This is a genomic window from Acinetobacter sp. AOR34_HL (genome assembly GCF_027854795.1).
In the GTDB taxonomy this organism is placed as follows: Bacteria; Pseudomonadota; Gammaproteobacteria; order Pseudomonadales; family Moraxellaceae; genus Acinetobacter; species Acinetobacter junii.
This window is the reverse complement of sequence record NZ_JAKTID010000011.1, coordinates 1-54,053: the sequence shown is the minus strand read 5'-3', so window position 1 is coordinate 54,053 and position 54,053 is coordinate 1. Positions and strand designations below refer to the sequence as shown.

Below are 54,053 nucleotides of genomic sequence, written 5' to 3'. Positions count from 1 at the left end.
CTTTTAAGGTCACTCTTTGTGCCTGATAAAAAATGGCGAAAACAAGAAGAACCTCAATTGAGGTTCTTCTTGTGATATTTGTGGGACAGCAGTGCGGTAACGTCTCTTTTTTATTTATTCGATTGTTATTTTTTCAACGCTTTAAAAGGAATAGCTTATAATCCTTTGAGCCAGTTTTAGTGTCTAGTCAATGATGAATGCTTTAGAACGTCGTTCAACCTTTGCCTTAAGTAGCATTTTTGCCTTACGCATGTTGGGCTTGTTCATGATTATTCCTGTTTTTTCAGTTGCAGGGCAATCATATCAATACGCAACACCTGCTTTGATCGGTTTAGCTGTCGGGGTGTATGGCTTAACGCAGGCGATCTTACAGATTCCTTTTAGCTTGTTGGCAGATCGTTTTAGTCGTAAGCCACTGGTTGTTCTGGGACTGCTGTTGTTTGCGATTGGCGGTGCGATAGCAGGGTTTTCCGAGACGATATATGGTGTAATCATCGGTCGTGCGATTGCGGGTGCTGGTGCTGTTTCGGCAGTTGTGATGGCCTTGTTGGCAGATGTAACCCGTGAAGAGCAACGAACGAAAGCAATGGCAGCCATGGGTATGAGTATTGGCTTGTCTTTTGTGGTGGCATTTAGTTTAGGGCCGTGGCTGACGAGTTTAGTCGGAATCTCAGGTTTATTTTTTGTCACGACCATCATGGGATTAGCCGCGATCTTAATGTTGTTATTGGTGCCGAAAGTCACTCGCCATCATCGAAATTTTCAACAAGGTTATTGGGCACAACTAAAACAAGTGATTCAAATGGGCGATCTAAATCGCTTGCATGTGTCAGTGTTCTCATTGCATTTATTGCTCACTGCAATGTTTATTTACATCCCTTCGCAATTAATCGACTACGCACAAATTCCTTTAGCAAAACATGGTTTGATTTACTTGCCGTTGTTATTGGTAAGTTTGTTTTTTGCATTTCCGAGCATCATCATTGCGGAAAAGTACCGTAAGATGCGTGGGATTTTTCTATCTGCAATCGCAGGCATTATTGGGGGCTTGTTAATTCTCATTTTTGGTTATGAATCGAAATATGTGTTGCTAACAGGCTTAGGAATTTTCTTTATTGCCTTCAATGTCATGGAAGCTTTATTGCCTTCTTGGTTATCGAAGGTCGCTCCGATTCAGTCCAAAGCCACTGCGATGGGTGTCAATGCAAGTAGTCAGTTTTTAGGTGCTTTTTTTGGTGGAACATTGGGCGGTCAGCTTTTGATGTTACAGAATACGGCGCTTGGCTGGAGTGTGTTAACGGGGATTGCTATACTATGGCTGCTGGTTAGTTTTGGGTTGTCTCAACCAAGATATTTGTCTTCAATCGTGCTTCGACTACCTGAAGCGCAACAAACAGATGAATGGTCTTCAAAATTACTGGCAATTCGTGGTATTGAAGAAGTCGTGGTGATGTCTGAGCAACAAGTTGCTTATATTAAGGTCGATAAACAACATCTAGATGATGCTGCGCGACAAGATTTAACGCACTTGTTGGGTAAAGAGGTAGCCATTTAAGCATAACTTTTATAAAGTAAAACATAGAAATAGATAGGACGTAGACAAGCTAATGCGTGGTGTGAATAAAGTTATTTTAGTCGGTACTTTGGGTAAAGATCCTGAGACAAAAACCTTTCCAAATGGTGGATCACTGACCCAATTTTCGATTGCAACAAGTGAATCGTGGACAGATAAAAATACAGGCGAACGAAAAGAACAAACAGAATGGCATCGTATCGTATTGCATAACCGTCTAGGTGAAATTGCACAGCAATACTTACGTAAAGGTTCGAAAGTTTATATCGAAGGTTCATTGCGTACGCGCCAATGGACAGACCAAAATGGTCAAGAGCGTTACAGCACCGAAATTCGTGGTGACCAAATGCAAATGCTCGATTCTCGCCAGCAAGGTGGTGAGCATCAAGCGGGTAATGATTTTAACCAACCGCGTTTTAACAACAATCAAAGCGGTGGCTACCAAAATACAGGCTATAACAACAACCAAAATGGTTATGGTCAAGGTGGCGGTTTTGGTGGTGGAAATCAGGGCAATTATGCAGGCAGTCCGCAAGCAGGTAATGGTTTTAATACACCAAAAGCCGCACCTCAACCTGCTGCTGCTCCAGCTGACTTAGATGATGATTTACCGTTCTAATCAGTTAAAAGACATGAAAAACCTCTTTTCCTGATCCGAAAAGAGGTTTTTTTATGGAGATTTATTGAAACTAGAAGCCAAGTTTAAATGGAGCTGAATCGAAGTTTAGGGTCTAGACAAATTTCTATTTCGATTCAGATTTTATTTTTAGAAAGGATTTTAAAGAAGGGGTTGATATATTAAATCACTGATTTATTTTAATTAATTTGATGTTGTATTTTTTAATTTGATGATGTTTCCTTTCAATATTGTTTAAAAAACTCGCCGAGATTGAGCATTATTTTTACAATTGGCTCTCTCTGTTATTCTAAAAATGGCTCTCGTTTCTTCAGAGCCGAAACGACAAATTAAAGCCATAGAAAGTATGCATGCGGAAGCGTCGTTTTTAATCCTTATTCCATTCTGGACGGAATAGGTTGAACGACACAGTTTTTAGGAGGTATTTGCGGCATGGTGTATGTGACGCCAAAAGCTACTAATACCTTCAATATATTAAGGAAAATGATATGGCAGCACATCAAAATGGTTCTGAAGCCAATCTCTCCCAAGGTCTAAAACACGGGCTACAGTCACGCCACCTCACGATGATTTCAATTGCAGGTGTGATCGGTGGTTCTTTATTTGTCGGTTCAGGCAGTATTATTTACAACACAGGACCAGTGGTCTTTCTAACCTATGCCTTAGGTGGTTTACTGGTTTGGTTCATCATGCGTATGCTGGGTGAAATGGCGGTGTTAAACCCAGACAGCGGTTCATTTTCAACTTATGCTGACCGTGCAATTGGTCGATGGGCAGGCTTTTCAATCGGATGGTTGTATTGGTGTACCTTGGCGATGTTGATGGGATGGGAAGCCTATGTCGCAGGTAAAATTCTGAATAGTTGGTTCCCCTTTATCCCGATTTGGGCTTATATGGTCTTGGTCATCGGCGGATTAGTTGCAGTCAACTTACAAAACGTCAAAAACTATGGTGAGTTTGAGTTTTGGTTTGCTTTGATCAAAGTCATTGCGATCGTGGTGTTTTTGGTGATCGGTAGCTTAGCGATCATGCATTTATGGCCGTGGGGTGATGCGTCTGCTTCTGGGGTCAGTAATCTAACCGCTCAAGGTTTTATGCCAAATGGCGCATCGTCAGTGATTACGGCATTACTTGGAGTTATGTTTGCCTATATTGGAGCTGAAATTGTCACGGTTGCAGCCGCTGAATCAGAAAATCCATCGAAAGAAATTCGTAAAGCCTCAAATTCAGTGGTTTGGCGAATTGTATTATTTTACGTCGGTTCAATGTTTGTCGCGGTTTGTTTGATTCCACATAATAACGAGTTATTAAAAGACTCAACTTGGGGAACTTATAGTGTGACTTTAACGGCACTCGGTATTCCAGAAGCACGTCATATCGTGAATTTCGTGGTGCTAACTTCAGTATGTAGTTGTTTTAACTCAGCATTGTATACCTGTTCACGTATGCTATTTTCATTATCAAAACGTGGTGATGCACCGAAAAGTTTTGGTTCTGTAAATAGCAAGAGCAGCCCTTGGGTTGGGGTGATTGTGTCATGCTTTTTCTCGGTAATTGCTGTAATTTTAACGGCCACCGAAAGTATGAATGTATATGACTTTTTCATGTTAACTACAGGTGCAGCAACACTGTATGTGTATTTAACCATTGCCTATTCTCAGCTTCGTATGCGTAAAAAACTTGAAGCAGAGGGCGCAAAAATTGAATTTAAAATGTGGTTATTCCCTTATATCACTTATCTCGTGATATTTGCGATTATCGGTGCAATTCTCACGATGTTGATAGAGGGAACTTATTTTAAAGAAGTCATTTACACCACAGCGCTCTTTGGCATTATCGTGTTCTTTGGTTTTGTCTCGCAAAAATTGCGTTGGGGAGAAGAGCGTCGAGCATCTCACCTGAGCCAAGTGCATGAAGAAAAATTTGTCTAAGTTCATTTAAAAGTCAAAAAGAGCCTCAAATCATGAGGCTCTTTTTTTAGATGCGACAATCGTAAAACAGCATCAATTGAGCGTGGGTACACCTGCTTCTCGTAAGCATTGCAATAACACACCAAAAGCCATCACCATGTCTTTTTCATTAACACAGGCGAAGCCCATCAACAGTCCACGTTCAGCGAGAGCATGTGATTGCATGTAATATTGCGACAATGGGCGAACTTTCACGCCTCGTTCTAAGGCTTTACTGGTAATCGCGACATCATCACAATCATTTGGTAATTTGAGAACCAAATGTAAGCCTGCGGCTTCATCATATTCATGTAGAAATTCAGTACCTAGATAGCGTTTGATCAAACTGACCAGATAATCCCGGCGTTTGCCATACAGTAGGCGCATACGTCGAATGTGCGCTTCATAATGACCTTCACGAATAAATTCAGCGAGTGCTTTTTGTTCAAGCAAATGCCCACCACGATATAGTTCTGCTGCCACGATTCTTAAAGATGAGAACAAGGGTTTAGGCACAACGAGATATCCAATTCTGAGTGATGGATAAATGGTTTTACTGAAGGTACCCATGTAGAGCACAGGGGCATTATTTTCTAAACCCTGCAAAGAGGGATAAGGTTGTCCTGAGAATCTAAACTCACTGTCATAATCATCTTCTACGATCCAACTGTTGTGTTGACGAGCAATTTGAATCAATTCTTTACGTCGATTTACACTGAGATGAGAGCCTAAAGGATATTGATGAGAAGGGGTAACAAAGATCAGTTTAGGCGGTTGAGTAGGATTATTTTCAGGAATAATACCTTCTGCATCAACGGGCATAGGTTGAATATCCAAGCCATTGATCCTGAGGGTGTTACGCATTCCCCAATATGCAGGATCTTCAATCCAAACACGATCACCAATGTCACTCAGCGCACGAGAAACTAAGTCAATCGCTTGATGAATGCCTTCGGTGATAATGATTTGATCTGCATCACATTGCACAGAGCGGGCGACTTTTAAGTAATCTGCCAAAGCACTCCGAAGTTCAATACATCCCCCAGCATTGCTATAAATCAGTCGATTCACATCAGGTTCACGACTTAAACGTGCTTGAATCCGACTAAAAATATGATGTGGAAACTCAGTGACATCAGGTGCCCCAGGTACAAAAGCTCCCCATTGATGCGGTGATGCAGCAGCATAGCCCAATAAGTTTGAGCCACGTTGTGATAGTACATATGAACTTTGGATATTAGGGAGTTCAGGTTTTTTCTTTTTATTTTTGGTGTTTAAGAAACTTTCAGGGAGTTTTTCTGCGACCCAAGTTCCATGTCCTGTACGTGCTTCTAAATATCCTTCTGCTTGTAACTGCTCATAAGCACTCAGCACAGTGTTTCGAGAGACATGAATTTCACTGGCTAAATCACGTGACGCAGGTAAGCGCGTCATCGGTTGAATGACGCCTTCTATGATTGCACCACGTAGACATCGAAAAAGGCGTTGATGTAGTTTTCCCTCCGTGTCTTGTTGGAGCCTTTGCAGCAAATGATCTCCAAGTAAACTACGCAATTGGCTCTCTCCTACAGTTTAAAAATGGCTCTCGTCTCTTGCCTTGAGACGAGCGAAATTACAGCTATAGGCAGTCATTGTATCGCATCCTAAAAATCGACCCCTAGGATGTACGACCAAAGCTGTAACTGATGATGAGATATGAGGGAATAAAATGGATACTCAACATTCTGCACTGAATACACGCAAACAGCAAGCAACGCCACGTGGCGTCGGTGTGATGTGTCAGTGGTATGCAGAAAAAGCTGAAAATGCAACCATTTGGGACAAGGAAGGCAAGCAATATATCGATTTTGCAGGTGGCATTGCAGTACTCAATACAGGCCATCGTCATCCGAAAGTGATCGCGGCTGTCACAGAGCAATTGACTAAATTTACCCATACGGCTTATCAAGTGACACCTTATGAAAGTTATGTTGCTTTGGCTGAACGAATTAATCAGCGCGCGCCGATCGCAGGTGCAGCGAAAACAGCATTTTTCACTACAGGTGCAGAAGCAGTTGAAAATGCAGTGAAGATTGCACGTTCATATACAGGTCGTCACGGCATCATTACTTTTGGTAATGGTTTCCATGGTCGCTCATTTATGACTATGGCAATGACAGGTAAAACAGCACCTTATAAACGTGACTTTGGTGTGATGCCAGCAGGTGTATTCCATGCGCGTTATCCTGTGCCAGAAAAAGGTATTTCAGTTGCAGCAGCGATTGAAAGTGTTGAAGATATTTTTAGCGAAGATATTGCCCCGCATGACGTCGCGGCAATTGTGCTTGAACCTGTACAAGGTGAAGGCGGTTTCAACGTTGTACCTGCCGAATTCTTAAAACGCTTACGTGCTTTGTGTGATAAGCACGGTATTTTATTGGTCGCTGATGAAGTGCAATCTGGTTTTGCGCGCACAGGCAAATTATTTGCCATGAATCATTATGAAACCAAAGCAGATTTGATCACGATGGCGAAAAGCTTGGGTGGTGGTTTCCCAATCTCAGGTGTAGTGGGACGTGCCGAAGTGATGGATGCACCAAACCCAGGCGGTTTGGGTGGCACCTATGCGGGTAGCCCAATTGCAGTTGCTGCTGCTCATGCGGTGATTGATGCAATCGAAGAAGAAAACTTATGTGATCGTGCCAATGAGCTAGGTACAGAGTTGGTTACTGTTTTAAAAGAAATTCAAGAAACTTCAGGCGATGTTGTTACACAAATTCGTGCTTTGGGTTCAATGGTCGCTGCCGAGCTAGAAACAGCTGAACAAGCAAAAGCAGTACAAAGTTATGCAATGGAACATGGTTTATTGATTCTCACTTGTGGTAAATACGGTAATGTTATTCGTTTCCTATATCCGTTAACCATTCCTGCTGAGCAATTCCGTCAAGGTCTCGATATTTTAAAACAAGGTTTTGCAGCATTAACAGCAGACAGTGCACAAGCAGTGGAGCAATCTGCATGATTCAAAACAATTTGCAGTATTTATTACAGCACCCCGATATTTCATTAGCTGCACCTGCGGCTCATAACGATATCGACGTGAAAGATGCTGCGACAGGTGAAACACTGGCATGGGTGAAAAGTTATGACCGTGCTGGTGTTGAAGCTGCGATTCAGCGTTCAGCCCAAGCTCAAGCTGCATGGAAAAAGCAAACTGCTTTAGTTCGTGCCGATGTGCTTTTGGCATGGTATCAGTTGATGCTTGAGCATAAAGAAAATCTTGCACAGATTTTAACTGCCGAACAGGGTAAACCGTTGGCTGAAGCTCGTGGTGAAATTGGTTATGCCGCTTCATTCATCCGTTGGTTTGCTGAGCAAGCTCGTCGTATTGATGGTGAAGTGTTAACGCCAACATTGCCAAATCAACGTTTACTTGTGATTAAACAAGCAATCGGGGTGACTGCTGCGATTACGCCGTGGAATTTCCCTGCGGCGATGATCACACGTAAAGCTGCACCAGCAATTGCGGCGGGTTGTTCGATGTTGGTCAAACCGGCTGAACAAACACCTTTGACTGCATATGCACTGGAAGTGTTGGCTCTCAAAGCAGGTTTGCCTGCCGATATCTTGTTAAATATCAGCGGTGATGCGATTGAAGTTGGCAAAACACTGTGCGAGAGCGATATTGTACGTAAGTTAAGCTTTACAGGTTCAACCCAAGTGGGGCGCATTTTAATGCAGCAATGTGCGCCGACCATTAAGAAGTTATCGCTCGAATTGGGTGGTAATGCGCCTGTGTTGGTGTTTGATGATGCCAATCTCGATCAAGCCGTTCAGGGCATTATGGCGAGCAAATATCGCAATAGTGGTCAGACTTGCGTATGTGCGAATCGAATTTATGTTCAAGATGGTATCTACGATGCTTTGGCAGATCGGTTAGTTGAAGCTGTGGCTAAGCTACAAGTCGGTGATGGTCGTCAGGAAACATCAACGCAAGGTCCTTTGATTGATGAAGATGCGATTGCCAAAGTTCAGGCACATATTGCTGATGCGACTGCAAAAGGCGCGACAATACGTATTGGTGGTCAGCGTTCAGCACTTGGTGGCACTTTCTTTGAACCAACGGTACTGACCAACGTCACTCAAGATATGAAAGTATCTAAAGAAGAGACCTTTGGTCCACTGGCGCCGTTATTCCGTTTCAAAACTGAAGACGAAGCCGTAGCCATGGCAAATGATACGGAATTTGGTTTGGCCGCATATGTGTTTACTCAAAGCGCAGCTCGTCAATGGCGTGTTGGTGAGGCACTTGAATATGGCATGGTTGGAATTAACACCGGAGCAATTTCAAATGAAGTTGCGCCATTTGGTGGAGTTAAACAATCAGGCTTAGGTCGTGAAGGTTCAAAATTCGGCATTGAGGAATATCTCGAAATGAAATACCTCTGTGTGGATTTATCTGAGTAAATCTTGGATAACTGAACACTCAAATGTGTTCGATAAAAACGGTCATGCCCATTCATGACCGTTTTTTTTATTAAGCCGAAAGATAACCTTTGTGGCTCTCAGACAAACGTCTTAAATGTTCAATCAACGTTTCGATCAGGCGTTCGACGACAAGGCGTTGTCCTTTTCGAGATACGTAGACCAATTGTAAGGTCCCAATATTAGATTTCCATTCAGGCATCAAATGAATCAGTTTACCTTTGCGAATGTCGGATTCCACAGTTAAGAATGGTAGGTCAGCGATACCTAAACCATCTGCTACTGCATAATACACACCGGCCAAATCATTACTTTTGATACGCGGTTGATAGGGAACATCCATCGTTTCCCCTGTGCGAGTATTGCAAAAATGCCAAATATAATTTGCTTTTTGGGTGCCTAAGCTAATGCTTGGATAATCTTTAAGATCAGAAAAATGCTTGATGCTGCGACCTTGGAGTAATTCTGGGGAGGCAACTAGACAATGATCTGTTTTAATGACATCTCGAACAATTAAATTAGAATCTTCATTTGGTTCAAAATTGGTTCGAATCGCTAGATCAATATCATCATGTAAAATATCCACTCGTCGACTGGTGAGCTCAAGTGATATTTCTACTTTAGGATAGGTTTTTAAAAATTGATTGAGGATTTTGCGAATTTGAAAATGCATCATTAACGGTGGACAGCTAATTTTAACTAAGCCTTGTGGTTCGCTTTTTTGTTTGAGTAAGACATTTTCCGCACACTCAACTTGAGTGATGACTTTACAGCACTCTTCATAAAATTCTTGACCTAATTCGGTCACTTTAAAATGTCGAGTTGTACGCTGAATGAGGCTGACATTAAATTTATTTTCTAGGTCAATAATACGACGGCTGAGCTTTGATTTACTGATATTTTCTGCTTCACTTGCAGCACTAAACCCACCATGTTTTACCACTAGATAGAAATAATAATAATCATCAAATGAGTTCATCAAGGCAGATCAAATCCTATAACTATTCAGTTGAGAATAGCATGAACTATTCTCAACTGATGGAGTAGGTCAATTATTTTTGATTAGTGTTTTGATTATAGCTGTTGATCAAATTACGATAATCTGGAATGTGGTTTGAGAATAATGTTCCCAATCCTTCAATATCATTACGCCAGTCACGATGTAACTCACACGCCATACCAAACCATGTCATTAATTGAGCACCCGCTTTAGACATACGATCCCATGCTGCATCACGAGTCAACTCATTAAACGCACCTGAAGCATCGGTAATTACAAAAACTTCAAATTCTTCAGCAAGTGCTGATAGTGTTGGGAAAGCCACACAAACTTCAGTCACAACACCTGCAATAATCAATTGTTTTTTGCCAGTTGCTTTAACCGCTTTAACGAAATCTTCATTGTCCCATGCATTAATCTGACCTGGACGCGCAATATAAGGCGCATCGGGGAACATTTCTTTAAGTTCAGGAACGAGGGGACCATTTGGACCATTTTCAAAACTTGTTGTTAGGATTGTCGGTAAATTAAAATATTTCGCAGCATCTGCAAGTGCCAACACATTATTTTTAAATTTGTCAGGATCGATATCGCGGACTAATGACAATAAGCCTGTTTGATGATCGACCAATAACACAGCCGCATTATTCTTATCTAAACGAATATAGTCTTGGCTCATGATTTTATTCTCAAGTTGTTTTAGGTTGATTTTGAAAGAAAGGCTTCGATTGAAGCTTGAAATTAAAATTATGCTATTGGAAATTTTCTAGGTTCAGAAGTCTGAAAAATGAGACAAACAATACTATAAATAGGATTATTTAAGTCTCATCCTGATTTATACCCTGTGACCAAGTTATTTGTCCTATTTATGAAATAATGTGTTGCTGTCCTGTGCCTATAAGTCTGTCTCCGTGAGGCGTAGAATAATCATCAAGATCGCAACTTCTACACTTTAGGAGTAAAAAGATGAAAACGATTACAGGTATTTATCAAAATAAACATATGCATTGGGTGGGTGATGGTTTCCCAGTGTACAACTTATTTTCTTATGATCGCTTAGGGCAAACAATCAGTCCTTTTTTACTGTTGGACTACGCAGCACCTTATCGCTTTGAACCAACTACAGTTCAGCATGGCGTGGGTACACATCCACACCGTGGATTCGAAACTGTAACAATAGCTTATCAGGGTGAAGTGACACACAAAGACTCAGCAGGTGGCGGCGGTACGATCAAAACTGGTGATGTACAGTGGATGACTGCTGGCGGTGGAATTCTGCATCAAGAGTTTCATTCTCCTGAGTTTGCTCAGCAAGGTGGTTTGTTTGAAATGGTGCAACTATGGGTCAATTTACCTGCACACTCAAAAATGACACCTGCAAAGTATCAAGCGATTGAATCTAGCAAGATTCAGAAAATCGCATTAGATGATGTGGGCAGCGAGTTACGTGTGATTGCGGGCGAATACCAAGACCTTGCAGGTGCAGCAACAACATTTAGTCCAGTCAATGTTTGGGATGGTCAATTGATCGAAGGTCAAAGCCATACGTTCTATGTGCCTGAAGGACACACCACATTGTTTGTGCTGTTGTCAGGTCAGGTTGTATTGAGTAATCAAACCATTGATTCTCCAAGTTTAGTCGTGTTAAGCCGTGAAGAGATTGATTTTGCTGTTCAAGCAACTCAGAACAGTAAATTCTTGATCTTAACTGGCCAACCATTGAATGAACCAATCGAAGGTTATGGTCCATTTGTAATGAACAATAAAGCGGAAATCGTTGATGCAATTAATGATTTTAATCGTGGTAAGTTTGGAATAATGAATTAAGTTTAACCAAACATTGATTCATATAAGAAAGCCCATAACTCCTTTGACGTTATGGGCTTTCGGCTATAAGGTTCCTCTATTGATTATTTTAATGTTATGTCACTTATAATTATGCAGTTTATTATGTGACTCAGTTTTCATTGTTGTGTAATCAGAATAGCCCCATTTTTGTGACTTGCAAAGGGGGATCAGCGTGAAAAATGGAAAAATAAAGAACGATCTGTATATTTTTATTATTCATTTAATAATAAAATTAATTTATTCATAAGCTTACGATTAAAAAATCAGCTGTGCTAAATGTAACAATACATGAAGACATTATTACTACAAAAGTATGGCTTAAATGCTGAATCTGGTATTTTTTAATACGGCATTTGGGTTAACTATCAGTCATAATCAAGAAAAATCATCAACTGATGGGACAAAAATTTTGGATATTGCAATTATTGGCAGTGGAATGGCAGGACTCGCTGCCGCCAGAATCCTACATGATGCAGGGCACAAAGTAACCATATTCGAAGCACTCGCTGGACGAGGTATGGATAGCCACAGTATCGAATTCGATGGTGGTATTATTGATGCACCCTTACGTGTGATGAATCCTAAACTTTGGAAGAATACCTTAAGTTTAGCCAGTCACTTAGGAATAGAAACGTTTCCAGTGCGCACGTTTATGGCGTGTAGTTGGTTGTTTGAAGACAAAACAGACACATGGTTGACCACTTCGCGCAGTCGAATTGGTAACTTTCCGATTATTAATAACCGCAAAGGCATTCAGCAATATGGCTGGCGTCTCGTAAAAGGGATGTTGCAACTCAAAACTGCTGTTAATCAATTTTTCAAATCAGATAATCAAGACATCACCTTAGCTGAATTCATGAATCAATATCATATTGAAGAAGTATTTTGGCATGGTACGGTGATGCCAGTGCTGTACACCATTTGTACATGCCATCCTAAAACCATTGGTGAATGGCCAGCTAAACCATTACTTGAATTTGTACGTCAATTGACGGAAGGCGAAGCACTACTACGAATGAAAGGTGGAACACCTGCTTTGGTGAATCGTTTAATCGAAGGGATTGAAATTCATAGTGGTGCGCCCGTTCAGAAGGTTGAAGAGCACGGCGATAAAGTATTGGTCGACAATGGACAAGGTGAAAGCAAAGCTTTTGACCGTGTTGTGATTGCAACGCCGACACCTGTGATTGAGAATTTCTTAAAGCAGCCTCAATTTGCTGATGACATCGACATATTGAAAAAGTTCAGATTTGAAGATGGTGATTTGGTGATTCATACCGATCCTGTCGTCATGCCAGCACGTCGTAAAGATTGGGCTGTATTGAGCTATATGATGGATCGTAAATTTACCCGCCAACAATTTACAGTTTGGATTAATGCAGTTGAACCATCTTTGGTTGGAAAAAATGCAGTGTTCCAAACTTGGTGTCCAGTCATTGACATCGATCCAAAGAAAATTATTTCTAAGGTTAAATTGACACGAGCAGTGGTTGATTTAGAAACTGTTGCTTTGAATAAAAAGATTCAACAACGTCATCTACAACAGAATCGTAAGGTCTTTTATTGTGGTTCTTGGTCATGTGATGGCTTGCCAATTTTAGAATCAGCAGTGACTTCTGCGATGCATATTGCAGAAATTTTAGGTGCCCCAGTTCCATTTGTTGGACTTAAACCACAAGTTAAAGTTGCACCTGAACTCGGTTACTAAATATGAAGCGCTTCAAGCAAGCATGGATTGAAAGCCTGATCGGGCATAAATATGCCATAGATGCAAAACGACTTGGTGATGAATCTAGGCTTGCTTGGAGTAATTTAGGATATTGGCAACAGCTACAGGATTATCCCTTAGCATGTCAAACGTTAGCAGATCAAATCGCTGAGGCAGTTCAGCTTAAAGGTTCCGATCGTGTTTTAGATCTCGGATGTGGGCAAGGTGCAAGTTTATTGCATTGGATTGAGCAGTATCATGTTCGTCAACTCAGTGCAGTGGAGCTGCAAGCTGAATGTGTCAAACGAATTCAACATGAGTTACCGCAGGTTGAAATTTATTGCCAATCCTTTTTAGATTTACAGCAACCCGTTACTTTGAATTTATTTGATGTGGTGCTGTGTTTGGATGCAGCTTATCACAGTGATTTGAATTCATTTCTTCTCTCAGCATCATCAGTTTTAAATTCAAAAGGACGAATTGCTTTTCATTATTTAATGTGGTCTGACCGTTGGCAAAACTGTTCTCAACTCCAAAAGCAACAATACCGTTATTTATTAAAGGCTGCGGATGTTAATGATTTAAACCTTCAAACAGAGTCACAATTGCTTCTAAACTTGCTAGAAAATGGTCTAGATGACATCATTATTCAAGATTTTTCAGAACCCGTTTTAAACGGTTTTTCAAATTTTATAAAAAATAAAACCAGCATAAAAAAACCGTTTGATTTTGCTCAACTTAAGATTGAGATGACTGCCAAGTTGTGTGCAAAGCTCTACCATGATGGATTGGTGCGGTATATTCAGGTGAGTGCAGTCAAAAAGTGAAAATAATATGCCAGTCTTATATTCAGGATCATGCTTATGTGGTGCGGTCAGTTATCAAGCTAGTGTAGAGCCACATTATCAATTTAATTGTCATTGTCGAGATTGTCAGAAAGCAACAGGTGCTGCATATGCGCCGATTGCATTTTTTCATCAATCAGAACTCAATATTCAGGGTGAACTTCATTATTTTGAATCATTTGGTGCATCTGGGAAGCCAATTCGACGTGCATTTTGCCCGACATGTGGCTCGCAAATGTTTGGGTTACCAGAAATAGTACCAGATATGATTTCGATTCGTGCAGGAACTTTGGATGATCCAAATTTGTATCAACCGCAAGCAGAAATTTTTGTGAGTCATGCAAATCAGTGGGATATGTTAAATCCAGAGCTTTTGCATTTTGAGAAAATGATGAGGAAGAAAAAGTAGAAAATGGTGCCGGCACACGGATTCGAACTGTGGACCTACTGATTACAAGTCAGTTGCTCTACCAACTGAGCTATGCCGGCAACGTGGCGAGAATTATAGATAATCCGTAGAAAAAAACAAGCGAAAAAATGAGCAAATAATTCGATTTATCCCCACTAAAAATTTTTATATCAAATTTTGATCAATTTTTGCTTGTTTGAAAGTGAGATGTATGGGAAGAGCTGCTAAAACTGCAAAAGTACTTGCCCCGATTCAGAACTATATGAGTGGGATGCCCTAGAAAATATTTATAAATATTAGGAGTGACACTTTATGCCATAACACGAGAAATGTGGTTTTTTTGTGTCAAAAATTAAAACTAAATATATAACAAATATATAAAAAAATAATTTTTTCATTGAATTTTTTTTGCTTTCTATGTATTGATATGAATTAAGCATTTCTGCATTTAAATTAGGGATAGTTCATGATTGATGTGCAATATTCCGAAAATGTCTCAATTCTTCAATTATCTGATACTGCTTTTGTATTGAAGATCAATGATGCGAAGGTATATCACTTTTTATTGACACACTGTGAGCGAGAATTGGGCTGGGGAAAAATGATTCAAACTTCTCAATCATTTTTAAATGGTGAGATTGAATATCAAATTAATCTTGCGGAAATGGATGTTGAACACTTTGGGCGAGAGTTTTTTATGTTAGAGCCTGAGTTATTGGACAACATTTCGAAAAATTAAAGCTACAGATATGACTGATTTGTTGAAGTATCAATATTTATCCTGAATAAAAATACATACTTTTTGGTTTTGCCATCTCATCCCCAAGAGGTGGCTTTTTTTATGTTTGTTTTGTGACTTGATTTAATCTGAATCGTCTAGGGATTTGTATAAAAAATTAAGGAATAAAATTTATATGAATTACTCTATCTCAATTCGTATCGCAACTAACTCAGGATTCAATAGGATATATTGGAAAACATAAGGCAATAAAAAAGCTTAAACCCTTTAGATTTAAGCTTTTAGGACTCTATTAGACATCATAGAAACTAAATTTGGCGGGAGAGAGGGATTCATATTTTTCGATCAAACTGTTGATATTTAATTTTTTTGTTTTAGGTTTGTTGAAAAAATCCCCCAATCGTCCCCCGCAAAATGTTTGTTAGTTTTCATCATTGGTTATGAGAAGTAAGAATTTAAAATGTGGAATGCACTTGAGGCAAGCATAAAAAAATAGGTGACGTAAATTGTCACAAATAGACAGAACTGTATGGACAGAGTGGCTTTATACTTTGTAGAATGCACTAAATTTAAGCGTAAGCCTATAACAAGATGTTGAACAATATATTTCAAGCCTTAGACAGTTTTGGGCTTACAGCACAGAAACGTGCTTTGCATATTTTATTTTCAAATCCAGATTTAAACACACAAGTGTTTTTGCAACGTATCGATGGTCTACACCAAATCAACCAAGGTGTAAGAGCTGAATTAATTTGCCTATCGACCCATGCAGCGATTCCATTGAAACAATTTATAGGCTGTCAGGTTGCCGTAGATCAGGTGACAGATACGGGAGCGCTTTTTAGAACAACAGGTATTATTACCGAAGCCCAACAAGGGCAATCTGATGGCAGTTTGACCTTATACAAACTGGTCTTACAAGACCCTACAGCACTCTGGCATAAAAGAAGAAATAGCCGTGTGTTTATGAATAAAACTGTAATAGAGGTGTTTGAAGTCATTTTCAAAGAGTGGCAACAACGCAGTCCATTATTTGCGTCTAGTCTTACACTTGATTTAAGTGGTTTAACCCAAGACTATGATGTCCGACCATTTATCATGAGTCAAAATGAAACGGACTATGACTTTATTACACGCTTACTCAGAAGCGAAGGCATTAACTGGTTGATTGATGAAGACCAACTGATTGTGCCAAATAATCAGACTCCAATCCAAGCACAAAAGCTCCGTTTGATTGATGATAACAGCCAATATCAAGCTTTAGCTCGAAGAAGTATTCGTTACCACCGTAGCAGTGCCACTGAACAATACGACAGTATGACCAGTCTGATTGGACAGAGAAGCCTACAGCCCACCGCGGTACACATCCAACGTTGGCAAGCCGATGCTTTAGAGCAAGTGGATGGAGCGGGCAGCGTCCAAAGTACGCACCAACACAGTGAAAGTTATGATAACAATAGCCTTAGCCTAGAAGACGCATGGCACTTTACCCCTGCATGGATGCAAGACCTCACTGGAGCAGATGGAGCCACTGCATCAGGTAATCCACAAATAGAAAAACTCAATCAAAACTTAAGTCATTACCATGACAGCCAAGCCAAACAGTTTATTGCCAACACCACTGTAAGAGATAGCCAAGTCGGTTATTGGTTTAAATTGATTGAACATCCAGAAATAGATCAACATACGGGCGCAGACCAAGAGTTTCTGATTACGGCTAAAAGCTATTACAACCAGAACAACTTACCTAAAGATTTACAACAACAAGTACATACGCTGATCAGCCAGAGTCAATGGAAGCAGCCGAATCTTCAAACTGAAGAACGCCAAGCCAATCAACTGATTTTACAACGCCGCAATATCCCGATTGTTTCTGAATATAACCCTCAGCAACATCGCCCAATAACCTCACCACAACGAGCAAAAGTCGTTGGGCCAAGTGATGAGGAAATTCATGTCGATGAATGGGGCAGGATAAAAGTTAGATTCCTATTCACAAGAAAGGAAGACCATGAGCATGATGGTGGTGCGGGTAGCAATGACAACGATACCGATTCAGCATGGATTGATGTGCTCACTCCATGGGCGGGCGAAGGCTATGGCGCACGCTTCTTACCAAGAATTGGTGAAATCGTGGTCATTAACTTCTTTGATGGCAACATAGACCGTCCATTTGTCACAGGGCGAATTCATGAGGCGCATCGTAGTCCAACCAAATTTGATAATGCGGGCAAATTACCTGATACCAAAAAGTTGGCAGGGATTAAATCCAAAGAAGTTCAAGGGGAAGGTTTTAACCAGCTGCGCTTTGATGACACCACTGGACAGATCAGCGCACAATTGCAAAGTAGCCATGCTGCAAGTCAACTCAATCTCGGCAAACTCAGCCATCCCAAAGACCAAGCTGAAAGTAAAGATCGAGGCGAAGGTTTTGAACTGCGAACAGATCAATGGGGCGCTGTACGTGCTGGGCAAGGTCTATTGCTCAGCACTCATTCCCAAGAACAAGCACAGTGTGATCACCTTGATGCCCAACCTGCCAAGCAACAGCTTGAAAGCAATCAAGCTAATGCTAAAGCTTTAAGTGAAGTTGCCAAGAATCAGCAAACTGATGAAATTGAATCTTTAGATCAATTGAAAGAATTTGCAGATCAGATACAAGAGAAGATCGCAAAATTTGAAAAAGCCTTATTGCTATTGAATTCACCTGCGGGGATTGGTCTAAGCACCAGCGAAGATATTCATCTTTCTGCGGATGGGCAGATCGATCAAATTGCTGGGGATAGCATTAACCTGAGTACACAAAAGAATCTGGTTGCCCATGTCCAGAATAGAATCAGCTTTTTTGCCGCACAAAGTGGCATCAAACAGGTGGCTGCTAAAGGTAGATTTGAAGTGCATGCCCAGTCTGATGGAATGGACTTACTTGCTAAACAAGGAGTTCAAATCATTTCGACAGAAGATCGGATAGAGATTAGTAGTCCTAAAGAAATTGTGATTACTGCAGGCGGTTCACAAATCAAGCTGAATGGTTCAGGTATTTTCCCGACCACGGGTGGTAAGTTTGAGGTGAAGGCGGGGCAGCATTTGTTTATGGGCGGAGCGAAAGTTCCTATGGATATCCCTCTAATGCCAAATGAAATCAGAAAACAACTATTACTACAATATCATGATCAAGAGCCTGTCCAAGGTGCTAACTTCACCATAAGGTATAACAATGGACAGCAATATTCTGGGATTGTGAACAATAAAGGAATCGCAGATATTACAGATGCTCCCGAAGGTGAAGGAAGAATTATTTTTGGTGAAGATCAAAGACCATATCAAGTTGTTGCAACTGCAGATGAAAACCCAGAATATAAATCGGCCTGGGTAATTGATGATTTTGAAGCATCATATCAGCAAGCACTACAGGAAAAGAATAAATGAATAGTGCAGAAAAAAAAATTGCCGTTATTGAAATTGGTAATGATATCTGGAATAGAGCGAAAAAAGCGGGAAATCAAATAGCCGATGGTGCTAAACAAGTTAAAGATGGTGTGGTTAGTGGTGGAAAATGGATTGGTGGAGCTTTACAAGGTGAGTTTAACGATAAAGCAACGGTAGGTCAGATTTTTACTGACGCTGCAATAAGTATGTTTCCAGTTGCTGGTGAGGTAACCGCGGCACGAGATTTAGTTGCAGTCTTATTGAAGATGGCTGATGACAAGAAACAAGCTTCGGAAGTTATTAATTGGGTCAAAATCATCTTATGTTTATTACCTATTATTCCGATTTTTGGCGGTATTTTAAAAGGCGTTGGTCGTCTCTTAATTACCGTGATGAAAGATGCAACTAAAGTTGCTGAGGTTGCTGCTGCGATACTCGCTTTTTTAAGAAAAATGGGCTATGGAAACTCAGTTGCGTTTATTCAAAAACTTAATTTTGCACAGTATCAAGCTAAAATTTTAGCTGAATTTAAGAATGGCCTCTCACGTATGAAGGGTGGCTTTACTTTCATTAATCAAAAAATGGGTAAGGCATTACCTGAAAGTGTCAGAATTTATGTAAATTCAATGGGACCAAAATTGGATGAGCTAGGACGTCTTGCGGACAAGATGATTCCTTCTGCTGTCAAAGAGTTAGATCAAGCCTTAAATAAAGTTCGTTCTGAAGTGATCCGTCAAATGAATGAAGCGGGGGCAAAGATTGGTGGTACTCAAACTAAAGTTATGACAACTGAAGCTCGTTTAAGTTCAACTGCTTCTAAAGTGATTGCAAGTAAGGGACATACACCTGCACCTTTGAGTCATTATGATCATAAAGAAGGTTGGCCTGATTTAAAAAGTTATAAAAAACAAGTTATTATTAATGATGAGAAAGTTACTATTTATCCTGATATTCACTCTTTTAGTAGTAAAGCTCCGATTCAACCCAAATTATTGAAAGCAGGATCAAAAGTTCCTTTATTTCGTGTAGTGGAGCAAGTAAATCCTGGGAAAACTGGGGGGTATTGGGCAGAAAAAATGTCTGAAAATGGTAAGGCATGGCGGTTGGATTGTGCTGTAAAAGGTGCATGGAGTACTAATGGTGCATATGTGGTATTAGACCATGTGCCTACTGTTGCTGAAATGAGAAAGCTAGGCATAACTGTACCTGATAATTGGGATGGTTTACGTGTCTGGCGTGGAAAGATTGCAGAACAACTTGATAATGAGAATAGTTTAGAAAGAGGACATCAGGCCACTAATTTATTACTGCCAGGTGGTGATATTCAAATTTTTATTAATTTTAGAGATCCTCATCATGCACCTGTAAAAGAATATATTGATAAAATGATTAAAGAAAAAGCGACAGGTTGGACAGATGCTAAAATTACTGATGATGTGGAAACAATGGTTGAATATTTAGAAAAGCGTGAACGATCTGCAAAAATTGTACAGCAAAGTGAAAAACTGGGACAGGTGTTACGCTCAACTACTTCAACAGCACGTTCGGGTATTGAATATCAACAGCAGAAACAATCACAAACTGAGAAACATTAGTCTATGTTAAATCCTAATACGATGTCATCAATGCAAGAACAAGAAGCACGAAATAAAGCATTTTATTTAATTAAGAAGTACACAAGTTATTCTTTTTTAGATCAAGCACGTAACTTATATCAGCAATTTTTAGATGCTTTTGAAAGACAGTTAAGAAATCCACCGAAAGAAGTACTGCAACATCAATATGCAGAGCATTTACAAAAAAGGCATGAGGGGGAGTATGTTCATTACCTAAATAAAATAGTTGAGTTAGAGAATGGTTTGACACTACTTAGAACGACTAAACATAAAAGAGAAGCATATAATAGTTTTTGTAATGTCGATTTTACAGATTGGTTATTTGATCGATATGCTGATGAAAATATAATATATGAAGATCCATTCTATATCTTATTGGGTCTAGGTATTTCCAGATCAACTGATATTTTTGAACCAGTAAATTATAAGACTGATCCACTTGGGCGAAAAGTAGAACATACAGGTTCTATACGCTTACTATTAATTGCTTTAGCCTATCGTAATATTTGTATGCAGAGTTATTTAGCAGGTAAGGTAAGTGAGCCATTTGCATATATTGATAAAAATACAATACGAAAATCTCAAAAATGGTCTTATGAGACTATTTTTTTCTCTAAAGAATGGCCACCGTTAAGAATTTACCCTGAATCGATTCCAATGTGTCCACCTTTTAACCTAAATCCAATTGGGCAAATAGCTACAGGTGAAGAAGTAAAAGTTACGGGTATTTATGAACCTTGGTTGCCTAATGGAAAAGTGGGTTGTCCTAACTATTTCTTAGATGGCTCGAGAGCAACAGATTATCAACTAGAAGGCACTGATGAGTGGGTAGATGTCAAATGGCGTTTAATCTGGGAAGATAAACGTTATTTAGATGGAACAATTCCAGAAGAAGAGAAAGCTTATATATTTGATAGTGAAAATATTGACATTAAGGATACTTACACCTATGCGAGTTCTCCTGAGAAACTGAGTATACGTGCAGGTCAAGTTTGTCCCAAATCAGGTTATTGGTTTACGGTAGCACAGGAAAATTCACGTCAATACTTTAAGCAAGGTGAAGTCTTACCTGAGATTAAAAATCAAGATTGGGGTGAAGTGTATTGGCAGTTTGATGGTGAAGAGTGAATAACTAGAAATAACAATGAGCTATCCTACTCCTCTGATTGCACATGATATCTATGTGATGGAACAGTTTCTGAAACCTGAACGAATAAAAATGATTCGGGACATTTGGAAAGAGATGTTGGACTATCTGGAAAGCTTATTGGATCGTTTTATGAATGATCTCCCCCCCGGACTATCGTAATCGTAGTTTACCAGAACAGCCTGATATTGTTTGGGGGGAGCGTGTGATTCCCAACTTTAGGAGTACGATGGAATGGTGGAAACTCAGAGATATCCAAACGAGCCATATGTTTTACTTTACGTGGCTTTAATGCTTCTTGCAGGTGTGGGGTCGGATCATTCTCAATGATTCCTTTACGGATCGCATAACGGAAAATTCGACCGGTCAAAGGAATAGAGCGCTTAGCCATTTCCAATGCACCACGTTCTTCAATTTTTTTAGCGCAAGCTAATACGTCCTTTCCCTTAATTTGATCAATTGGCATATCACCTAAAGCAGGGAACAAATCTTTCTCAAAAACAGATAAATCGCGTAAGTAAGTGCCTTCGGTGATCGCATCTTTACGATCTTGCATCCATTCCATTGCTAGCACTTTGAAAAGCTTGTTTTTATCAGTTTTATCGAGACGTTGATTTTTTGCGGCGTTAGGGTCGATATTATTATAAAGTTGTATTCGTGCCTCATCACGGACACGTCGAGCCTGAGCGAGAGAAACTTCAGGATAGCTTCCTATTGTTAAAGTGCTTTCGCGTCCATTAAATCGATATTTTAACCGCCAGAAACGTCCACCTGAAGGTGTAACTTCTAAATAAAGCCCTTTTTCATCTGAATAGCGTTTTTTCTTATCAATTGGTTTGATCTTTCTAACTTGCGCATCAGTAAGCATTTAGGATGTTATCCTTATATATTGGGGGATGATTATTGTTTATTTAAAATAGTCCCCCAATTATCCCCCACGTTATAGGGGATTACAATAGATCTCATCGAATAGTATAAGGCAATAAAAAAGCTTAAACCCTTTAGATTTAAGCTTTTAGGACTCTATGAGACATCATAGAAAGTAAATTTGGCGGTGAGAGAGGGATTCGAACCCTCGAAACGCTATAAACGTTTACACACTTTCCAGGCGTGCTCCTTCAGCCACTCGGACACCTCACCAATGGGGTGCGATAGTAACTAAAAAAAAGCAGGCTGCCAAGTTGTAGCGAAACAGATTTGCAGAAAAACTTCTTGTCTAATGATAATATTGCGTCAAGTCACGTTTTATATTGAAGACAATATATGCAAAGTACTGCAAAAAAAGCAGCGTTGCCAGCCACGGCATTAGCAGCACTAGGGGTAGTCTTTGGAGACATTGGAACAAGTCCACTGTATGCATTGAAAGAATCATTTCATGCTGCACATGGACTCGGGATTCAGCCTGAAAATGTATTGGGTATCCTGTCCATTATCTTCTGGTGTTTGATGCTCATTATTAGTATCAAATACATCGCTATTGTTATGCGAGCAGACAATAATGGTGAAGGTGGAATCATGGCTTTACTGGCCTTGAATTTGCGCAAAGCCAAAATATCAGATACTAAAAAAATTTACTTGATTGCAATTGGGTTTATTGGCGCATCACTCTTCTTTGGTGATGGCATCATCACGCCTGCGATTTCAGTCCTCTCCGCAGTAGAAGGCTTATCCATCGCAACAGATGTACTCGATCCTTTTATTGTACCGATTGCAATTGTGATCGTTACGACCTTGTTTTTGATGCAAAAACATGGAACAGCTTTTGTCGGGAAATTTTTTGGTCCAATTACCTTACTTTGGTTTTTGTCATTAGGTATTCTCGGAATTGTCAGTGTCATACAGACACCTGTGGTTTTGGGCATGGTGAGTCCGCATTGGGCAATCCAATTTATTTTTACTCATCCTTTACAGTCCTTTTTTATTATGGGTGCTGTAGTCCTTACCGTGACTGGTGGTGAGGCTTTATATGCGGATATGGGACATTTCGGTCCTCGTCCAATTCGCTTTGGTTGGTTCACCGTTGTTTTACCATGCTTGGTGTTAAATTACGCGGGTCAAGGAGCATTGCTACTTCGTAACCCTGCTGCGATCGAAAATCCATTTTATTTATTGGTGCCGAGTTGGGCCTTATATCCAATGATTATCTTGGCAACTATGGCAGCGGTGATTGCATCACAAGCGGTCATTTCAGGGGTCTTTTCCCTTGCACGTCAGGCGATTCAATTGGGATATTTGCCACGTTTAAGTATTAAACATACATCAGATTCAGAAGAAGGTCAGATTTATGTCCCATTCCTGAATTGGTTGCTTCTCGTCGCGATTGTAATTTTAATCTTAATCTTTAAGACCAGCTCAAACCTTGCAAGTGCTTATGGTTTAGCTGTGACCTTAACGATGTTGTGTGACACCATTCTGGTTGCGATCTTTATTTTCTATGCATGGAAATGGAGTCTGCCTAAAGTATTGCTTTTAATTATTCCATTTTTCTTTTTGGAATCGGTACTGGTTGCGGCTGCTTCATTAAAAATGTTCTCTGGTGGTTGGGTTCCTTTACTTATCGGCAGTATCGCAGTCATGATTCTAATGACTTGGAAGCGTGGTCGTGAGTTGACCTTTGCTAAACTGGAACACGATACTCTATCTTTGGATTTATTCGTCCGAAGTCTGGGGGATAATGTCCATCGTGTACCTGGTGATGCAGTATTTTTGACAGGGACACCGAATGTTGTACCTCATGCGATGTTGCATAATATTAAACACAACAAAGTATTGCATGAGCGAAATATTCTAGTCACGGTTGTGATTGAGGATGTTCCTTTTGTTCCTCAAGAGGAGCGGGTGCAAGTCGAAACACTAAACGAGCATTTCTATCGCATTAAAATCTTCTATGGATTTAAAGATGAGCCAAATGTTCCACGTGCATTAATGCAAGCATATGAGCAATTAGAATTTGAATATGACTTGATGCAGATTAGTTTCTTCATTTCACGTGATCGTATCGTGCACAGTGTTGGTGATGGAATGTCTCCGTGGCGTGAACGTTTATTTATCTCAATGCAACGGAATACCAGCCCTGTTAGTGATTTTTATCAAATTCCGACTAACCGTGTCGTCGAGTTAGGTAGTCAAATCGAAATTTAAGAATTGGTTTTAAAAAAGGCACGTTCGCGTGTCTTTTTTATTGTCTGCTGATCAATTGTACAGTTTTGCGACATAAATTGTCGTTCATGCTCGGAACGCAATATACATCAAGCTTTTGAGTTGTTAAGCTTCGCATTCTTAAAGGTTTTGATGTAGTCATGGCAAAGAAAACAACGAGAAAAGGTAAATCACAAACTACTTTTTTGAGCAAAAATACTGGAAAAGTGCTGCTCGCGTTGATCGCAACAGGAAGCTTTGCGATAGCCTTTGGTAGTGAAAAGATTTCTAAATTTATTCCATTGCAATCAAGTAGTGGAGCGTGTCTTAATCAGTTTTATCGTGAAGTTCCTCCATTGCTCAATAAGGAAAGCTTAACCAAACATAGCTATGCCTTATGTTTTAATGATTTTAATGTCATGTATTCAGGTGTTTCAAAAACGCCACTATGGTCAGCCGAGTATTTAAGCCCTGATCGATTAAGTATAAAAATTAAACGCGAAGATAATTTCCACGAAGAAACACGTGTAGAAATGGCTCATCGAGCATTGTTATCGGACTATCGTGGTTCAGGATATGATCGTGGGCATATGGCACCTAATGCAGATATGAACAATACTGCTGCACAATATGATAGTTTTTCTTTAGCCAACATGGTACCTCAAGCACCTAAAAACAATCAGGAAGTTTGGCGAAAACTTGAAGAGGCTGTCCGTGCAGTTGTGACCAAACATTATAAAGATGCATATGTTGTAACAGGTCCAGTTTTTGAAGGAAAACGACTCAAAACAATCGGTAGCGGTGTGATTGTCCCGACTGCGGTTTATAAAGCTGTGTACTTACCTAAACAAGGAATCATTGGGGCTTATTACGCACCAAATAATAATTCTGAACAGGTCGAGGTGGTGAGCGTTTGTTATCTAGAAGAAAAATTAGGGATTAATTTATTTCCACAACTGACCGAACAGCAAAAGCGCAATATTTATCATTTACCATTATCGGCTCAACAGGTAACAGCCAATAAAGAGATCAGCTATTCACATTGGGATGGTCAAAGTCAATGTGCTGAAGAAGCGACTACAGAAGCGATACAGACACAGCAAAAACAGTTTAGTTCGGGTCAAAGCCAAACTTCACAGAGTAGTCTTCCGCAAATTGATGAAGAAACCAAACAAGCTTTAATTAAACAATTGGTCGATGCACTTGTGCAGTATTTCTTACAATTGTTGCGATAATCGAATCGATCTTGGCCGTAAATTGATTTAGATTCAGAATATAGCCCGACAATAATAAAGTGAGTAGAAAATGTTTAAACCATTTGAAACTGAAAATGAATCATCTTCGATTTATGATTTGACGCTTGAAAACCAAGTGGACTGCGTCAGTTTGTACGGTAATTTGCAGATTACAAAAGATCAAGTGGGATTAAAAGCGGCTAAAGCTTTACAGCAATTGATCAATGATGTGGTGATCGCTTTAGAAAAAGAAGAATTACCTGCACAGATCGAGCGAAAGCCAGAGCAGGAAATAGAGAATCCATTTTTATAATCCAATAAAAAAAACAGCCATATAGTGGCTGTTTTTTTATGGAGTGATCATTTAATTTCGGAGTGTAGCAACCACTTTGTGTATGAGAGCACCAATAACTGCACCTACAATTGGTGCAATCCAGAATAACCATAATTGACCAAGTGCCGCAGTTTCTGCAAAGAAAGCTACACCTGTACTACGTGCAGGATTCACAGATGTATTCGTCACAGGAATACTGATTAAATGAATTAAGCATAGGTCACTGAATCTCGTATAAAGATTGTTTAATTAGTGATCAATTGTAAAATGGTGAGAACATTAATCGTTTTTATAAATAACTGTAAGTTGTGTTGAGTTTTCGCCATTGTTGAGGAGTTTGTCCTGTCCAAAGTTTAAAAGCACGTTGAAAAGCACTTTGTTCTGAGTAGCAAAGTAATAAAGAGATTTCTTGCAAACTCAGGTGCGGATCTTTTAAGTATTCTGTAGCCAACATAAAGCGGACTTGTTGGACACGCTCCTGAAAGGTTGTGTTTTGCTGTTGTAAATGACGCTGTAATTGTCGTACAGAAAGTCCCAATTTCTCAGCGATAAAATCAATCTGATATTGATTCTTCTGTAAGCCCGTTAAAATTGCATGTTGTAAACGCTGATCTAATTGTGTTGAATTCGGTAGTTTATCTAATAGTGCCTGAGCTTGTTGCAATAACAATTGTTGCAGAGTGTGATCACCTGTTTTTAGTGGTTTGAATGCTTCAGTAATCGGGAGTAAGAGCTGAGTCTTAGGTTGATCAAAACGAACTTTGCAGTGGAAATACTGTTCATACACCGTGAGGTTTTTAGGTGCAGGATTCACAAAATGAACTTCGTGTAAATGGATCATTTCCCCTGACATAAACAATTTAAGGAATTGCACCATCAGTGCTATTGCAATTTCGTCTGTCAGTTGAGTGGGGTGTAGTTCAGGTGCTTCCCAACGAATAGATGCATAGGGTTGATTAAATTCAACAATTAAAGGACTTCCATCATAAATAAGTCGATGAAAATCATGATAGCGTGCTAAAGCTTCACCAAGACTTTCACAAGATAAGGCTAAGTAAGCAATAATCCCTAAATGCTTAGGTTGGACGTATTCCCCAATTTCTAATCCTAAACCGATTTTTGGATGTAGTTGATTCAACTCTTCAAGTAGATCCCGCCAAATGACATAATCAAAGCGTTCAAGGTTTTGAATTTTTTGTAATTGTTCAGGTAAAGCTAGATCTTTAGCTTCACAATAAGTCGTCAGTAAATGCCCCAAGCCACCGTAAACTGATCCTGTATAATTCTTGAGTTGAGACATCCTGTCTGTTCCTCTTATTGTCGTGTTTTGTCAATATTAATATATCGTATCGTCAATACTTCGCCTACAAAAATTTATATCTTAAATAAAAAGAAGCACAGTTTAGGAGATCAAAATGATCAAGGGTTTTATCGCTGGTTTAGCGGTTGCAAATGCATTTGAATGGTTCGCACATAAATACGTTTTACATGGTGTGCATCGTCCTGGGCAACCCCGTTATAGCCCTGTACCTAAAAGCATGGAGTCGCATTGGGCGCATCATCGTGAAGTACGTAAACAAGATTTCTCGGATGAATGTTATGTGGAAGGCATTGATCACTGGCGTACGCGTAATGAGTTAATGTCACTTGCTGTAGCCGCAGGTGTGGCCAGTGTTGTGTTCTATCCTTTTTCAAAAGGCATGGCACTTGCAGCAATTTATAGTGCGGGGAATTATTATTATGTTCATCGCCGTGCCCATCTTGAGCCTAATTGGGCGAAGCGCACGATCCCGTGGCACTATGATCACCATATGAACTCGAACCAAGATGCAAATTGGTGTGTTACTCGTCCTTGGTTTGATTATGTGATGGGGACGCGTGTGGTGTCTTCAGCAGATTTGAAAGAAGCTAATCCATTGGGTCTGCCTTTACCTGCACCGATTTCGAAGATATTAACTGAAGCGATTGAATCAGTATTTCCTGCAAAATGGGTAGAACAGAAACCAAAATTGGTGACCGCTGCTCAGACAGAAGAGATCGAAACAGTATCGGTTGCATCTTGATAAAGCGTGAAGAGGGTATTTTGACAAAACATGATGCTAGTCGCGTGCTTCTGTCGTGAATTGTCAATAAAATTGGTTTTTAATGTCAATATTTTTGCTGAATATCTCGCTAATTTAGCCCAAGCCTTTTTGTTGCTTGATATTTATCCAAATTTATTGTTTTTCGTTTACCCTCTAGCGTTGTATAAACGCATTTCATATACCTTGCTGAGCAAGGTATTTTTTTGACTAAAATTTGCCGAATAAAAAACCTCTCAAGTAATCACATTGAGAGGTTTGGATCTCGCTATTTTTATTGCTTAAAGGCGCATTTCAATGCCTTGCTCAGCTAAATATTTTTTCGCTTCAGGAATCGTATGTTGACCAAAGTGGAAAATGGAAGCGGCAAGTACAGCATCTGCGCCACCTTTCAAAATACCATCTGCCAAATGTTGTAAATTTCCTACACCACCTGAAGCAATCGTTGGAATCGTGACACGATCATTGATTTGACGCATTAAAGCGATGTCATAGCCTGCTTTGGTTCCATCGGCATCCATACTGGTAATCAGTAATTCACCTGCACCAAAGTCTGCCATTTTGACAGCCCATTCTATTGCATCAATACCTGTTGGCTTACGTCCACCGTGGGTAAAAATTTCCCACTTATTTTCGCCAGTTTTTTTCGCATCAATTGCAACCACGATACATTGAGCACCAAAACGTTGAGATGCTTCTTGAACGAATTCAGGGTTGAACACCGCTGCCGAGTTGATACTGACTTTGTCTGCACCGGCATTCAGAAGTAAACGGATATCTTCGACTTTACGTACACCACCACCCACGGTGAGAGGAACGAAAACGCTTTCTGCCATACGCTCAACAGTACGGTAAGTCGTATCGCGTCCATGATGGGTAGCAGTAATATCTAAAAAGGTAATTTCATCGGCACCTTGTTCGTTATAACGACGGGCAACTTCTACTGGGTCACCTGCGTCACGAATATCAAGGAATTGAACGCCTTTGACGACTCGACCATTATCAACATCTAAGCAAGGGATAATACGTTTTGCGAGCATAAAATATTCCAAAAAATCGCCAATAAAGAAAGGGGTGCTACACCTTCATGGAGGGAAAGGGTATTCTATCAAACTTCACAGCTATTTTTTGCAGGTTTTCCATGTCGGTTTATACCCCGTTGAGTTTAGAAGATGTTCAAGCTTTTGCTGAGCCTTATGGTTTGGCAGTGATTGACCTGATTCCAATCCAAGGCGGTATTCAAAACACCAACTATTTTTTGGTGGATCATACTCAAAAACATTATGTTCTTACTGTTTTTGAAGAGCTTGATGCTGAAGGAGCTGGTGAGCTTGTTCCCGTACTAGACTGTTTGGGAGAGGCAGGGGTTGCCGTTGCTGTACCATTGAAACATCATGGTCAAGCCATTCATAGCATCGCAGATAAACCTGCACAAATCGCCCCACGCTTGATGGGTGAACATCCAGAAGAAGCAACATTATTACAAATCCAAGCGATTGCTCAGGCTCAAGCAAAAATTCATGTGGCGTTGAAAGATTTTCCTTTAAAGCGTGATTTTAATCGTAATCATCAGTATTGGTCAGATGTAGCAGAGCAACTGAGACCCAATATGAATGACGATGATCAATCCCTATTGGATCAAGTTTTTCAGCAATTTGCCAAAATTACACAGCAATATCCTGATCGTCCTGTCGGTTTTATTCATTCTGATCTATTTAGAGACAATACATTATTTGAAGGTGATCAATTACGAGGGATTCTTGATTTTTATGAGTTAAATCAAGATGAGTTTTTATTTGATATTGCGATTAGTATCAATGATTTTTGTACAGCTTATCCAAACGCTCATATAGACCAAGCCAAGGCAGAAGCTTTCCTTGCAGCGTATCAAAGCATTCGTCAACTCACAGCTGATGAGTTAGCGTGTTTAAATATTTTCTTGGCAATGGCTGCATGTCGTTTCTGGAGTATGCGTCTTCAAGTTGCACAAAAAAATGCGGAACAGGGTCGTACTGGTGAAGACATTTCACAAAAAGACCCGATGGAAATGCGGATGCTGCTGCAAGATCGTTTACAAAAAGTTCAAGCTTAAGGAAAAAGCATGCGAGACCAAGGTCGTTTAGTAGAATGGTTTGATGATAAAGGCTATGGTTTTATTCAACCGAATGATAAGCACAAAGATCGGGTCTTTTTACATATTAAGGACTTTGCTCGCACAGGTCCTCGACCTCTTGTAGGTTGTGCTTTGGAGTACTTGGTGATCTTAGATGAGCGTGGTCGTTATCGCGCTCAGCAAGTCAGTTATCTAAAAGCAGCCCAAGTATTTGAACATAAGCCGAAACCTTCAGCTGCGAAGCCTGCTAAACGTTGGACAGCGATGCAAATTGCCATTGTGATTTATATTGTATTCATGGTCATCGCGAGCTTTAGTAAATTATTACCGCCTTATACTTTATTGTTCGTCAGTTTGATGAATGTCTTGAGTTATTGGCTATATGCTCAAGACAAAGAGGCAGCACAATTGGGGAATCGCCGTATTCCTGAGCAAACCTTACATATCGTGGATTCGCTTGGAGGATGGTGTGCAGGTTGGTTAGCACAACAAAAACTGAGACATAAAACACAAAAACAACCGTTTCGTAAGATTTATTTCTGTACCATAGTCTTCCATATATTATTGATATGTTGGTTAATTTCTCCACTCAATGTGTTCTATTGAGGGAGTTCGTTTCTGGAGATAAATAAAATGAATTATTCCGTTGATCAAGACCCGAACCGTACTTTGACTTTGGTCCTTTACGTACTTTATATCATTGCGATTTTTACAGGTGGATTATTGGCAGTGATTGCCTTAATTATTAACTATGTAAAACGTAGCGATGTAAGAGGCTCTATTTTTGAAAGTCATTTTACTTGGCAGATTCGGACATTTTGGTGGTATCTCGCTTGGAATATCATTGCCTTTATTCCATTCTTCTTCTTGTTTTTTACAGGCGATAATCCGAATGCGTTTGCGGGTGTTGCATTATCAGGAACGGTTTTCTGTGTAGCGGTGATTTTCGCTGCTTGGGTTTGGATTGTATATCGTGCAATACGTGGGTTGATTGCTCTCAATGACAATAAACCTATGTATTCGTAAACGATGGGGTTGATCACTGTTATATGATGGTGATCAACTTTATTTTAAACCTGTATTTATATGCAAAATAGCAATGTTATCTAAGTAAATATTTACACATTAAAATTCAAATTTTTCAAATAATTTTCCACATGAGTGGGTGAGGGAGATAGATCAATATGAGTCATGCAGTTGATCAAAAAGCAAATCGTACATTGACCTATATTTTGTATATTGTTGCATGTTTCACTGGTGGTGTGCTTGCTATTGTTGCTGTAGTGCTAAATTACATTAAGCGTAAAGATGTGCAAGGAACAATCTTAGAAAGTCATTTCAAATGGCAAATTCGCACGTTTTGGTGGTATCTCTTTTGGAATTTATCAGCATTATTCTTATTTGGATTCCTTTTGTGGTTTGGACATGATTCTCTGTCAGATAGTCTAGCCTCAGGTTTTTTTGGGGGTTTCTTGAGTGTTATTGCTTTTTCATTAGCTTGGGTCGTATACCGTGGGATTAATGGTTTACTGTGTTTATATGATAATGTTCCAATGTATAAATCAGTAGAATGAAATATGATCATAGAACATGTGCATTTAACAATTAAACCCAATCAAAGTCAGGCATTTGAGGCAGCATTTCAAAAAGCCAAAGCGATTATTTATCCGATGGTGGGATTAAATGCAGTACAGCTGATCAAAAATGTTCAAGATGATCATCGCTATATTCTGATGATATTTTGGGATCATATTGAAGATCACACAGAAGGGTTTAGAAAGTCTGCTGCTTATCAAGAATGAAAAGCTTTATTACATCCCTTCTATGATCCAATGCCAATCGTTGAATATTATCAACCTCAGATGCTACTGAAGAAGAATGAGCCGCCAATAAAAGAAAAGTAAGCTAAGCATCTTTATTGTTTTGAGGAGAGTTGAGGATTTTGAGTTTGAGCTCACTCACCAAAACACCTAATACCACCAGTAATCCGCCAAATAATGCGAGTAAGGGCAAACGCTCACCTGCAATTCTTCCAATCAAACCTGCCCAAACAGGTTCACCTGCATAAATGATCGCTGCACGACTTGGATCAACCATGCTTTGTGCCCAGTTCATAACAAACTGAATTAAAGCACTGGCGAGCCCCAATCCAGTTGCGATTAATAGGAGAGGCCATGAAAATGCTGGTAGCTGATGTTCACCAACCAAAGGCATACTAGCGAAAGAGAGTAGGGCGGCAACCATAAGTTGAATCACAGTAACGCGTCGTAAATTTACTCGTCCTGCAAAATAACCAATCAAAATAATCTCTAATGCAATCACTAAAGCACAGATCAGGGTAAGTACTTGTCCATAAGAGAGCGTGATATTGGAAAAACCATTTCCAGTCAGTAGGACTAAGCCAGTAAATGCTAATGCTGAGCCGATCCATGTCATGAGTGATGGTGATTTTTGAAAAATAACCCACATGAGAATAGGTACTAAAGGAACATAAAGCGCAGTAAGAAAAGCCGATTCGCTACTTAAAATACTTTGTAGACCAATCGTTTGTGTGCCATAACCAATCGCAATCATGATACCGATAGCAGTTCCAGCCAGCGTTTCTTTGAGCGTTAAACCCGACATGGATTTTAATGAAAGTAGGAAAATTACAGCCGCAGCAACTGCAAAACGACAACCGACAAAAAACATCGGTGTACTAAAGTTGAGTGCATATTGCACTGCTAGAAAAGTCCCACCCCAAATCATGGTGATAAAAATCAATGCAAATTGTGCTGCTCTAGGTGATTGCGAGAAAGCTGTCAAAACCAAATTCCAAATCTACGTGCAATATACTGCACATGTTGCATTAATTTATGCATTTGTGCAATATATTGCGCATAATTAAATGAGAGTGAAACTGCATGAATCATCCTGATGCGGTATTGCAATATGTAGGGCAGAATATTCGATTTTATCGAAACCAGCATCAACTGAGTCAGCAAGAGCTGGCAGAGCGGGCTGGCGTGAGTCGACGTACCATTGCATCTTTAGAAACAGGAATGGTAAATATTAGTCTGACCAAACTTGATGCAATCGCAAATGCTTTAGATGTGAATTTCAAGCAACTTGTGACAGCACCAGAGCTTGTGGATTCTGCGATCGTTAAGACTTTGGCATGGCAGGGCTCTCATCTTGAGAGTCAGGCAACTTTACAGGCATCCATCCCTGCACGTACTCAAGTCGAATTATGGACATGGACATTGGCTGTTGGAGAGACCTATGTTGCTGAACCTGATCAACAAGGGTGGCAGGAGTTGATCTATGTCATTGAAGGTGAACTGAGTCTAGAATTTGCTTCTGGAACACATTTAGTTGCAGCGGGTACATCGTTTTTATTTGATAGTTCTGTTCCTTACCGTTATAGCAATCAAGGTACTGACATACTTCGCTTTATTCGAAATGTGATTTATTGATCTGAAAAAGCCAAACATGAAAGTTTGGCTTTTTTATGTTTAATGGCGTTAGTCTGTTGAACTAAATTGCATCAAACTGATGTTTAGTATGTGTTCCATATTTATCAATCATGATTGAGCTGGCTTCATTCAACCCACGTACCGTGACATTGACCCCATTTCTTTGGAACTTATTCACCACAGAATCTAGCATTGCCACTGAAGTTACATCCCAAATATGTGAATGAGTTAAATCAATAATGACCTTAGAAATTGGTTCTTGGAAATTAAAACTCTGCATGAATTTTTCTGAGGAGCTGAAAAAGATTTGACCTTTTAAATCGTAGACTCGTGCATCATTTTCTATATAGCTTTCAACACGAATATCATTTTCTAATTTATTGGCAAGGAATAAAGCGGATAGTAATACACCTGTGAGTACACCGAGTGCCAAGTTATGGGTTGCTACAACTACAATAACAGTGACAATCATAACCACGTTACTACTTTTGGGATTAGATTTAAAACCTGTCAGTGATTTCCACTCAAATGTGCTAATCGAGACCATAATCATCACGGCAACCAATGCTGCCATAGGAATAACTTTGAGCCAGTCACTAATAAAGACGACTAAGATCAGCAAAAATACGCCTGCTGAAAATGTTGATAATCGGGTTAGACCACCTGATTTCACATTAATCATGGATTGACCAATCATGGCACACCCCGCCATCCCACCCATAAAACCAGATGCAATATTAGCTATCCCTTGACCTTTACATTCTTGGAATTTATCACTTGGCGTATCGGTCATTTCATCAATAATCGTGGCTGTCATCATGGATTCAAGTAAGCCCACGGCTGCGAGTGCAATCGAATAAGGTAAAATGATTTGTAGCGTTTCCAGGTTAAGAGGAATATCGGGTAATAAGAATACAGGCAGTGTATCTGGCAATTCACCCATATCTCCCACAGTGCGAATATCAATTCCGAAACCTACAGCGATCAGGCTAATAACGATAATACAGACCAAAGGAGAGGGAATAAGTTTTCCAATTTTAGGGAGTAAAGGGAAGAGATAAATAATGGCTAAACCCAAGCCAACTAATGCATATACATGCCATGTTACATTGATCAATTCAGGTAATTGCGCCATAAAAATGAGGATAGCAAGCGCGTTGACGAAGCCAATCACCACAGATTTAGAAACAAATCGCATGAGTTTTGCGAGTTTTAAATAGCCCGCCAGGATTTGCAGTACACCTGTTAATAATGTTGCTGCAAGTAGATATTGTAATCCATGTTCTTTCACTAGACTTGCCATGACCAAAGCCATTGCGCCAGTCGCTGCTGAAATCATGGCAGGACGCCCACCAACAAAAGAAATCACGACTGCAATACAGAAGGACGCATATAAACCAACTTTGGGATCAACCCCCGCGATGATTGAAAATGCAATCGCCTCGGGAATCAGCGCTAAGCCGACCACAAGACCCGCCAGCACATCGGCACGAATATTAGAGAACCATTGTTCTCGTACATTGGAAAACATAGAAATAGCCTATTTTTGAAAAATATTTTAAAGGCTAGTGATGTGATATAAAAATGCACACGACTACACCACATCACTAGACAGTGATGAGTTATTTACAAGAGGGGGCTGTAAAAACTAGGGTGGCGTAAGTGACATTATAGAATTGAAGATCGAGATAAAAATCAGGATGAGGATAACATTTAAGCGAAAAAAGCTCTAGCCATTATTCAAATCGCTAGAGCTAAACACAATTAAAGTGATTGTTCATCCAGTAAAAGTTGAGCTTCACGAAGGCTTAAAGTGCCCTCATAAATAGCTCGACCTGTGATAGCACCTAAAATGCCTGATTGACCTTTCAAGTTGCGTACATCATCAAGATTGGTGACACCACCAGATGCAATAACAGGTAATCCTGAATATTGAGCTAAGTGAACAGTTTGCTCAACGTTGACACCTTGCATCATGCCATCACGTGCAATATCAGTGTAGACGATGCTAGATACACCAGCGTCAGCGAAACGTTTAGCAAGATCAGTTGCTTTAACATCAGTGACATTTGCCCAACCGTCAGTAGCTACCATGCCATTGATCGCATCGATACCAACGATAATATGACCTGCAAACTGTTTACATGCTTCTTCAACAAATTCAGGTTCTTTGACTGCTTTGGTACCGATAATGACAAACGATACACCAGCATCTAAGTAGTGCTCGATGGTTTCAAGTGAACGGATGCCACCACCAATTTGGATTGGTAATTCAGGTTGTGCTCGCGCAATAGCTTCAACCACTGGTTTGTGAATTGGCGTACCAGCGAAAGCACCATTTAAATCAACTAAATGTAAACGACGTGCGCCTTCATCAACCCAATGTTGTGCAGTTGCCACAGGATCATCAGAGAAAACAGTATCGTCTTCCATGCGTCCTTGTTTTAAACGTACACATTTACCATCTTTCAGGTCAATTGCAGGGATGATTAGCATGCTTTCGCTCCTAGCTTCATCGTAAATTAAAATTGGCTACATATTAACAAAGTATTGATCAATCTCTAAGTCTTGGATTGAGAACCTGTGAGTATTCTTTCGATTTGTTGTTGAAGTGGTGACGTGAAACTTTGATGCTGGTAGAGATATTCAAAAATAATACGCGCGGCATAAGCATCTGCCGCAGCATAATTGATTTGTTGAGGGCTGAGTTGTTTAACAGACCAGTTAGAGGTGCTAATTTTTTTCCTTTTAGGAAAATAACGCTGAAATAACAAAGCAATTGCCGTTTGTACACCGACTTGAGTGCTATATCCAAAATTTGAAAAGCATTTTGCTAAATCAATCAGACCGTTTGGATGAATCCCTTTGCGTCTAAAACCACTGGCATCATTTTTTAAACCAAAACCAACTTTGAGTTGTTGTTCATTTTCTAAAATAGGTTTTAAGAAAGCCAATATTTCTGGATTCACCTGAAAAAGATAAGCATTTTCTAAGCTAGACAACTGGATAAGGTGAGGGCCTGTTGATTTTTCACCGACTTTGAAGGTCGGTTTGGATTCTGTATCAAAGCCGAACACTTGCACAGATTTAAGCTCAGCTTCAACTTGTAAACACTGATTAAGTGTATGGATGACATAAATTCGATCTGGATTTAAGTTTTGAAATGCAGGGAAGGTGCGTATTTGTTCTTTGCTTAAAAGCGCAGTTTGTTGTTGCATTTCCATGAAATGAGCTCAAATCGTTTCACTCAGCTTAAACCGTTTTGATCAATTGAAAAAGCCAAGTTTTCCCACTTGGCTTTGAAAAATAGACTTGGTTTATTCTGCATATCTATTCATTTGTTCCATCTGGAGCTGTTGGCTTTTTTGAATATAGTTTTGGTAAGCAGGAATTGCGGACGCAGCCATGGCTAAAATGCAGAGTGGAAGGATAATAATGTATATCCAAGCTAATACTTTTTCCCAAGCTTGAGTAATACGAGGTAAGCCATAATTATTTGCATTTTCATCACCCTTTGCACAACTCAAGTAAATAAAAAATAAGAAGTTGATGAGTGGAATAATCATCACTAATGACAACCAACCTGTTTGATTGCGATCATGTAAACGGCGGATTGAGAAAACAAAGCTGAAGTAGATCATTGCAATATAAACAATGATAAAGAGTCCACCAAATACATACATCGATGAACTTGTCGTTGAAGGACTCAACGCTGGAACAAAAAACGCTGCGATAATACCCAAAATGAATACGAAGACCACGAGTAACATATTCCAGCCTAAGTAAGAGAGTCTGCCAAAACGCCCATTTGCACTAAAACCTGAATCATTTGTTTGAAGCTGAGAAGACATATTATTTTCCTGTAGTCTCTGATTTTTAAATTTAATTTTGAAATTATCTGTTGTTTGATTTTTATTCAAAGTGTTTGCATGATATGCAAAAAATAATGAGAAATAAATAGATAAGGCAATTAAAAAAATAAAGCCAATTTAAAATTGGCTTTATTATCAGGAACTAAACTTGTTCAAATCCTTAGATTTTCCATTCCACAAAGTTTTTTAACAACTGCAAACCAGCAGTATGACTTTTCTCTGGATGGAATTGGGTCGCGAATAAATTGTCTTTGTGAATCGCGGTACAGAAGTTCACACCATAATCACAAGTTGCCGCTGTAACTGTAGAATCTTTTGGTTCGACATAGTAGCTATGTACGAAATAAAAACGAGCATCTTGCTCGATGTTGTTCCACATTGGATGACTTGGATCAAGTTGATGTACTTGGTTCCAACCCATGTGCGGAACTTTTAAATTCGGAATTTCAGGGAAGTGTTTGACTACACCCTCAAAAATACCCAAAGCTTCTACACCACCATTCTCTTCAGAGCTTTGTAGCAATGCTTGCATGCCAACACAAATCGCGAGTACAGGTTTGTTAAAAGCCGCTTGACGAACGACTTCATCAATTCCTGCCTCATGCATGCCTTGCATACAGTCACGCATGGCACCTACGCCTGGGAACACGATTTTATCCGCTTGGGCAATCAGCTTAGGATCATTAGTCACATCAACTGTTGCACCTACATGCTCTAGCGCTTTGGCTGCTGAGTGTAAGTTGCCCATGCCATAATCAAGTAAAGCAATACGCGTCATTACAAGCTACCTTTCGTTGATGCAATCATGCCTTCGGCACGAGGATCAACCTCACACGCCATACGTAAAGCACGTGCCAAAGCTTTGAATACACTTTCGATCTGGTGATGGCTATTTTTGCCTTTTAAATTGTCGATATGTAAGGTCATCAACGCATGGTTGACAAAACCTTGGAAAAATTCTGAAAATAAATCGACATCGAATGTTCCGATACGGGCACGTGTGAATGGAATATCCATAAACAAGCCTGGACGACCAGAGAGATCAACGACAACACGCGAAAGTGCTTCATCGAGTGGTGCATAGAAATGACCGTAACGACGTAAGCCCTTTTTATCGCCTAAAGCTTGCGTAAAGGCTTGTCCCAAGGTGATTCCACAGTCTTCGACGGTATGGTGATCATCGATTTCCAAGTCACCATCGCAATGAATATCGATATCAAATAGACCATGGCGCTTGATTTGATCAATCATATGGTCTAAAAATGGAACTCCAGTGTTGAGTGTGCCTTGACCAGTACCATCGAGATTGAGACGAACTCGAATTTTTGTTTCGTTGGTATTTCTTACCACTTCACTGATACGTTGCGTCATGGACACGTTCCTCAAAAAACGTCAAAAATGATTGAATTAAAAACCAAAGTTTCGCTGTGACGAAAAAGTGACAGCATCATAGTTTGCTCAGGAGGGTTAATCAATGCCTATTACCGTACATGCTTACAGTTCACTAGAAAATCTAGGAATTCGTACCCAGCTAGAGCGACTTTATGACACCAGTCCAGAGTTTGGTGATGGGCAAGATGCAATGCAGCAACTTGAACAAGATCTACAGCAATATACCACAGTTTATACCGCTGAATTTAACACCAAAATTATAGGTGCAATCTGGGTCACAGGACAAGGTGAAAGCCGTGTTTTGGAATATATTGTTGTACATCCATCCAATCGCGGTCGCGGTGTGGCAGAACGCCTCGTTGAGGAAGTTTGCCGTATCGAAGAAGAGCAGGGCGTAAAACAGTTTGAACCTGGATGTGGCGCGATTCATCGTTGTCTATCACATCTTGGAAAAATCTAATCGCGAGCTAAATATGGGTTCTAATTGGAGTTAAATTAAACACTTAATCTAAAAATCCTTAAATTAACTTGACGGATTTTGACAAACATTGTTTAATACGCCCACTTTGGCGCGATAGCTCAGTAGGTAGAGCAACGGATTGAAAATCCGTGTGTCCCCAGTTCGATCCTGGGTCACGCCACCATAGATTCGAAATTTCAATCCCTGATCCCATCAGGGATTTTTTTTATCTGGACTTTTTTGCCTGAAAAATGGGCAATCAAATCAAAAGCTCAGGATAATTGTTGACTATTTGCTGTAGATACGGCTTAATACACGCCATTGGCGCGATAGCTCAGTAGGTAGAGCAACGGATTGAAAATCCGTGTGTCCCCAGTTCGATCCTGGGTCACGCCACCATATTCAAAAACCCCAAACTAATGTTTGGGGTTTTTTTATGGGTTAAATTATGCGTAATTCATATTTAAGTCTTTCTAAGTTCTATATTAAAAACTCTTTATGAATAAAAAGAATATGCATCTCAATTTTACTTAGTTATATGAATAAAAGAAAAACAATATACTTGTGAATATATTATTTTTATTGAAGATAAGTTATGCAAAAGTTTATTGGGGTAGCTCTTCCAGTTGTTCTTTTATCGGGTATAGCACAGCACGCATCTGCGACTACAGGCTATTTTATGCATGGTTATGGCGTGAAAGCCCAAGGTCAAGCTGGTGCCTCTATCGCTGCATTTAACGATGCGCTCACTATAGCGAGTAATCCATCAGGTTTGAGCTGGATTGATAGCCGTGTAGATGTTGGTGCGACCCTATTTAATCCTAAACGCTCTGCTGAGATTGAGGGGAACTTAGCAGGTGCCAATGGACAATACAGCGGTAATGGTCGTGAATACTTTGTACTGCCTGAATTTGCGATCAATAAGAAAGTAAATGATAGCGTTGCTTTAGGCTTAGCGATTTATGGCAATGGTGGTATGAATACGACCTATAAACGCAATCCTTATGCTGAATTTGGTAATACAGGCGAAGCGGGTGTTGATTTATCTCAGATATTTGTCTCTCCAACGGTTGCATGGCGCTATAGTGAAAATCAATCAATCGGGATTGCGACAAATTTTCTTTATCAACGTTTTGAAGCGAAAGGAATTTCTGGTTTTGCCCCATTTTCAAATGATGGAAAAAATCTAAGCAATAAAGGTAAAGACTCTGCTACAGGGATTGGGGTGCGAGTGGGCTGGAGTGCGAAATTAAATGATGTCGTTACTGTCGGAGCAAACTATGCGTCAAAAATTGATGCAGATAAATTTGATAAGTATCGCGGTTTATTTGCTGAATCGGGTGATTTTGATGTTCCTGAGAGTTACGGGATTGGAGCGAGCTTCAGGTTAACCCCTGCTTTGACTGTATTAGCGGATGTACAGCGAATCAATTATTCGGATGTTGATTCGGTCGGTAATCCTTTTAGTTTAGCTTCTGTGATGCAAGGGAATACTTTCGGATCAGAAAAGGGACAGGGTTTCGGTTGGAAAGATATTAACGTCTATAAGTTGGGAGCAAGCTATCAAGTCAATCCACAACTCACAGTGCGTGCTGGTTATAGCCATAATGATCAGCCTATCCCACAAGATCAGACTTTCTTAAATATTCTAGCACCAGGTGTGATTAAAGATCATATTAGTCTAGGCGCGACGTGGGATATTGACCGAGCGCAAGAGTTAAGTGTTGCCTATACCTATGGTTTAAAAGAAACCGTAAAAGGCAATCAGTCTATCCCGACAGCATTTGGTGGGGGTGAGGCAAATCTAGAAATGGATCAACATATCTTAGGTATATCTTACGGTGTGAAGTTCTAAATAGAAAAAGGCTGAATCAACAGATTCAGCCTTTTATTTGCTACAAAGGAAATTTAAGCTGTTTTAGCTAAAGAACCGTTCGATAGCATATGACCTGTTTCTTCAAAATTTGCATGCCATGACAATGCTTCACGAAGAATATGAGGCGTATGTCCACCACGCTCACATGAACGATCAAAATAATCGTTTAATGCTGCTTGGTAGAGTGGGTGTACACAATTATCGATAATCACACGTGCACGCTCACGCGGCGCTAAACCACGAAGGTCAGCCAAGCCTTGTTCTGTCACTAGAATATCAACATCATGTTCACAGTGATCAACATGGCTCACCATCGGCACGATCGAAGAAATATCTCCACCTTTTGCGATTGACTTGGTGACAAAGATTGCCAAGTGCGCATTACGTGCAAAATCACCTGATCCACCAATACCATTCATCATCTTGGTACCACAAACGTGAGTTGAGTTCACATTGCCATAAATATCAAATTCAAGGGCAGTGTTGATCCCAATAATACCTAAGCGACGCACAATTTCAGGGTGATTTGAAATTTCTTGTGGACGTAAGACTAATTTATCTTTGTAGTGCTCTAGATTGCCAAATACACGCTCGCCACACTGAGCTGAAAGTGTAATTGAGCTACCAGAAGCAAACTTCATTTTACCTGCATCGATCAACTCAAACGTACAGTCTTGAAGTACTTCAGAGTACATCACAAGATCTTCGAAGTTTGAATCTTTCAAACCAGTGAGAACAGCATTTGCAATAGAACCAATACCCGCTTGTAAAGGACCCAAGTTTTTCGCTAAACGACCAGCAGCAACTTCTTTCTCAAAAAATGCAATCAAATGATTCGCAATGCCTTGAGTCTCATCATCTGGCGCCGTCACTGTTGAAGGTGAGTCAGCTGTATCGTTGAACACGATACCGACGATTTTTGCAGGATCGATTGGAATCGCAGTAGAGCCGATACGATCATCCACTTGAGTTAAAGGCAGTGGCGTACGCGTTGGACGATAGGTTGGGATGTAAATATCGTGTAAGCCTTCAAAGTTTTCGCTGAGTGATGTGTTGATTTCTACAATCACTTTTTCAGCGAAAATTGCAAAGCTTGCCGAGTTACCAACGGATGTTGTTGGAACAATGTGACCATCTTCAGTGATTGCGACCGCTTCAATCACAGCTACATCTGGACGTTTGAGCTGCTGATTACGCATTTGCTCAACGGTTTCAGATAAATGTTGGTCAATAAACATCACTTCGCCGTTATTAATTGCACGACGTAAGGTATTGTCAACTTGGAATGGCATGCGGCGCGCAAGTACACCTGCTTCCGTCAGTTGTTTGTCTAAGTCATTTCCGAGACTTGCACCAGTAATTAACGTGATTTTTAACGGATTTTTTTTGGCTTGTTCAACCAGTGCTTGAGGAACAGCTTTTGCCTCTCCTGCACGAGTAAATCCGCTCATACCAACCGTCATATCATTTTCAATAAAGCGAGCAGCCTGTTCTGCACTCATCACTTTGTCGTGTAGAGACGCAAGGCGAATACGACTTAAAGACATCATCCATTCTCAATATTGCTTTTTCATTAGATATGGATTTTAGCGCTAAAAAAGCAAAAGGGAATTGGACTACGGCTAAGGTCTAATATGTGAAATAGAAGATGATTTGCGAGGAAAAATACGAGACATTTTTGACTGGTCTCATATTGAATTAGAAGTGTTCACTAAGTGTTTGTTTAATCTTGCTAATCGTATTTTTCTCAGTCTCTTCAACATGAGGAGTCACGATTGGTAAAGAGATCACAACTTCTAAACCACCTTGCTCACGATTGCGAATGCTAATTTTACCCTGATGAATATCCACAATACGTTTTACGATTGCAAGGCCAAGTCCGCTACCTTGAACAGTGCGCGCTGAATTACCACGTACAAAGGGTTGCATGAGTTCTTCAACTTGATCGGGTGGAATGCCTTCACCATGATCAGCAACAGTGATGAGGATGTGTTCGTCTACATGGCTTGCAGAAAGTTCAATCGGTTCGGCACCATAGCGTTTCGCATTATTGATTAAATTGGCGATCAGACGCTTTAAAGAGAGACTACGAGCAGGAATAATAGGTAAATCCTGCATTTCAAAACGTATATCTAATGGTTTGAATTGAATGACGAGTTCTTGCAGCAATGTGTTGATATTGGTATCGGTGAGTTCTTCATCCGATCCATCACGCATGTACGAAATGAATTGGTTGAGAATCGCATCCATATCATCAACATCATAAATTAGACCTTCACGAAAGAATTCATCGGGTAGCATTTCTGCAGTGAGACGAATACGCGTCAATGGTGTACGCAAATCGTGAGAAATCCCAGCCAACATAATTTGACGGTCTCGCTCAGTTTGTTCAAGCGTATAAACCATATGGTTAAAAGCTTGGTTCACCTGACGAATTTCTAAAGGCCCGTGATTAGTATCTAAATAAGGTGCTTTACCTGTTTTACTATAACTATTGGCGGCATTTTGTAATCGACGCAATGGACGATTCATTTGGCGAACTAAGGTTAAAATAATAATTGAAGATAAGATCGGTACACCAAATAACCATGTTGCAATCAGTTCAACACTGTAATTGGTATAGGTTTTTAGTGGTTCACGCACCCAGTTACCATTCATCTCTGGAGTTTGAATCCAGATACGAGGAATTGGTTTAAATTTAAAATAAACGGTGACGTTATCAACACCTAACTCTTTGGCAAGTTTGGCTTCGATTTCATCAGTAAATAATTCAGCTAGAAATTTGTCTTCAATCTTTGGAAATTCTTTAGGATCAGTGATGTATTCGATACCAATACGGTTTTTTAACCATGTATCAATATCGACTTCTGTATCACGATGCAAAATTCGAATATCAGGATTATTGACCAGCTCTAATTCAATTGCGAGATAGCGTGCATGTTGTTGTAACTCTGGCAAATACAAAGTTCGCCAGAAGAACCACAAAGACATAAATAAGCTGAAGAATACGGTGAACAGTACCAAAATAGTGGTACGCATCGCAGCGGAACGTGGTTTGATCTTATCTAAGAAACGTTCCCACTTGGTACGTGGTCGTTCAGAGTAAGATACAAACTCAGTAAAAGTTTGAGGGTCAATGGGTTCCAGTTTCAACGTTGAAATTCCTGAACTTACTCAGCACCATCTGGAACAAAAACATAGCCTACACCCCAAACGGTTTGAATATAACGAGCGCGGGCAGGGTTGTCTTCGATTAAACGGCGTAAACGAGACACTTGAACATCAATCGAACGCTCCATTGCACCCCATTCACGACCACGTGCTAAATTCATCAATTTATCGCGGGTCAAAGGTTCACGTGGATGTTGAACCAAGGCTTTTAATACAGCGAATTCACCAGTCGTCAAAGTCACGACTTGACCTTCACGAGTAAGTGTACGAGTTGAAAGATCTAAAGACCATGGTCCAAAGCTAACAACTTCAACTTGTTGGCTCGGTGCACCTGGTACTTCACGCACTTGGCGACGTAATACAGCACGAATACGAGCTAAAAGTTCATTTGGGTTAAATGGTTTCGGTAAATAATCGTCTGCGCCAGCTTCCAAACCTGCAATGCGATCAGAGTCACTTCCACGTGCCGTCAACATGATAATTGGAGTATCAATATTAGATTGGCGTAATCTGCGACAAATACTTAAGCCATCTTCGACAGGAAGCATGAAATCAAGAACGATCAACGAAAACAATTCACGTTGTAATAAACGATCCATTTGTGTCGCGTCATGAGCAGTTTTGACTACAAAACCTTTATCTTCTAAAAATCGTTGCAAAAGCGTACGCAAACGCACATCGTCATCGACCACTAAAATGCGTTCGACTCGGTCTGTCTCATGGTGTACGGTTTCCGTCGATTCAGCAGGTACAACTAAACTCATGATGTGCTCCTTTATCGTTTATTGTCATCGTAATTATGCAATGTCAGGCAGTATACGATTCATTGCACAGGTTTGGCTATGTTATAAAGCAACAAATATTGCCAATAAAATCAAGAGATAGATACCAAACATATACAGGTAAAATTATGACAATCAATCTATTTTTCAATATTTAGCTGAAAAAATCTTGGGATTTTAGAAACATTGATCAATTTGCATAATCTACTCGTAAAATTTTCAAAAAAACAATGGTGGATTTTATAGCCGTGGACTTTATAATCAGTGCTTTTAGAATTAACCCTTGTGGAATCAATCACGATGACTGACTTAGTTCAGCAGTTGGCAAATGAACTTGCCGTACGTCCAAACCAAGTAGAAGCTGCTATTCGTTTAATTGATGAAGGCGCCAGTGTTCCCTTTATTGCACGTTACCGTAAAGAAGTCACGCAAGGCTTAGACGATACTCAATTGCGTCAACTCGACACACGTTTGGCTTACCTACGTGATTTGTACGAACGTCGTGAGAAAGTGATTCAATCTTTACAAGAACAAGATAAGTTAAGTGATGATTTACTTGCACGTGTAAATGCGGCTGAAACCAAGAATGCATTAGAAGAAATTTATGCGCCGTATCGTCCAAAACGCACAAGCAAATCTTTCAAAGCGAAAGAAGCGGGTTTAGGGCCGATCGCAGAAAAGATTTTTGCTGAACAAGTTGATCCTACAGAAGCATTATCAGGCTTCAGCCATGAAGACTACCCAGATCTTGAAAGTCAGTTGGATGCGATTCAGCATATTTTAATTGATGATTGGGCGCAAAATATTGCGTTAACCACTGAATTAAAACAAACTTTTTCTAAAACTGCTGTGCTAAAGAGTGCTGTGGCATCTGAAGAGAAAAAAGAAGTTGGTAAGAAATTCCGTGATTACTTTGAGTTCTCTGAAAACTTAAACAAAGTTCCTTCACACCGTTTGTTAGCGATGCTACGTGGTCGTCAAGAAAATGTATTAGGTTTAAAAGTGGATGGTGAAGATGATGCACCATTGGCGCGTATTGAAACTGAGTACAACTTAGACCAAGTACAACCACAGAGTCGTCAAGATTATTTAAAGCAAACTGCAAAATTATTCTGGTTAGGTAAGATTCGTCCACAGATTGAACACTCATTGCTAACAGATAAGCGTCTATCTGCTGAAGCTGAAGCAATGGATGTATTTGCAGAGAACTTGCGTCATTTACTTCTATCTGCACCAGCAGGTGGTCGTGTTACTTTAGGTGTTGATCCTGGTATTCGTACAGGGGTAAAACTGGCAGTGATTAGTAAAGCTGGTGATGTCCTTGCACACAGCACGATCTATCCATTTGCACCGAAAGAAGATAAAGAAGGTTCGATTGCGGAGCTTGCGCGTTTATGCAGAGAGTTCCACGTGGAACTTATTGCGATTGGTAATGGAACAGCAAGCCGTGAAACAGAAGCTGTTGTTGCTGAAATGATGGCGGCAAATACGGATCTGAAATTAACACGTATCACTGTAAGTGAAGCAGGTGCATCTGTTTATTCTGCAAGTGAATTGGCTGCACAAGAACTTCCAGAACTTGATGTATCTATTCGTGGTGCGGTTTCAATCGCTCGTCGTTTACAAGATCCATTAGCAGAGCTTGTAAAGATTGATCCAAAATCAATTGGTGTAGGTCAGTACCAACACGATGTAAACCAAACAGGTTTAGCAAAAACACTAGATGCAGTTGTTGAAGACTGTGTGAACGCGGTGGGTGTGGATGTCAATACAGCATCTCCAGCGATCTTGGCTTATATCGCAGGTTTAAACAAAGCGATTGCACAACAAATCGTTGAATATCGTAAAGAAAACGGACGTTTTGATAATCGTCAAGCATTGAAGAAAGTTCCACGTTTAGGCGAGCGTACTTTTGAACAATCAGCTGGTTTCTTACGTGTTCAAGATGGTTCTGAGCCATTAGATGCATCTGCTGTTCACCCTGAAAGTTATGGCTTGGTTGAGAAAATTGTTGCCGCAAAAGCAACAACTGTAAAAGACATCATTGGTAATACAGAAATTATTCGCCAAGTAAAAGCAGAAGAGTTTGTCGATGACAAATTCGGTTTGCCGACGATTCAAGACGTTTTAGCAGAATTGGAAAAACCAGGTCGTGACCCTCGTCCTGAGTTCCGTACAGCGAAGTTCCGTGAAGACATTACCGAAGTTGCACAACTCACTGAAGGTATGCAGCTTGAAGGCGTTGTAACCAATGTAACCAACTTCGGTGCATTCGTGGACGTAGGTGTACACCAAGATGGTTTAGTGCATATCTCTGAACTTGCAAATGAATTCGTTTCTGACCCACACAAAGTCGTGAAACCAGGTCAGATCGTGCAAGTTCGTGTGATGCAAGTTGATGTTGAACGTAATCGTGTGAACTTGAGTATGCGTGCTGAAGGTTCTGCGCCTACTAAAGCACCACGTCAGCAGCAGCGTCCACAGCAAGAGCGTACTGAGCGTTCAGAACGTAAGCCTCAAGGTCAACGTCCTCCACGTAAAGAGGGCGACTTTAAGCGTCCGCAAAATAACAAGCCAAAAGCTGAAAAACCACAAGAGCAAAAAATCGGTGGTTTAGGTGCTTTGTTATTACAAGCAGGGATTAAAGGCTCTAAATAAGCTAATCTGTTAAAAAAACCTTCCTTCGAGAAGGTTTTTTTGTTTGTGGTTAGAAATGATTTAATAAAGTTGTAAATAGATTATGAAATGTAAAACAGCAATTTTATTCTATAAATTTCATCAAATCGAGCTAACCTGAGCTGATGCCTACACTGCAATGGAGGTCGTGATGTCACGTAGACCTCGTGAACAAGTCGATTATTTACACCTCGAAGAACTCGGTGGTTTAGAAATGTTGAAAGCCAGTTACTTTCAGCAGGAGTTCTCGCGACATGTTCATGAAGGATTTTGTATCGGTGTGATTGAAGAGGGTGCGCAACGTTTTTATCGTACAGGGGGCAATCATGTCGCACCGCAAGGCGATATTATTTTGGTGAATGCTGATGAAGTACATACTGGCTCATCTGCGGTAGAAACAGGCTGGCGTTATCGAGCAATTTATCCAACTCCAGAAATTTTCCATGAACTGACGCGTGATCTCACGACTATTCATGGCACAGCACCGTGGTTTAGAGAAGCCGTGTTGCATGACGAAGGTTTGGCACAGCAATTACGATTACTATTTGATTTGTTAGAACAACCGAGCAATACCTTGCTCAAACAAACCTTGTTCTTATCGACGATTGCTTGGCTAATCTCAAAATATAGCCAAACAAAACCGCATGCCGCTGACCTCAGTAATGCAAAAAAGCGTATTTTAAATATTAAAGAATTAATGGCGAGTATGCCTGAGCAAGAGTTTTCACTCATCGAATTGGCTGAAATGGCGAATCTGAGCCAGTGACATTTTTTACGTCAATTTAAAAAGCATGTTGGACTCTCACCACATGCGTGGTTGATCCAAGCGCGATTACAGAAATCACAAAAATTATTGAGACAGGGTTTGAACTTATCAGAAGTTTCACAGCAATGTGGTTTCTCAGATCAAAGTCATTTTAGTCGGCATTTTCGTCAAACGTTTGGTATTACGCCAGGCGGTTATATTGCTTATCTCAAATAAAAAACAGCAATTTTATACAAGCTTGGATGATCTAGATTTGGCATAGTCATTGGGTTTTTAATCAATGATTGTGATGTAGATGTTAGCTGAAAACATAGATCATACCCCGATGACCGAATCACGGGCATTTTTAAATGGAGTGATCAAAATACTTCCATTGTGTTTTGCCGTATTACCTTGGGGCTTGTTGGCAGGTTCGATGGCGATTCAAGCAGGCCTTACAACCATGCAAGCCATTGCAATGTCTGCACTTGTCTTTGCGGGTGCAGCACAGTTGATGACCTTGGGTCTAGTGATGGCGGGTACACCTGCGTTAACGATCATTATTTCAGTTTTTCTGATTACTACACAGCATTATTTATATGCTTTGTATTTGCGAGAAGATATCTCCAAACAGCCCTTAAAAAATCGTTTGATGCTGGGTTTTTTGCTGACGGATGAGTTGTTTGCGGTGAGTATTAAAAAGCAACAACATTATATTCATTATCTACTTGGTGCTGGACTTTGTTTTTATTTGTGTTGGGTACTGTTTAGCGCTTGTGGTGTATTCCTTGCTACTGCAGTCCCTAATTTAGATCAATACCATCTCGATTTTTCCATCGTGGCAACCTTTATTGCAATCGTAGTTCCATTTATTAAAAACTTAAATACTTTGGTTGGTGTTCTTGTTTCAGTCACATTAACGGTGGTTTTTTTAAGTCTAGGGATTAAAAGTGCGGCAATCATGGCTGGAGTGATCGGGATGTTTGCTGCGACTTGTTTACAGAATTTTCGGGAGCGTAAAGTATGACTTGGTTTATCCTGATTATTCTGGCACTAGTTGTATTTATGAATCGCTATATATTGCTTGAACCTAATCTTCCTTTGCGACTGCCGAAATGGTTTCAACAATCTTTGCAGTATTCTGCTCCATGTTTATTGACTGCAATTGCCACCCCAATCGTGTTTATGGATGAGCATGGTGCATTTCGTGAGAGCTTACTCAATCCTTATTTTCTCGCCACAATTTTGACGATTTTGATTGCTTATGTAGTTCGTCATACCTTATTAACGATTATATTAAGTTTGGCATGCTTTTATGGTTTGGTATTTTGGTTGAATTAGTTGATTTCTGGAACGTTTATTATCCTGAGTTGACATCTAAACAGAATACTTATAAAAATTAGAGTAATTACTCTAATTTTATTGGTGGATCAAATGCAAATCGGTCGACAGGTATGGATGGTTCAAACTTCAGGTGATTTATCCTTAACAGATCGTATGACATTGTTAAGTCATAGTTTGCTGCCTGTACTTCAGCAAAGTGTAAAAATGTATGCATTTGCAAGCAGTATGACCAAAACTCCAAAAATATTACAGATAGATGATTTGCATTTGCCTGATAGTGTCGAGATCAAACACGCAATTGAAAAGATGCAGTCCTGTAGCTCAATTGCCTTACAAAATCATTGTTTGAGGACTTGGTATTACGCCGTTGCATTTTCCAAGCTTCAAAAGCTAAAAATGGATGAGGAGTTATTGGCAGTTTCATGTTTGTTGCATGATTTGGGAATGACTGAGCAGCATTACCAACACCATGCAAACTGTCGCTGCTTTGCAGGACAGGGCGCTTATGCAGCCAAAGATTGGTCAATACAACGTGGTTGGCAAACACCACGTGCTGATCAATTATTTGATGCGATCAGTGTGCATATGAATCCATTCGTGGCGCTTGAGGATGGTGTAGAAGCTCATTTACTACAACAAGCAGCCAGTTGTGATGTGATAGGCAGCCGTGGTTTTGAGTTCTCTACTACATTCAGAACACAGTTAAATCAACAATATCCACGTTTAGATTTTAATCAACATATGATTGAATTCACACAACATGAAGCTCAAGCTCGTCCGAAATCACGTACTGCGATGGTGGTACAAAGTGGGTTTAAATATTTAGTTAAATTTAATCCTTATCTTGATCAATAAAAATAAAAAACCACTTTTAGTAGAACAAAAGTGGTTGATTTGATGGATTAAATTTTATCAGTGGTCATGTTTTAAATATTCAGGTTTTTTCGGTAATGCCCAACTACAGAAGAAACAAATGATCAACATGATAATGACATATACGAAGAATGTATTTTCAATGCCCGCATCTTTGAATAACAGTGCAACAGAAGGAGCAGAACCACCAAATAGTGCATTACCCACTGCATAGGAAAAACCAACACCTAATGCGCGTACATGAGGCGGGAACATTTCTGCTTTGACCAAACCGCTAATGGAAGTGTAGAAGCTCAACAACATCATCAAGAAAATGAGCAATAAGGTAATAATCACAGGCGAGTCTGCAAAACTACGCATTCCTGTCACCATCACGGGATAGATGAAAATAGCACTCAATAGACTAAAAGCGAGCATAGAGGCACGACGGCCAATTCGATCAGACAACATTCCAAAAAAGGGTTGAGCGATCATAAAAACAAATAAAGCAGTGGTCATGATAAACCCCACTGTTTTACCATCCATGCCAATATTGGTTAGGTAGGTCTTTGAATATACAGTCACTACATAAAATGTCAGTGAACCTGCTGAGGTATAACCCACCACCAATAAGAAAGTTTTCCAATGTTGCTTTAATAGTGCAATTAAGCTTCCCGATTCTTCACGTTCAGCATCTTCATTTGATAAGGTTTCTTCTAAACGGCTACGTGCAGCTAATGAAAGTAATGCAGCGACACCACCAATCACGAAGGGAATACGCCATCCCCCATCATTTAATTGTTGTTCGGTCATGAAGCCCAGTAAGATGACCCCAAGTAAGCTTGCTAGTAGTTGGCCTCCTGATAAGGTGACGTATTGAAAAGAAGCAAAAAAACCACGCTGACCTTTTAAACCCAGTTCACTCATATAGGTGGCAACTGCACCATATTCACCACCTACAGATAACCCCTGTAATAAGCGAACCATCAGTAATAAAAATGGAGCGAGCATGCCGACTTGATCATAGGTTGGTAGGGCAGCAAAAAGAAATGAGCTGAGTGCCATCAGGCAAATCGAGATTACCATCGATTTTTTACGACCATGCCGATCAGCAATTCGTCCAAACAACCAGCTACCAATTGGACGCATAAAGAAACTCGCTGCAAACACCCCCCACACATAAATGGCTTTGGTCGTGGGTTCCATATCTGGAGCGGTTAATGCATGAGTAAAATAAGCAGCAAAAACGGCATAGATATAAAAATCAAACCATTCCACTAAATTCCCTGATGCTGCACCAACGATGCCTTTAATACGGCTCGTTCTTTCTTCCTTGCTATATGTCTGACTCATATCTGATCCTTTCTACACTAAGCAAGATTCTGTTACTGAATCTTTACCGTTTGTTATATACCGCTAAAAAAGCATGAAAATGATACTATTTTGTATGCTTTTTATGACTGTATTTTTAGATGGTGAGAAAGACTTGAGAGTTCTGTAAGGCTTTAGCAGTAAGAATATAGTGATAATTAAAATAGTAATTTTTTAAAAAACAATTACTTTAATTGTGGAATAGAACAATCCCTTCGCAAAGGACACGGTTCACCTTGAGTGAATTGGCTCAGCATGTTTCGAATTTGTTGGAGTTGAAAGATTTTTTCATCTATCGCCGCGAGTTTTTCTTGAAAGATATTTTGCATTTGATGCGCAGGTATTTCTTGTTCTGAGGTCATTTCTAAAATTTGTTTAATTTCATTGAGTGAGAATCCCAAATTTTTTGCCGTTCGAATTAATAACAGTTGTTGCAAAGTTTGCTCTGGATAGTCTTTGTAGCCATTAGCGCAAGTAACTGATTGTATAAGCGCCATTTTCTCATAAAAACGAATAGTATCCTTACTTAATTCGCTATGTTTAGATAATTGTCCAATCAACATAATAAGACCTTTTTATTTTTGAGTTTTTATAAAAATACCCTTGACCTTTGAGTGTACTCCACCCTTTAGCCTATTCCTACAACGACAAAAAAGAGTCATTCAAATGAAACAAACAACTTTAAAAGTAGAGCAATCTTTACAAGTCGCATTTGTTGCTGGTGCTACAGGATTTGTTGGGCGGTTTTTGATTGCTGAATTGCTACAACAAGGACATCAAGTTTTTGCATTACTCCGTAATAAAGCTCAGCAGCAAAGACAGCTCGAAGATTGGCTGAGAAATCGAAATATAAGTTTAGAGCGTTTTCAGTGTGTGCAAGGTGATGTGACGCAAGTTGATTTGGGTATAGAGAGCAGCACTTGGGAACAATTACAGCAAGTGAATACTTTGTACAACAGTAGTGTATTGTTTGCTTGGGATTTAAGTATGCGACATGCGCGCAAGGTTAATGTTGAAGGGGCGCTGAATTTACTTTCAAGTCTGAATAAATACTGCAAATTAGATCGTGCCATCCACGTTTCAGGGTACATGTTGACTATTCACTCGCATTTACAACAAGCGGGAATTTGTCTCGATCAACCTGAAACCACTGATTGGAATAGGGTTTATCAACAATTGGGTGCGTATGAGGCATCCAAAATTGAAGCTCATTATGCATGGATGAGATTGGCAGAAGAATTAAAGATCGATTGGACCATCATTCATCCAGCAACTGTCGTGGGCGATGCGCTTACGGGAGAAATTCCTGACAATCAACCGATTGCCCAAATGGTGGATTTATTAAAGCGGAAAAAAATGGGTGCAATACCTGCTACACCTCAACATTATTTGCCACTGGTGACAGTAGATTACTTGGTGAAAGTCATGGCACTTGCTGCAACCGAGAACAGTTTAGCCCAACGTGAACTGTTGGTAGCTCATCAACAACGTTTTGTTTTAGCTGAGATGTTTAATATCATCGCTACACAAGTTAATCAGCAAGCACCTACACGCTATGTGCCTTTAGCTGTCTTAAGAGTGATACTAAAATGGAAATGGCTGGCTCAGAAGTTAGAGATATCTAAGGAAATGTTAGATTTTATTCGAACTGAGCCACTGAATACGACTTCATTGTCTCAACTGATTCAAAAGTGGAATATACTAGGACTTACGCATTGACGGATTCAAAAAAGTACTAAAATACTTTATAAAGTATCTGTGATCAGACGAATTAAACATGCTTCTACAGCAA

General features: G+C 39.9%; 47 protein-coding genes, 4 tRNA genes and 4 pseudogenes. 34 read left to right on the top strand and 21 right to left on the bottom strand.

Annotated elements, in window-relative coordinates:
• Positions 1–190: 190 nt before the first annotated feature.
• The 3 genes from MKL32_RS01730 to MKL32_RS01720 all read left to right on the top strand — a co-directional run bounded on the left by MKL32_RS01730 (position 191) and on the right by MKL32_RS01720 (position 4,141).
• Positions 191–1,555 (top strand): MFS transporter, encoded by a 1,365-nt coding sequence (locus MKL32_RS01730; RefSeq protein WP_005403380.1) that lies wholly within the window; start codon positions 191–193, stop codon positions 1,553–1,555.
• A gap of 52 nt (positions 1,556–1,607) precedes the next feature.
• A complete protein-coding gene (ssb, locus tag MKL32_RS01725) occupies positions 1,608–2,192 on the top strand; it encodes a single-stranded DNA-binding protein (protein WP_151790466.1) in 585 nt (194 codons plus the stop codon).
• Positions 2,193–2,698: 506 nt separating this feature from the next.
• Positions 2,699–4,141, top strand: coding sequence for an amino acid permease (locus MKL32_RS01720; RefSeq protein WP_151834297.1), 1,443 nt, complete (start codon positions 2,699–2,701; stop codon positions 4,139–4,141).
• Between the two features lie 72 nt (positions 4,142–4,213).
• Here the strand turns inward: MKL32_RS01720 and pdxR are convergent, their stop codons facing one another.
• A complete protein-coding gene (gene pdxR / locus MKL32_RS01715; RefSeq protein ID WP_125299672.1) occupies positions 4,214–5,713 on the bottom strand; it encodes a MocR-like pyridoxine biosynthesis transcription factor PdxR in 1,500 nt (499 codons plus the stop codon).
• Positions 5,714–5,867: 154 nt separating this feature from the next.
• On the opposite strand from pdxR, the gene gabT reads away from it, so the two are divergent.
• Positions 5,868–7,160, top strand: a complete 1,293-nt coding sequence (gene gabT / locus MKL32_RS01710; protein WP_004964859.1) for a 4-aminobutyrate--2-oxoglutarate transaminase — start codon at positions 5,868–5,870, stop codon at positions 7,158–7,160.
• Positions 7,157–8,605: an NAD-dependent succinate-semialdehyde dehydrogenase gene (locus MKL32_RS01705; protein ID WP_270900108.1), complete on the top strand. Its 1,449-nt coding sequence runs from the start codon at positions 7,157–7,159 to the stop codon at positions 8,603–8,605. Before gabT ends, MKL32_RS01705 begins: the two co-directional genes overlap by 4 nt.
• Positions 8,606–8,675: 70 nt before the next feature.
• Here MKL32_RS01705 and MKL32_RS01700 read toward each other — a convergent pair whose 3' ends face one another.
• Positions 8,676–9,602, bottom strand: coding sequence for a LysR substrate-binding domain-containing protein (locus tag MKL32_RS01700; protein WP_151723370.1), 927 nt, complete (start codon positions 9,600–9,602; stop codon positions 8,676–8,678).
• 73 nt (positions 9,603–9,675) lie between these two features.
• On the bottom strand, positions 9,676–10,302 hold the full coding sequence (gene ycaC / locus MKL32_RS01695; protein ID WP_125318771.1) for an isochorismate family cysteine hydrolase YcaC: 627 nt from the start codon (positions 10,300–10,302) through the stop codon (positions 9,676–9,678).
• Between the two features lie 287 nt (positions 10,303–10,589).
• Between ycaC and MKL32_RS01690 the strand changes: the two genes are divergently transcribed.
• From MKL32_RS01690 to MKL32_RS01675, 4 genes are all read left to right on the top strand, one after another.
• Positions 10,590–11,450, top strand: coding sequence for a pirin family protein (locus MKL32_RS01690; protein WP_039047996.1), 861 nt, complete (start codon positions 10,590–10,592; stop codon positions 11,448–11,450).
• A 430-nt stretch (positions 11,451–11,880) separates the two neighbouring features.
• Positions 11,881–13,179 carry an FAD-dependent oxidoreductase gene (locus MKL32_RS01685; RefSeq protein ID WP_151974461.1) on the top strand — a complete coding sequence of 433 codons (1,299 nt, stop codon included), beginning with the start codon at positions 11,881–11,883 and terminating at the stop codon, positions 13,177–13,179.
• A gap of 2 nt (positions 13,180–13,181) precedes the next feature.
• Complete coding sequence (locus tag MKL32_RS01680) at positions 13,182–14,006, top strand: SAM-dependent methyltransferase (RefSeq protein ID WP_125318772.1); 825 nt, start codon at positions 13,182–13,184, stop codon at positions 14,004–14,006.
• Between the two features lie 7 nt (positions 14,007–14,013).
• On the top strand, positions 14,014–14,433 hold the full coding sequence (locus tag MKL32_RS01675; protein WP_004909804.1) for a GFA family protein: 420 nt from the start codon (positions 14,014–14,016) through the stop codon (positions 14,431–14,433).
• A gap of 4 nt (positions 14,434–14,437) precedes the next feature.
• Here MKL32_RS01675 and MKL32_RS01670 read toward each other — a convergent pair.
• Positions 14,438–14,513: transfer RNA gene (locus MKL32_RS01670), tRNA-Thr, on the bottom strand.
• A 386-nt stretch (positions 14,514–14,899) separates the two neighbouring features.
• Here MKL32_RS01670 and MKL32_RS01665 point away from each other — a divergent pair.
• From MKL32_RS01665 to MKL32_RS01645, 5 genes are all read left to right on the top strand, one after another.
• The gene (locus MKL32_RS01665; protein WP_004951410.1) at positions 14,900–15,172 is read left to right on the top strand and encodes a hypothetical protein; all 273 of its coding nucleotides are present in this window, start codon (positions 14,900–14,902) and stop codon (positions 15,170–15,172) included.
• A gap of 591 nt (positions 15,173–15,763) precedes the next feature.
• Positions 15,764–18,601 carry a type VI secretion system Vgr family protein gene (locus MKL32_RS01660; protein ID WP_270900107.1) on the top strand — a complete coding sequence of 946 codons (2,838 nt, stop codon included), beginning with the start codon at positions 15,764–15,766 and terminating at the stop codon, positions 18,599–18,601.
• Positions 18,598–20,196, top strand: coding sequence for a hypothetical protein (locus tag MKL32_RS01655; RefSeq protein WP_262578893.1), 1,599 nt, complete (start codon positions 18,598–18,600; stop codon positions 20,194–20,196). Before MKL32_RS01660 ends, MKL32_RS01655 begins: the two co-directional genes overlap by 4 nt.
• Positions 20,197–20,199: 3 nt before the next feature.
• On the top strand, positions 20,200–21,345 hold the full coding sequence (locus tag MKL32_RS01650; RefSeq protein ID WP_151790457.1) for an Imm72 family immunity protein: 1,146 nt from the start codon (positions 20,200–20,202) through the stop codon (positions 21,343–21,345).
• Between the two features lie 16 nt (positions 21,346–21,361).
• Positions 21,362–21,526, top strand: a complete 165-nt coding sequence (locus MKL32_RS01645) for a hypothetical protein (RefSeq protein WP_227556729.1) — start codon at positions 21,362–21,364, stop codon at positions 21,524–21,526.
• 70 nt (positions 21,527–21,596) lie between these two features.
• On the opposite strand, the pseudogene MKL32_RS01640 reads toward MKL32_RS01645, so the two are convergent.
• A pseudogene (locus MKL32_RS01640) lies at positions 21,597–22,232 on the bottom strand (tyrosine-type recombinase/integrase); the annotation flags it as partial.
• Positions 22,233–22,413: 181 nt separating this feature from the next.
• A tRNA-Ser gene (locus MKL32_RS01635) sits at positions 22,414–22,504 on the bottom strand.
• 123 nt (positions 22,505–22,627) lie between these two features.
• Here MKL32_RS01635 and MKL32_RS01630 point away from each other — a divergent pair.
• The 3 genes from MKL32_RS01630 (at position 22,628) to MKL32_RS01620 (ending at position 26,050) form a co-directional block, all read left to right on the top strand.
• Complete coding sequence (locus tag MKL32_RS01630) at positions 22,628–24,505, top strand: potassium transporter Kup (RefSeq protein ID WP_004909798.1); 1,878 nt, start codon at positions 22,628–22,630, stop codon at positions 24,503–24,505.
• Between the two features lie 158 nt (positions 24,506–24,663).
• Positions 24,664–25,737, top strand: coding sequence for a DNA/RNA non-specific endonuclease (locus tag MKL32_RS01625; protein WP_270900106.1), 1,074 nt, complete (start codon positions 24,664–24,666; stop codon positions 25,735–25,737).
• A gap of 70 nt (positions 25,738–25,807) precedes the next feature.
• A complete protein-coding gene (locus tag MKL32_RS01620; protein ID WP_125297857.1) occupies positions 25,808–26,050 on the top strand; it encodes a hypothetical protein in 243 nt (80 codons plus the stop codon).
• A gap of 51 nt (positions 26,051–26,101) precedes the next feature.
• Here MKL32_RS01620 and MKL32_RS01615 read toward each other — a convergent pair.
• Together MKL32_RS01615 and MKL32_RS01610 are read right to left on the bottom strand one after the other, a co-directional pair.
• Positions 26,102–26,290: pseudogene (locus MKL32_RS01615) on the bottom strand (aquaporin); the annotation flags it as partial.
• Between the two features lie 70 nt (positions 26,291–26,360).
• Positions 26,361–27,371 (bottom strand): AraC family transcriptional regulator, encoded by a 1,011-nt coding sequence (locus tag MKL32_RS01610; RefSeq protein WP_270900105.1) that lies wholly within the window; start codon positions 27,369–27,371, stop codon positions 26,361–26,363.
• 115 nt (positions 27,372–27,486) lie between these two features.
• Between MKL32_RS01610 and MKL32_RS01605 the strand changes: the two genes are divergently transcribed.
• Complete coding sequence (locus MKL32_RS01605) at positions 27,487–28,134, top strand: hypothetical protein (protein WP_270900104.1); 648 nt, start codon at positions 27,487–27,489, stop codon at positions 28,132–28,134.
• Positions 28,135–28,433: 299 nt separating this feature from the next.
• Here MKL32_RS01605 and hisF read toward each other — a convergent pair whose 3' ends face one another.
• Entirely contained in the window at positions 28,434–29,192 is a 759-nt protein-coding gene (gene hisF / locus MKL32_RS01600) for an imidazole glycerol phosphate synthase subunit HisF (protein ID WP_004812244.1), read from the bottom strand.
• Positions 29,193–29,293: 101 nt separating this feature from the next.
• Between hisF and MKL32_RS01595 the strand changes: the two genes are divergently transcribed.
• The 5 genes and pseudogenes from MKL32_RS01595 to MKL32_RS01575 all read left to right on the top strand — a co-directional run bounded on the left by MKL32_RS01595 (position 29,294) and on the right by MKL32_RS01575 (position 32,169).
• A complete protein-coding gene (locus MKL32_RS01595) occupies positions 29,294–30,244 on the top strand; it encodes a homoserine kinase (RefSeq protein WP_270900103.1) in 951 nt (316 codons plus the stop codon).
• Between the two features lie 9 nt (positions 30,245–30,253).
• The gene (locus tag MKL32_RS01590; protein WP_005403365.1) at positions 30,254–30,871 is read left to right on the top strand and encodes a DUF1294 domain-containing protein; all 618 of its coding nucleotides are present in this window, start codon (positions 30,254–30,256) and stop codon (positions 30,869–30,871) included.
• 27 nt (positions 30,872–30,898) lie between these two features.
• Positions 30,899–31,291 (top strand): DUF4870 family protein, encoded by a 393-nt coding sequence (locus tag MKL32_RS01585; protein ID WP_151790107.1) that lies wholly within the window; start codon positions 30,899–30,901, stop codon positions 31,289–31,291.
• Positions 31,292–31,449: 158 nt separating this feature from the next.
• Positions 31,450–31,839, top strand: coding sequence for a DUF4870 family protein (locus MKL32_RS01580; RefSeq protein ID WP_270900102.1), 390 nt, complete (start codon positions 31,450–31,452; stop codon positions 31,837–31,839).
• Positions 31,840–31,842: 3 nt separating this feature from the next.
• Positions 31,843–32,169 (top strand): annotated as a pseudogene (locus MKL32_RS01575) (antibiotic biosynthesis monooxygenase family protein).
• 1 nt (position 32,170) lies between these two features.
• Here the strand turns inward: MKL32_RS01575 and MKL32_RS01570 are convergent.
• On the bottom strand, positions 32,171–33,013 hold the full coding sequence (locus MKL32_RS01570) for a DMT family transporter (RefSeq protein WP_234857326.1): 843 nt from the start codon (positions 33,011–33,013) through the stop codon (positions 32,171–32,173).
• 155 nt (positions 33,014–33,168) lie between these two features.
• Here MKL32_RS01570 and MKL32_RS01565 point away from each other — a divergent pair, with 155 nt between their 5' ends.
• A complete protein-coding gene (locus MKL32_RS01565; RefSeq protein WP_125272614.1) occupies positions 33,169–33,720 on the top strand; it encodes a helix-turn-helix domain-containing protein in 552 nt (183 codons plus the stop codon).
• A gap of 61 nt (positions 33,721–33,781) precedes the next feature.
• Here the strand turns inward: MKL32_RS01565 and MKL32_RS01560 are convergent, their stop codons facing one another.
• The 6 genes from MKL32_RS01560 to hisB form a co-directional block, all read right to left on the bottom strand.
• Positions 33,782–35,251, bottom strand: a complete 1,470-nt coding sequence (locus MKL32_RS01560) for a SulP family inorganic anion transporter (protein WP_270900101.1) — start codon at positions 35,249–35,251, stop codon at positions 33,782–33,784.
• Positions 35,252–35,484: 233 nt separating this feature from the next.
• Positions 35,485–36,216: a 1-(5-phosphoribosyl)-5-[(5-phosphoribosylamino)methylideneamino]imidazole-4-carboxamide isomerase gene (hisA, locus tag MKL32_RS01555; RefSeq protein ID WP_004909768.1), complete on the bottom strand. Its 732-nt coding sequence runs from the start codon at positions 36,214–36,216 to the stop codon at positions 35,485–35,487.
• Between the two features lie 65 nt (positions 36,217–36,281).
• Positions 36,282–36,944 (bottom strand): 3'-5' exonuclease, encoded by a 663-nt coding sequence (locus MKL32_RS01550; RefSeq protein WP_270900100.1) that lies wholly within the window; start codon positions 36,942–36,944, stop codon positions 36,282–36,284.
• Between the two features lie 93 nt (positions 36,945–37,037).
• A complete protein-coding gene (locus MKL32_RS01545) occupies positions 37,038–37,571 on the bottom strand; it encodes a DUF805 domain-containing protein (RefSeq protein ID WP_151830425.1) in 534 nt (177 codons plus the stop codon).
• Positions 37,572–37,752: 181 nt separating this feature from the next.
• Positions 37,753–38,370, bottom strand: coding sequence for an imidazole glycerol phosphate synthase subunit HisH (gene hisH / locus MKL32_RS01540; RefSeq protein ID WP_004909763.1), 618 nt, complete (start codon positions 38,368–38,370; stop codon positions 37,753–37,755).
• Positions 38,370–38,963 carry an imidazoleglycerol-phosphate dehydratase HisB gene (hisB, locus tag MKL32_RS01535; protein ID WP_270900099.1) on the bottom strand — a complete coding sequence of 198 codons (594 nt, stop codon included), beginning with the start codon at positions 38,961–38,963 and terminating at the stop codon, positions 38,370–38,372. Before hisB ends, hisH begins: the two co-directional genes overlap by 1 nt.
• A 103-nt stretch (positions 38,964–39,066) precedes the next feature.
• Between hisB and MKL32_RS01530 the strand changes: the two genes are divergently transcribed.
• From MKL32_RS01530 to MKL32_RS01515, 4 genes are all read left to right on the top strand, one after another.
• Positions 39,067–39,444: a GNAT family N-acetyltransferase gene (locus MKL32_RS01530; RefSeq protein WP_004909759.1), complete on the top strand. Its 378-nt coding sequence runs from the start codon at positions 39,067–39,069 to the stop codon at positions 39,442–39,444.
• A gap of 108 nt (positions 39,445–39,552) precedes the next feature.
• A tRNA-Phe gene (locus tag MKL32_RS01525) sits at positions 39,553–39,628 on the top strand.
• A gap of 139 nt (positions 39,629–39,767) precedes the next feature.
• Positions 39,768–39,843 (top strand) — tRNA-Phe (locus tag MKL32_RS01520).
• 196 nt (positions 39,844–40,039) lie between these two features.
• Positions 40,040–41,299 carry an OmpP1/FadL family transporter gene (locus tag MKL32_RS01515; RefSeq protein ID WP_249570948.1) on the top strand — a complete coding sequence of 420 codons (1,260 nt, stop codon included), beginning with the start codon at positions 40,040–40,042 and terminating at the stop codon, positions 41,297–41,299.
• Positions 41,300–41,352: 53 nt separating this feature from the next.
• Here MKL32_RS01515 and MKL32_RS01510 read toward each other — a convergent pair whose 3' ends face one another.
• From MKL32_RS01510 to ompR, 3 genes are all read right to left on the bottom strand, one after another.
• Positions 41,353–42,867, bottom strand: a complete 1,515-nt coding sequence (locus tag MKL32_RS01510; protein ID WP_004964686.1) for an acetyl-CoA hydrolase/transferase family protein — start codon at positions 42,865–42,867, stop codon at positions 41,353–41,355.
• Between the two features lie 151 nt (positions 42,868–43,018).
• On the bottom strand, positions 43,019–44,473 hold the full coding sequence (locus tag MKL32_RS01505; RefSeq protein WP_004964683.1) for an ATP-binding protein: 1,455 nt from the start codon (positions 44,471–44,473) through the stop codon (positions 43,019–43,021).
• Positions 44,474–44,490: 17 nt separating this feature from the next.
• The gene (gene ompR, locus MKL32_RS01500) at positions 44,491–45,255 is read right to left on the bottom strand and encodes an osmolarity response regulator transcription factor OmpR (protein WP_004657337.1); all 765 of its coding nucleotides are present in this window, start codon (positions 45,253–45,255) and stop codon (positions 44,491–44,493) included.
• A gap of 318 nt (positions 45,256–45,573) precedes the next feature.
• Between ompR and MKL32_RS01495 the strand changes: the two genes are divergently transcribed.
• The 5 genes and pseudogenes from MKL32_RS01495 (at position 45,574) to MKL32_RS01475 (ending at position 50,893) form a co-directional block, all read left to right on the top strand.
• Positions 45,574–47,931, top strand: coding sequence for a Tex family protein (locus MKL32_RS01495; RefSeq protein WP_112987244.1), 2,358 nt, complete (start codon positions 45,574–45,576; stop codon positions 47,929–47,931).
• A gap of 169 nt (positions 47,932–48,100) precedes the next feature.
• Positions 48,101–48,931 (top strand): annotated as a pseudogene (locus MKL32_RS01490) (AraC family ligand binding domain-containing protein).
• 79 nt (positions 48,932–49,010) lie between these two features.
• A complete protein-coding gene (locus MKL32_RS01485; protein ID WP_099947963.1) occupies positions 49,011–49,721 on the top strand; it encodes an AzlC family ABC transporter permease in 711 nt (236 codons plus the stop codon).
• A complete protein-coding gene (locus MKL32_RS01480) occupies positions 49,718–50,035 on the top strand; it encodes an AzlD domain-containing protein (protein ID WP_004909748.1) in 318 nt (105 codons plus the stop codon). The genes MKL32_RS01485 and MKL32_RS01480 overlap by 4 nt, the downstream gene beginning before the upstream one ends.
• Positions 50,036–50,128: 93 nt before the next feature.
• Entirely contained in the window at positions 50,129–50,893 is a 765-nt protein-coding gene (locus tag MKL32_RS01475) for an HD domain-containing protein (protein ID WP_270900098.1), read from the top strand.
• A gap of 57 nt (positions 50,894–50,950) precedes the next feature.
• Here the strand turns inward: MKL32_RS01475 and MKL32_RS01470 are convergent, their stop codons facing one another.
• Together MKL32_RS01470 and MKL32_RS01465 are read right to left on the bottom strand one after the other, a co-directional pair.
• Positions 50,951–52,243: an MFS transporter gene (locus MKL32_RS01470; protein WP_270900097.1), complete on the bottom strand. Its 1,293-nt coding sequence runs from the start codon at positions 52,241–52,243 to the stop codon at positions 50,951–50,953.
• Between the two features lie 203 nt (positions 52,244–52,446).
• The gene (locus MKL32_RS01465) at positions 52,447–52,824 is read right to left on the bottom strand and encodes a MerR family DNA-binding protein (RefSeq protein WP_004909736.1); all 378 of its coding nucleotides are present in this window, start codon (positions 52,822–52,824) and stop codon (positions 52,447–52,449) included.
• 103 nt (positions 52,825–52,927) lie between these two features.
• Here MKL32_RS01465 and MKL32_RS01460 point away from each other — a divergent pair, with 103 nt between their 5' ends.
• Complete coding sequence (locus MKL32_RS01460; RefSeq protein WP_270900096.1) at positions 52,928–53,980, top strand: SDR family oxidoreductase; 1,053 nt, start codon at positions 52,928–52,930, stop codon at positions 53,978–53,980.
• Positions 53,981–54,053: the final 73 nt, after the last annotated feature.

Excerpts from the sequence above, each read along its gene's own strand:
- MKL32_RS01470 (WP_270900097.1), bottom strand. The coding sequence starts at position 52,243 with ATGAGTCAGACATATAGCAAGGAAGAAAGAACGAGCCGTATTAAAGGC.
- gabT (WP_004964859.1), top strand. The coding sequence starts at position 5,868 with ATGGATACTCAACATTCTGCACTGAATACACGCAAACAGCAAGCAACG.
- MKL32_RS01665 (WP_004951410.1), top strand. The coding sequence starts at position 14,900 with ATGATTGATGTGCAATATTCCGAAAATGTCTCAATTCTTCAATTATCT.
- MKL32_RS01460 (WP_270900096.1), top strand. The coding sequence starts at position 52,928 with ATGAAACAAACAACTTTAAAAGTAGAGCAATCTTTACAAGTCGCATTT.
- MKL32_RS01720 (WP_151834297.1), top strand. The coding sequence starts at position 2,699 with ATGGCAGCACATCAAAATGGTTCTGAAGCCAATCTCTCCCAAGGTCTA.
- ycaC (WP_125318771.1), bottom strand. The coding sequence starts at position 10,302 with ATGAGCCAAGACTATATTCGTTTAGATAAGAATAATGCGGCTGTGTTA.
- MKL32_RS01530 (WP_004909759.1), top strand. The coding sequence starts at position 39,067 with ATGCCTATTACCGTACATGCTTACAGTTCACTAGAAAATCTAGGAATT.
- MKL32_RS01590 (WP_005403365.1), top strand. The coding sequence starts at position 30,254 with ATGCGAGACCAAGGTCGTTTAGTAGAATGGTTTGATGATAAAGGCTAT.
- MKL32_RS01485 (WP_099947963.1), top strand. The coding sequence starts at position 49,011 with ATGTTAGCTGAAAACATAGATCATACCCCGATGACCGAATCACGGGCA.
- MKL32_RS01700 (WP_151723370.1), bottom strand. The coding sequence starts at position 9,602 with ATGAACTCATTTGATGATTATTATTATTTCTATCTAGTGGTAAAACAT.
- MKL32_RS01620 (WP_125297857.1), top strand. The coding sequence starts at position 25,808 with ATGTTTAAACCATTTGAAACTGAAAATGAATCATCTTCGATTTATGAT.
- MKL32_RS01495 (WP_112987244.1), top strand. The coding sequence starts at position 45,574 with ATGACTGACTTAGTTCAGCAGTTGGCAAATGAACTTGCCGTACGTCCA.
- hisH (WP_004909763.1), bottom strand. The coding sequence starts at position 38,370 with ATGACGCGTATTGCTTTACTTGATTATGGCATGGGCAACTTACACTCA.
- MKL32_RS01480 (WP_004909748.1), top strand. The coding sequence starts at position 49,718 with ATGACTTGGTTTATCCTGATTATTCTGGCACTAGTTGTATTTATGAAT.
- MKL32_RS01510 (WP_004964686.1), bottom strand. The coding sequence starts at position 42,867 with ATGTCTTTAAGTCGTATTCGCCTTGCGTCTCTACACGACAAAGTGATG.
- MKL32_RS01675 (WP_004909804.1), top strand. The coding sequence starts at position 14,014 with ATGCCAGTCTTATATTCAGGATCATGCTTATGTGGTGCGGTCAGTTAT.
- MKL32_RS01625 (WP_270900106.1), top strand. The coding sequence starts at position 24,664 with ATGGCAAAGAAAACAACGAGAAAAGGTAAATCACAAACTACTTTTTTG.
- MKL32_RS01595 (WP_270900103.1), top strand. The coding sequence starts at position 29,294 with ATGTCGGTTTATACCCCGTTGAGTTTAGAAGATGTTCAAGCTTTTGCT.
- MKL32_RS01515 (WP_249570948.1), top strand. The coding sequence starts at position 40,040 with ATGCAAAAGTTTATTGGGGTAGCTCTTCCAGTTGTTCTTTTATCGGGT.
- MKL32_RS01580 (WP_270900102.1), top strand. The coding sequence starts at position 31,450 with ATGAGTCATGCAGTTGATCAAAAAGCAAATCGTACATTGACCTATATT.
- MKL32_RS01610 (WP_270900105.1), bottom strand. The coding sequence starts at position 27,371 with ATGTCTCAACTCAAGAATTATACAGGATCAGTTTACGGTGGCTTGGGG.
- hisB (WP_270900099.1), bottom strand. The coding sequence starts at position 38,963 with ATGACGCAACGTATCAGTGAAGTGGTAAGAAATACCAACGAAACAAAA.
- MKL32_RS01560 (WP_270900101.1), bottom strand. The coding sequence starts at position 35,251 with ATGTTTTCCAATGTACGAGAACAATGGTTCTCTAATATTCGTGCCGAT.
- hisA (WP_004909768.1), bottom strand. The coding sequence starts at position 36,216 with ATGCTAATCATCCCTGCAATTGACCTGAAAGATGGTAAATGTGTACGT.
- ompR (WP_004657337.1), bottom strand. The coding sequence starts at position 45,255 with ATGAGTTTAGTTGTACCTGCTGAATCGACGGAAACCGTACACCATGAG.
- MKL32_RS01655 (WP_262578893.1), top strand. The coding sequence starts at position 18,598 with ATGAATAGTGCAGAAAAAAAAATTGCCGTTATTGAAATTGGTAATGAT.
- MKL32_RS01465 (WP_004909736.1), bottom strand. The coding sequence starts at position 52,824 with ATGTTGATTGGACAATTATCTAAACATAGCGAATTAAGTAAGGATACT.
- MKL32_RS01545 (WP_151830425.1), bottom strand. The coding sequence starts at position 37,571 with ATGTCTTCTCAGCTTCAAACAAATGATTCAGGTTTTAGTGCAAATGGG.
- MKL32_RS01630 (WP_004909798.1), top strand. The coding sequence starts at position 22,628 with ATGCAAAGTACTGCAAAAAAAGCAGCGTTGCCAGCCACGGCATTAGCA.
- MKL32_RS01570 (WP_234857326.1), bottom strand. The coding sequence starts at position 33,013 with ATGATTTGGGGTGGGACTTTTCTAGCAGTGCAATATGCACTCAACTTT.
- MKL32_RS01660 (WP_270900107.1), top strand. The coding sequence starts at position 15,764 with ATGTTGAACAATATATTTCAAGCCTTAGACAGTTTTGGGCTTACAGCA.
- MKL32_RS01475 (WP_270900098.1), top strand. The coding sequence starts at position 50,129 with ATGCAAATCGGTCGACAGGTATGGATGGTTCAAACTTCAGGTGATTTA.
- MKL32_RS01690 (WP_039047996.1), top strand. The coding sequence starts at position 10,590 with ATGAAAACGATTACAGGTATTTATCAAAATAAACATATGCATTGGGTG.
- MKL32_RS01645 (WP_227556729.1), top strand. The coding sequence starts at position 21,362 with ATGAGCTATCCTACTCCTCTGATTGCACATGATATCTATGTGATGGAA.
- MKL32_RS01680 (WP_125318772.1), top strand. The coding sequence starts at position 13,182 with ATGAAGCGCTTCAAGCAAGCATGGATTGAAAGCCTGATCGGGCATAAA.
- MKL32_RS01730 (WP_005403380.1), top strand. The coding sequence starts at position 191 with ATGATGAATGCTTTAGAACGTCGTTCAACCTTTGCCTTAAGTAGCATT.
- MKL32_RS01705 (WP_270900108.1), top strand. The coding sequence starts at position 7,157 with ATGATTCAAAACAATTTGCAGTATTTATTACAGCACCCCGATATTTCA.
- MKL32_RS01605 (WP_270900104.1), top strand. The coding sequence starts at position 27,487 with ATGATCAAGGGTTTTATCGCTGGTTTAGCGGTTGCAAATGCATTTGAA.
- MKL32_RS01550 (WP_270900100.1), bottom strand. The coding sequence starts at position 36,944 with ATGGAAATGCAACAACAAACTGCGCTTTTAAGCAAAGAACAAATACGC.
- ssb (WP_151790466.1), top strand. The coding sequence starts at position 1,608 with ATGCGTGGTGTGAATAAAGTTATTTTAGTCGGTACTTTGGGTAAAGAT.
- MKL32_RS01585 (WP_151790107.1), top strand. The coding sequence starts at position 30,899 with ATGAATTATTCCGTTGATCAAGACCCGAACCGTACTTTGACTTTGGTC.
- hisF (WP_004812244.1), bottom strand. The coding sequence starts at position 29,192 with ATGCTCGCAAAACGTATTATCCCTTGCTTAGATGTTGATAATGGTCGA.
- MKL32_RS01650 (WP_151790457.1), top strand. The coding sequence starts at position 20,200 with ATGTTAAATCCTAATACGATGTCATCAATGCAAGAACAAGAAGCACGA.
- MKL32_RS01565 (WP_125272614.1), top strand. The coding sequence starts at position 33,169 with ATGAATCATCCTGATGCGGTATTGCAATATGTAGGGCAGAATATTCGA.